Origin of the sequence: Neisseria yangbaofengii, from assembly GCF_014898075.1 — a bacterium.
GTDB lineage: Bacteria > Pseudomonadota > Gammaproteobacteria > Burkholderiales > Neisseriaceae > Neisseria > Neisseria yangbaofengii.
In genome coordinates, this window is record NZ_CP062976.1 from 115344 (window position 1) to 170790 (window position 55447).

At 46.5% G+C, this 55447-nt stretch carries 62 protein-coding genes, 2 tRNA genes, 3 rRNA genes and 6 pseudogenes (2 of these 73 only partly in view); 59 read left to right on the forward strand and 14 right to left on the reverse strand.

The window, feature by feature from the left end:
• A protein-coding gene (locus H4O27_RS00580) for a phosphoribosylglycinamide synthetase (RefSeq protein WP_165011064.1) crosses the window boundary here: on the reverse strand, window positions 1-152 show its start. Its footprint begins 451 nt before the window's first position; only the first 152 of its 603 coding nucleotides appear in the window; it begins with the start codon at window positions 150-152; its stop codon lies beyond the left edge, outside the window.
• 410 nt (window positions 153-562) lie between these two features.
• Here H4O27_RS00580 and rpsL point away from each other — a divergent pair, with 410 nt between their 5' ends.
• The 7 genes from rpsL (at window position 563) to H4O27_RS00615 (ending at window position 6443) form a co-directional block, all read left to right on the forward strand.
• Complete coding sequence (gene rpsL, locus H4O27_RS00585; RefSeq protein WP_002218431.1) at window positions 563-934, forward strand: 30S ribosomal protein S12; 372 nt, start codon at window positions 563-565, stop codon at window positions 932-934.
• A 114-nt stretch (window positions 935-1048) separates the two neighbouring features.
• Window positions 1049-1519: a 30S ribosomal protein S7 gene (gene rpsG / locus H4O27_RS00590; RefSeq protein WP_002215391.1), complete on the forward strand. Its 471-nt coding sequence runs from the start codon at window positions 1049-1051 to the stop codon at window positions 1517-1519.
• A gap of 18 nt (window positions 1520-1537) precedes the next feature.
• On the forward strand, window positions 1538-3643 hold the full coding sequence (gene fusA / locus H4O27_RS00595; protein ID WP_165011066.1) for an elongation factor G: 2106 nt from the start codon (window positions 1538-1540) through the stop codon (window positions 3641-3643).
• Between the two features lie 97 nt (window positions 3644-3740).
• A complete protein-coding gene (gene tuf, locus H4O27_RS00600) occupies window positions 3741-4925 on the forward strand; it encodes an elongation factor Tu (protein ID WP_165090209.1) in 1185 nt (394 codons plus the stop codon).
• A 15-nt stretch (window positions 4926-4940) separates the two neighbouring features.
• Window positions 4941-5252: a 30S ribosomal protein S10 gene (rpsJ, locus tag H4O27_RS00605; protein ID WP_002642322.1), complete on the forward strand. Its 312-nt coding sequence runs from the start codon at window positions 4941-4943 to the stop codon at window positions 5250-5252.
• A 368-nt stretch (window positions 5253-5620) separates the two neighbouring features.
• Window positions 5621-5929: an IS630 transposase-related protein gene (locus H4O27_RS00610; RefSeq protein ID WP_165011108.1), complete on the forward strand. Its 309-nt coding sequence runs from the start codon at window positions 5621-5623 to the stop codon at window positions 5927-5929.
• Window positions 5930-5966: 37 nt separating this feature from the next.
• Window positions 5967-6443: an IS630 family transposase gene (locus H4O27_RS00615; protein WP_226883464.1), complete on the forward strand. Its 477-nt coding sequence runs from the start codon at window positions 5967-5969 to the stop codon at window positions 6441-6443.
• 292 nt (window positions 6444-6735) lie between these two features.
• Here H4O27_RS00615 and H4O27_RS00620 read toward each other — a convergent pair whose 3' ends face one another.
• The 4 genes from H4O27_RS00620 to H4O27_RS00635 form a co-directional block, all read right to left on the reverse strand.
• A complete protein-coding gene (locus H4O27_RS00620; RefSeq protein ID WP_193004293.1) occupies window positions 6736-9906 on the reverse strand; it encodes a type I restriction endonuclease subunit R in 3171 nt (1056 codons plus the stop codon).
• 127 nt (window positions 9907-10033) lie between these two features.
• Entirely contained in the window at window positions 10034-10942 is a 909-nt protein-coding gene (locus tag H4O27_RS00625; RefSeq protein ID WP_165010595.1) for a hypothetical protein, read from the reverse strand.
• Window positions 10927-12270: a restriction endonuclease subunit S gene (locus H4O27_RS00630; RefSeq protein WP_165010593.1), complete on the reverse strand. Its 1344-nt coding sequence runs from the start codon at window positions 12268-12270 to the stop codon at window positions 10927-10929. Before H4O27_RS00630 ends, H4O27_RS00625 begins: the two co-directional genes overlap by 16 nt.
• Window positions 12263-14284 carry a class I SAM-dependent DNA methyltransferase gene (locus H4O27_RS00635; protein ID WP_308806045.1) on the reverse strand — a complete coding sequence of 674 codons (2022 nt, stop codon included), beginning with the start codon at window positions 14282-14284 and terminating at the stop codon, window positions 12263-12265. Before H4O27_RS00635 ends, H4O27_RS00630 begins: the two co-directional genes overlap by 8 nt.
• A gap of 321 nt (window positions 14285-14605) precedes the next feature.
• Here H4O27_RS00635 and rplC point away from each other — a divergent pair, with 321 nt between their 5' ends.
• The 28 genes from rplC (at window position 14606) to rplQ (ending at window position 28025) form a co-directional block, all read left to right on the forward strand.
• The gene (gene rplC / locus H4O27_RS00640) at window positions 14606-15250 is read left to right on the forward strand and encodes a 50S ribosomal protein L3 (RefSeq protein WP_165010591.1); all 645 of its coding nucleotides are present in this window, start codon (window positions 14606-14608) and stop codon (window positions 15248-15250) included.
• Window positions 15250-15870 carry a 50S ribosomal protein L4 gene (gene rplD, locus H4O27_RS00645; RefSeq protein ID WP_165010589.1) on the forward strand — a complete coding sequence of 207 codons (621 nt, stop codon included), beginning with the start codon at window positions 15250-15252 and terminating at the stop codon, window positions 15868-15870. Before rplC ends, rplD begins: the two co-directional genes overlap by 1 nt.
• Window positions 15867-16181 (forward strand): 50S ribosomal protein L23, encoded by a 315-nt coding sequence (gene rplW / locus H4O27_RS00650; RefSeq protein WP_193004295.1) that lies wholly within the window; start codon window positions 15867-15869, stop codon window positions 16179-16181. Before rplD ends, rplW begins: the two co-directional genes overlap by 4 nt.
• A 5-nt stretch (window positions 16182-16186) precedes the next feature.
• On the forward strand, window positions 16187-17020 hold the full coding sequence (gene rplB / locus H4O27_RS00655; protein WP_165010584.1) for a 50S ribosomal protein L2: 834 nt from the start codon (window positions 16187-16189) through the stop codon (window positions 17018-17020).
• Between the two features lie 5 nt (window positions 17021-17025).
• A complete protein-coding gene (gene rpsS, locus H4O27_RS00660; RefSeq protein WP_002215422.1) occupies window positions 17026-17304 on the forward strand; it encodes a 30S ribosomal protein S19 in 279 nt (92 codons plus the stop codon).
• An 8-nt stretch (window positions 17305-17312) separates the two neighbouring features.
• Complete coding sequence (gene rplV, locus H4O27_RS00665) at window positions 17313-17642, forward strand: 50S ribosomal protein L22 (protein WP_003749277.1); 330 nt, start codon at window positions 17313-17315, stop codon at window positions 17640-17642.
• Between the two features lie 9 nt (window positions 17643-17651).
• The gene (gene rpsC / locus H4O27_RS00670) at window positions 17652-18347 is read left to right on the forward strand and encodes a 30S ribosomal protein S3 (RefSeq protein ID WP_165010581.1); all 696 of its coding nucleotides are present in this window, start codon (window positions 17652-17654) and stop codon (window positions 18345-18347) included.
• Window positions 18331-18747: a 50S ribosomal protein L16 gene (gene rplP / locus H4O27_RS00675; protein ID WP_165010579.1), complete on the forward strand. Its 417-nt coding sequence runs from the start codon at window positions 18331-18333 to the stop codon at window positions 18745-18747. Before rpsC ends, rplP begins: the two co-directional genes overlap by 17 nt.
• Window positions 18747-18938 (forward strand): 50S ribosomal protein L29, encoded by a 192-nt coding sequence (gene rpmC, locus H4O27_RS00680; RefSeq protein WP_019272314.1) that lies wholly within the window; start codon window positions 18747-18749, stop codon window positions 18936-18938. Before rplP ends, rpmC begins: the two co-directional genes overlap by 1 nt.
• Complete coding sequence (gene rpsQ / locus H4O27_RS00685) at window positions 18938-19201, forward strand: 30S ribosomal protein S17 (RefSeq protein ID WP_165010577.1); 264 nt, start codon at window positions 18938-18940, stop codon at window positions 19199-19201. The genes rpmC and rpsQ overlap by 1 nt, the downstream gene beginning before the upstream one ends.
• Window positions 19202-19424: 223 nt before the next feature.
• Window positions 19425-19793 carry a 50S ribosomal protein L14 gene (gene rplN, locus H4O27_RS00690; RefSeq protein WP_002215434.1) on the forward strand — a complete coding sequence of 123 codons (369 nt, stop codon included), beginning with the start codon at window positions 19425-19427 and terminating at the stop codon, window positions 19791-19793.
• A 12-nt stretch (window positions 19794-19805) separates the two neighbouring features.
• Window positions 19806-20129 carry a 50S ribosomal protein L24 gene (gene rplX / locus H4O27_RS00695; protein ID WP_165010575.1) on the forward strand — a complete coding sequence of 108 codons (324 nt, stop codon included), beginning with the start codon at window positions 19806-19808 and terminating at the stop codon, window positions 20127-20129.
• Window positions 20130-20138: 9 nt separating this feature from the next.
• Window positions 20139-20678 (forward strand): 50S ribosomal protein L5, encoded by a 540-nt coding sequence (rplE, locus tag H4O27_RS00700; protein WP_165010573.1) that lies wholly within the window; start codon window positions 20139-20141, stop codon window positions 20676-20678.
• A gap of 2 nt (window positions 20679-20680) precedes the next feature.
• A complete protein-coding gene (gene rpsN / locus H4O27_RS00705; RefSeq protein ID WP_095502535.1) occupies window positions 20681-20986 on the forward strand; it encodes a 30S ribosomal protein S14 in 306 nt (101 codons plus the stop codon).
• A gap of 14 nt (window positions 20987-21000) precedes the next feature.
• Window positions 21001-21393: a 30S ribosomal protein S8 gene (gene rpsH / locus H4O27_RS00710; RefSeq protein ID WP_165010571.1), complete on the forward strand. Its 393-nt coding sequence runs from the start codon at window positions 21001-21003 to the stop codon at window positions 21391-21393.
• Window positions 21394-21406: 13 nt separating this feature from the next.
• Complete coding sequence (gene rplF / locus H4O27_RS00715) at window positions 21407-21940, forward strand: 50S ribosomal protein L6 (protein WP_165010569.1); 534 nt, start codon at window positions 21407-21409, stop codon at window positions 21938-21940.
• Between the two features lie 13 nt (window positions 21941-21953).
• Complete coding sequence (gene rplR / locus H4O27_RS00720; protein WP_165010567.1) at window positions 21954-22307, forward strand: 50S ribosomal protein L18; 354 nt, start codon at window positions 21954-21956, stop codon at window positions 22305-22307.
• Window positions 22308-22324: 17 nt separating this feature from the next.
• On the forward strand, window positions 22325-22843 hold the full coding sequence (rpsE, locus tag H4O27_RS00725; RefSeq protein ID WP_165010565.1) for a 30S ribosomal protein S5: 519 nt from the start codon (window positions 22325-22327) through the stop codon (window positions 22841-22843).
• Entirely contained in the window at window positions 22836-23021 is a 186-nt protein-coding gene (gene rpmD, locus H4O27_RS00730; RefSeq protein ID WP_165010563.1) for a 50S ribosomal protein L30, read from the forward strand. Before rpsE ends, rpmD begins: the two co-directional genes overlap by 8 nt.
• Before the next feature lie 3 nt (window positions 23022-23024).
• Window positions 23025-23459 carry a 50S ribosomal protein L15 gene (gene rplO / locus H4O27_RS00735; RefSeq protein WP_165010561.1) on the forward strand — a complete coding sequence of 145 codons (435 nt, stop codon included), beginning with the start codon at window positions 23025-23027 and terminating at the stop codon, window positions 23457-23459.
• Between the two features lie 13 nt (window positions 23460-23472).
• The gene (gene secY, locus H4O27_RS00740; RefSeq protein ID WP_165010558.1) at window positions 23473-24783 is read left to right on the forward strand and encodes a preprotein translocase subunit SecY; all 1311 of its coding nucleotides are present in this window, start codon (window positions 23473-23475) and stop codon (window positions 24781-24783) included.
• Window positions 24784-24787: 4 nt separating this feature from the next.
• Window positions 24788-25006, forward strand: coding sequence for a translation initiation factor IF-1 (infA, locus tag H4O27_RS00745; protein WP_003684714.1), 219 nt, complete (start codon window positions 24788-24790; stop codon window positions 25004-25006).
• Between the two features lie 19 nt (window positions 25007-25025).
• Window positions 25026-25139, forward strand: coding sequence for a 50S ribosomal protein L36 (gene rpmJ / locus H4O27_RS00750; protein ID WP_003697674.1), 114 nt, complete (start codon window positions 25026-25028; stop codon window positions 25137-25139).
• Between the two features lie 66 nt (window positions 25140-25205).
• Window positions 25206-25568: a 30S ribosomal protein S13 gene (gene rpsM, locus H4O27_RS00755; RefSeq protein WP_095502541.1), complete on the forward strand. Its 363-nt coding sequence runs from the start codon at window positions 25206-25208 to the stop codon at window positions 25566-25568.
• A 19-nt stretch (window positions 25569-25587) separates the two neighbouring features.
• Entirely contained in the window at window positions 25588-25983 is a 396-nt protein-coding gene (gene rpsK / locus H4O27_RS00760) for a 30S ribosomal protein S11 (RefSeq protein ID WP_002216249.1), read from the forward strand.
• A gap of 19 nt (window positions 25984-26002) precedes the next feature.
• Complete coding sequence (gene rpsD, locus H4O27_RS00765; protein ID WP_165010556.1) at window positions 26003-26623, forward strand: 30S ribosomal protein S4; 621 nt, start codon at window positions 26003-26005, stop codon at window positions 26621-26623.
• A gap of 25 nt (window positions 26624-26648) precedes the next feature.
• Entirely contained in the window at window positions 26649-27635 is a 987-nt protein-coding gene (locus tag H4O27_RS00770; protein ID WP_165010554.1) for a DNA-directed RNA polymerase subunit alpha, read from the forward strand.
• A gap of 24 nt (window positions 27636-27659) precedes the next feature.
• Window positions 27660-28025 carry a 50S ribosomal protein L17 gene (rplQ, locus tag H4O27_RS00775; protein WP_165010552.1) on the forward strand — a complete coding sequence of 122 codons (366 nt, stop codon included), beginning with the start codon at window positions 27660-27662 and terminating at the stop codon, window positions 28023-28025.
• A 112-nt stretch (window positions 28026-28137) separates the two neighbouring features.
• On the opposite strand, the pseudogene H4O27_RS00780 reads toward rplQ, so the two are convergent.
• Window positions 28138-28709 (reverse strand): annotated as a pseudogene (locus H4O27_RS00780) (IS1595 family transposase).
• Between the two features lie 228 nt (window positions 28710-28937).
• On the opposite strand from H4O27_RS00780, the pseudogene H4O27_RS00785 reads away from it, so the two are divergent.
• Window positions 28938-29889 (forward strand): annotated as a pseudogene (locus H4O27_RS00785) (transposase); the annotation flags it as partial.
• 208 nt (window positions 29890-30097) lie between these two features.
• Here H4O27_RS00785 and ffh read toward each other — a convergent pair.
• Window positions 30098-31468: a signal recognition particle protein gene (gene ffh / locus H4O27_RS00790; protein WP_165010550.1), complete on the reverse strand. Its 1371-nt coding sequence runs from the start codon at window positions 31466-31468 to the stop codon at window positions 30098-30100.
• Window positions 31469-31586: 118 nt separating this feature from the next.
• Here ffh and H4O27_RS00795 point away from each other — a divergent pair, with 118 nt between their 5' ends.
• The 9 genes from H4O27_RS00795 (at window position 31587) to H4O27_RS13485 (ending at window position 40326) form a co-directional block, all read left to right on the forward strand.
• Entirely contained in the window at window positions 31587-32393 is an 807-nt protein-coding gene (locus tag H4O27_RS00795) for a cytochrome C assembly family protein (protein ID WP_165010548.1), read from the forward strand.
• Window positions 32394-33112: 719 nt separating this feature from the next.
• Window positions 33113-34653: ribosomal RNA gene (locus tag H4O27_RS00800) — 16S ribosomal RNA — on the forward strand.
• 132 nt (window positions 34654-34785) lie between these two features.
• A tRNA-Ile gene (locus H4O27_RS00805) sits at window positions 34786-34862 on the forward strand.
• An 11-nt stretch (window positions 34863-34873) separates the two neighbouring features.
• Window positions 34874-34949: transfer RNA gene (locus H4O27_RS00810), tRNA-Ala, on the forward strand.
• Window positions 34950-35373: 424 nt separating this feature from the next.
• A 23S ribosomal RNA gene (locus tag H4O27_RS00815) occupies window positions 35374-38261 on the forward strand.
• Between the two features lie 120 nt (window positions 38262-38381).
• Window positions 38382-38495: ribosomal RNA gene (gene rrf / locus H4O27_RS00820) — 5S ribosomal RNA — on the forward strand.
• Together the 16S, 23S and 5S rRNA genes with 2 tRNA genes alongside form the textbook arrangement of a ribosomal RNA operon.
• A 330-nt stretch (window positions 38496-38825) precedes the next feature.
• Complete coding sequence (locus tag H4O27_RS00825; RefSeq protein ID WP_165011150.1) at window positions 38826-39392, forward strand: TMEM165/GDT1 family protein; 567 nt, start codon at window positions 38826-38828, stop codon at window positions 39390-39392.
• Window positions 39393-39496: 104 nt separating this feature from the next.
• Complete coding sequence (locus tag H4O27_RS00830; RefSeq protein ID WP_193004297.1) at window positions 39497-39847, forward strand: IS630 transposase-related protein; 351 nt, start codon at window positions 39497-39499, stop codon at window positions 39845-39847.
• Window positions 39775-40326 (forward strand): IS630 family transposase, encoded by a 552-nt coding sequence (locus H4O27_RS13485; RefSeq protein ID WP_226883466.1) that lies wholly within the window; start codon window positions 39775-39777, stop codon window positions 40324-40326. The genes H4O27_RS00830 and H4O27_RS13485 overlap by 73 nt, the downstream gene beginning before the upstream one ends.
• Window positions 40327-40335: 9 nt before the next feature.
• Here the strand turns inward: H4O27_RS13485 and H4O27_RS00840 are convergent.
• Window positions 40336-41272 (reverse strand): annotated as a pseudogene (locus H4O27_RS00840) (IS30 family transposase).
• Between the two features lie 158 nt (window positions 41273-41430).
• Between H4O27_RS00840 and H4O27_RS00845 the strand changes: the two are divergent.
• Window positions 41431-41977, forward strand: a pseudogene (locus tag H4O27_RS00845) (TIGR01621 family pseudouridine synthase).
• Window positions 41978-42084: 107 nt separating this feature from the next.
• Window positions 42085-42738, forward strand: coding sequence for a hypothetical protein (locus H4O27_RS00850; protein WP_165010992.1), 654 nt, complete (start codon window positions 42085-42087; stop codon window positions 42736-42738).
• Window positions 42739-42801: 63 nt separating this feature from the next.
• Here H4O27_RS00850 and ubiG read toward each other — a convergent pair whose 3' ends face one another.
• From ubiG to H4O27_RS00875, 5 genes and pseudogenes are all read right to left on the reverse strand, one after another.
• A complete protein-coding gene (ubiG, locus tag H4O27_RS00855; protein WP_165010990.1) occupies window positions 42802-43518 on the reverse strand; it encodes a bifunctional 2-polyprenyl-6-hydroxyphenol methylase/3-demethylubiquinol 3-O-methyltransferase UbiG in 717 nt (238 codons plus the stop codon).
• An 86-nt stretch (window positions 43519-43604) separates the two neighbouring features.
• A complete protein-coding gene (locus H4O27_RS00860) occupies window positions 43605-43886 on the reverse strand; it encodes a GIY-YIG nuclease family protein (RefSeq protein WP_165010988.1) in 282 nt (93 codons plus the stop codon).
• Window positions 43887-43969: 83 nt separating this feature from the next.
• Window positions 43970-44422 (reverse strand): PNPOx family protein, encoded by a 453-nt coding sequence (locus H4O27_RS00865; RefSeq protein ID WP_165010986.1) that lies wholly within the window; start codon window positions 44420-44422, stop codon window positions 43970-43972.
• A gap of 103 nt (window positions 44423-44525) precedes the next feature.
• Window positions 44526-45283 (reverse strand): annotated as a pseudogene (locus H4O27_RS13265) (DUF554 domain-containing protein).
• An 86-nt stretch (window positions 45284-45369) separates the two neighbouring features.
• Window positions 45370-45957: pseudogene (locus H4O27_RS00875) on the reverse strand (UbiX family flavin prenyltransferase); the annotation flags it as partial.
• Between the two features lie 135 nt (window positions 45958-46092).
• Between H4O27_RS00875 and H4O27_RS00880 the strand changes: the two are divergent.
• The 12 genes from H4O27_RS00880 to H4O27_RS13495 all read left to right on the forward strand — a co-directional run bounded on the left by H4O27_RS00880 (window position 46093) and on the right by H4O27_RS13495 (window position 55215).
• On the forward strand, window positions 46093-46953 hold the full coding sequence (locus H4O27_RS00880; RefSeq protein ID WP_165010982.1) for a ParB/RepB/Spo0J family partition protein: 861 nt from the start codon (window positions 46093-46095) through the stop codon (window positions 46951-46953).
• Window positions 46954-47337: 384 nt separating this feature from the next.
• Entirely contained in the window at window positions 47338-47691 is a 354-nt protein-coding gene (locus H4O27_RS00885) for an ATP synthase subunit I (RefSeq protein WP_165010995.1), read from the forward strand.
• Window positions 47681-48547 (forward strand): F0F1 ATP synthase subunit A, encoded by an 867-nt coding sequence (gene atpB / locus H4O27_RS00890; protein WP_165010980.1) that lies wholly within the window; start codon window positions 47681-47683, stop codon window positions 48545-48547. Before H4O27_RS00885 ends, atpB begins: the two co-directional genes overlap by 11 nt.
• Window positions 48548-48613: 66 nt before the next feature.
• Window positions 48614-48853 carry a F0F1 ATP synthase subunit C gene (gene atpE, locus H4O27_RS00895; RefSeq protein ID WP_165010978.1) on the forward strand — a complete coding sequence of 80 codons (240 nt, stop codon included), beginning with the start codon at window positions 48614-48616 and terminating at the stop codon, window positions 48851-48853.
• A 74-nt stretch (window positions 48854-48927) separates the two neighbouring features.
• A complete protein-coding gene (locus H4O27_RS00900) occupies window positions 48928-49398 on the forward strand; it encodes a F0F1 ATP synthase subunit B (RefSeq protein ID WP_165010976.1) in 471 nt (156 codons plus the stop codon).
• A 5-nt stretch (window positions 49399-49403) separates the two neighbouring features.
• Window positions 49404-49937, forward strand: coding sequence for a F0F1 ATP synthase subunit delta (locus H4O27_RS00905; RefSeq protein ID WP_165010974.1), 534 nt, complete (start codon window positions 49404-49406; stop codon window positions 49935-49937).
• Between the two features lie 10 nt (window positions 49938-49947).
• Window positions 49948-51495, forward strand: coding sequence for a F0F1 ATP synthase subunit alpha (atpA, locus tag H4O27_RS00910; protein ID WP_165010972.1), 1548 nt, complete (start codon window positions 49948-49950; stop codon window positions 51493-51495).
• A 24-nt stretch (window positions 51496-51519) separates the two neighbouring features.
• Complete coding sequence (gene atpG / locus H4O27_RS00915; protein ID WP_165010970.1) at window positions 51520-52395, forward strand: F0F1 ATP synthase subunit gamma; 876 nt, start codon at window positions 51520-51522, stop codon at window positions 52393-52395.
• 35 nt (window positions 52396-52430) lie between these two features.
• Window positions 52431-53828: a F0F1 ATP synthase subunit beta gene (gene atpD, locus H4O27_RS00920; RefSeq protein WP_165010968.1), complete on the forward strand. Its 1398-nt coding sequence runs from the start codon at window positions 52431-52433 to the stop codon at window positions 53826-53828.
• A 10-nt stretch (window positions 53829-53838) separates the two neighbouring features.
• Complete coding sequence (locus H4O27_RS00925; RefSeq protein ID WP_165010966.1) at window positions 53839-54264, forward strand: F0F1 ATP synthase subunit epsilon; 426 nt, start codon at window positions 53839-53841, stop codon at window positions 54262-54264.
• A gap of 109 nt (window positions 54265-54373) precedes the next feature.
• Window positions 54374-54736, forward strand: coding sequence for an IS630 transposase-related protein (locus H4O27_RS13490; protein ID WP_226883468.1), 363 nt, complete (start codon window positions 54374-54376; stop codon window positions 54734-54736).
• A gap of 17 nt (window positions 54737-54753) precedes the next feature.
• Complete coding sequence (locus H4O27_RS13495) at window positions 54754-55215, forward strand: transposase (protein ID WP_226883470.1); 462 nt, start codon at window positions 54754-54756, stop codon at window positions 55213-55215.
• Here the strand turns inward: H4O27_RS13495 and H4O27_RS13270 are convergent.
• Window positions 55172-55447 carry the 3' portion of a transposase gene (locus tag H4O27_RS13270; protein WP_165011138.1) on the reverse strand. The gene runs 42 nt beyond the window's last position, so only the last 276 of its 318 coding nucleotides appear in the window; the start codon falls outside the window, past its right edge; it ends in the stop codon at window positions 55172-55174. The genes H4O27_RS13495 and H4O27_RS13270 overlap by 44 nt on opposite strands.

Genomic DNA, 55447 nt, shown 5'->3' on the forward strand with positions numbered 1-55447 from the left:
GGCGCAGGAGCAGGTTCGGGGGCAGGTGTCTGCTCGGGCGCAGGAAGCTGTTGTTCCGCCTGAGGAGCAGGGGTTGGCTCGGGTTCTTTCTGACAGGCAGTCAGCAGGGCAAAAGCAGACAAAACAACAAGGGTACATTGGGAAATACGCATTTGGAGATACCTCGCTTATAAGGTTGGATGCGAAAATTTGCAGCTGATAGAGTTAAAGCAGCAATAAAATGACAGACGGTTCAAGCTACTTTCTTTATTTAAGTTACATTATACCGAAATACCTGAGATTCTGACTAAATCCGACCAACAGAACCGCAGTATATGCAATATGTTTGAACCCCGTCGTCTGAAAAGGTTCGCTTGTATTAAATGATTCTGAAGTTTTGTTTTGATTTTGTTGGAATTTTTCTTTTCCGAAGGCATTGCGCGGACAAACGCCCGCCCGCAAAGCCAGCATACCTTCTTATTTGATTTGCGGCGGTGCTTGACTAAGTGCTTGCAATAAAAATATAATCCCAAGATTGTCGGCATGGTGTCGGCAAGTATTTAACTCAACAGGACGAGAAAATATGCCAACTATTAACCAATTAGTACGCAAAGGCCGTCAAAAGCCTGTGTACGTAAACAAAGTGCCTGCACTGGAAGCCTGCCCGCAAAAACGCGGCGTATGCACCCGTGTGTACACCACAACCCCTAAAAAACCTAACTCTGCATTGCGTAAAGTATGTAAAGTCCGCCTGACCAACGGTTTCGAAGTGATTTCGTACATCGGCGGTGAAGGCCACAACCTGCAAGAGCACAGCGTCGTATTGATCCGCGGCGGTCGTGTAAAAGACTTGCCGGGTGTGCGTTACCACACTGTACGCGGTTCTTTGGATACTGCAGGTGTTAAAGACCGTAAACAAGCCCGTTCTAAATACGGTGCTAAGCGTCCTAAATAATAACCGGGGCTTAGATAGGCACGTCGGCCGCCTACATTAAACGGCCGAGTAAGTGAGTACTCTTTTGGGTATTCATGGGAATTGACCCGACTGAATAGATTAAAGGAAATTAAAATGCCAAGACGTAGAGAAGTCCCTAAGCGCGACGTATTGCCAGATCCAAAATTCGGCAGCGTTGAGCTGACTAAATTCATGAACGTATTGATGATTGACGGTAAAAAATCGGTTGCCGAGCGTATCGTTTACGGTGCGCTGGAGCAAATCGAGAAAAAAACCGGCAAAGTTGCAATCGAAGTATTCAACGAAGCTATTGCTAACGCCAAACCTATCGTGGAAGTGAAAAGCCGTCGTGTAGGTGGTGCAAACTACCAAGTTCCTGTTGAGGTTCGTCCTTCACGCCGCTTGGCTTTGGCAATGCGCTGGGTGCGCGATGCTGCCCGTAAACGTGGTGAGAAATCAATGGATCTGCGTTTGGCAGGCGAATTGATCGACGCTTCAGAAGGTCGTGGCGGTGCGTTGAAAAAACGTGAAGAAGTACACCGCATGGCTGAAGCGAACAAAGCGTTCTCTCACTTCCGTTTCTAATTTTGAAAGGCTAATAAAATGGCTCGTAAGACCCCAATCAGCCTGTACCGCAATATCGGTATTTCTGCCCATATTGATGCGGGTAAAACCACCACGACCGAACGTATTTTGTTCTATACCGGTTTGACCCACAAATTGGGCGAGGTGCATGACGGTGCGGCAACCACCGACTACATGGAACAAGAACAAGAGCGTGGTATTACCATTACCTCTGCTGCCGTTACTTCCTACTGGTCAGGTATGGCGAAACAGTTCAAAGAACACCGTTTCAACATCATCGACACCCCGGGACACGTTGACTTTACCGTAGAGGTAGAGCGTTCTATGCGTGTATTGGACGGTGCCGTAATGGTTTACTGTGCCGTGGGCGGCGTTCAGCCCCAGTCTGAAACCGTATGGCGTCAGGCCAACAAATACAAAGTACCTCGTTTGGCATTTGTAAACAAAATGGACCGTCAAGGTGCTAACTTCTTCCGTGTGGTTGAGCAAATGAAAACCCGTTTGCGTGCCAACCCTGTACCAATCGTGATTCCGGTTGGTGCGGAAGACAATTTTGAAGGCGTAGTTGACCTGCTGAAAATGAAAGCCATTATTTGGAACGAAGCCGATAAAGGTGTAACTTTCGAATACGGCGATATTCCGGCCGATCTGGTGGATACTGCTGAAGAATGGCGTCAAAACATGATTGAAGCCGCAGCCGAAGCCAGCGAAGAGCTGATGGACAAATACCTGGGCGGCGAAGACCTGACCGAAGAAGAAATCGTTGGTGCATTGCGTCAACGTACTTTGGCCGGTGAAATCCAACCAATGTTGTGTGGTTCTGCATTTAAAAACAAAGGTGTACAACGTATGTTGGACGCCGTTGTTGAGCTGCTGCCTGCGCCGACCGACATTCCGCCGGTACAAGGTGTGAATCCTTCAACTGATGCAGCCGATCAACGTGAAGCCAGCGACGAAGCGCCATTCTCTGCTTTGGCATTCAAAATGTTGAACGACAAATACGTTGGTAACCTGACCTTTATCCGTGTTTACTCAGGCGTGGTAAAATCAGGCGATACCGTACTGAACTCAGTAAAAGGTACCCGTGAACGTATCGGCCGTCTGGTACAGATGACTGCGGCCGACCGTACCGAAATTGAAGAAGTCCGTGCCGGCGACATCGCTGCCGCTATTGGTCTGAAAGACGTTACCACCGGTGAAACTTTGTGTGCTGAAAATGCGCCAATTATCTTGGAACGTATGGAGTTCCCTGAGCCGGTAATCCACGTTGCTGTTGAGCCGAAAACCAAAGCCGACCAAGAAAAAATGGGTATCGCTTTGAACCGTTTGGCAAAAGAAGACCCTTCATTCCGTGTTCGCACAGATGAGGAATCAGGTCAAACCATTATTTCCGGTATGGGTGAGCTGCACTTGGAAATTATTGTTGACCGTATGAAACGTGAATTCAGCGTGGATGCCAACATCGGTGCACCTCAAGTAGCTTACCGCGAAACCATCCGCAAAGAAGTGGAATCTGAATACAAACACGCTAAACAGTCTGGTGGTAAAGGCCAATATGGTCACGTTGTCATTAAGTTGGAACCTATGGAACCAGGTGGTGAAGGCTACGAGTTTATCGACGAAATTAAAGGTGGCGTGATTCCTCGCGAATTCATCCCTTCAGTTGATAAAGGTATTCGTGATACCTTGCCTAACGGTGTAGTGGCGGGCTTCCCTGTGGTAGATGTCCGCGTACGTTTGGTATTCGGTTCTTCACATGATGTCGACTCATCTCAATTGGCGTTTGAATTGGCCGCTTCTCAAGCTTTTAAAGAGGGTATGCGTCGCGCTTCTCCAGCATTATTGGAGCCAATCATGGCCGTTGAAGTGGAAACTCCTGAAGAATACATGGGTGATGTAATGGGCGACTTAAACCGTCGTCGTGGTATCGTATTGGGCATGGATGATGATGGCATCGGCGGTAAGAAAGTACGTGCTGAAGTGCCATTGGCTGAAATGTTCGGTTACTCTACCGACTTGCGATCTGCCACTCAAGGCCGTGCAACTTATTCGATGGAATTCAAAAAATACGCTGAAGCGCCCGCGAACGTTGCCGCTGCTGTAACTGAAGCTCGCAAAGGCTGATTAATCAGTCTTTGCAAATAGGCCGTCTGAAATTCTGAATATCTTTTCAGACGGCCATTGTTCTTTAATCGATCTTTATATGTAAAGGAATTAGCTCATGGCTAAGGAAAAATTCGAACGTAGCAAACCGCACGTAAACGTTGGCACCATCGGTCACGTTGACCATGGTAAAACCACTCTGACTGCAGCACTGACTACCATTTTGGCTAAAAAATTCGGTGGCGCAGCAAAAGCTTATGACCAAATCGACAACGCACCGGAAGAAAAAGCCCGCGGTATTACCATTAACACCTCTCACGTAGAATACGAAACCGAAACCCGCCACTACGCACACGTAGACTGTCCGGGCCACGCCGACTACGTTAAAAACATGATTACCGGCGCAGCACAAATGGATGGCGCGATTTTGGTGGTGTCTGCCGCTGACGGCCCTATGCCGCAAACCCGTGAACACATCTTGTTGGGTCGCCAAGTAGGTGTACCATACATCTTGGTGTTCATGAACAAATGCGACATGGTTGATGATGCTGAATTGTTGGAATTGGTTGAAATGGAAATCCGTGACTTGCTGTCAAGCTACGACTTCCCGGGTGATGACTGCCCAATCATCCAAGGTTCTGCACTGAAAGCCTTGGAAGGCGATGCCGCTTACGAAGAAAAAATCTTCGAACTGGCCGCTGCATTGGATAGCTACATCCCAACTCCGGAACGAGCAGTTGACAAACCATTCCTGCTGCCGATTGAAGACGTATTCTCAATCTCCGGCCGCGGTACAGTAGTAACCGGTCGTGTAGAGCGCGGTATCATCCACGTGGGCGACGAGATCGAAATCGTAGGTCTGAAAGACACAGCCAAAACCACTTGTACCGGCGTTGAAATGTTCCGCAAACTGCTGGACGAAGGTCAAGCAGGCGACAACGTAGGCGTATTGCTGCGCGGTACCAAACGTGAAGAAGTTGAACGTGGTCAAGTATTGGCTAAACCAGGCTCAATCACACCACACACCAAATTCAAAGCCGAAGTGTACGTATTGAGCAAAGAAGAAGGCGGTCGTCACACCCCATTCTTCGCCAACTACCGCCCACAATTCTACTTCCGTACAACCGACGTAACCGGTGCGGTTACTCTGGAAGAAGGCGTGGAAATGGTAATGCCGGGTGAAAACGTAACCATCAGCGTAGAACTGATTGCACCGATTGCTATGGAAGAAGGCTTGCGCTTTGCAATCCGTGAAGGCGGCCGTACCGTAGGTGCCGGCGTCGTTTCCAGCATCATCGCTTAATAAGGAATACAGATAATGGCAAACCAAAAAATCCGTATTCGTCTGAAAGCCTATGATTACAGCCTGATCGACCGTTCGGCTCAAGAAATCGTTGAAACCGCAAAACGCACCGGCGCTGTAGTAAAAGGCCCGATTCCGTTGCCGACTAAAATCGAGCGTTTCAACATTCTGCGTTCTCCACACGTGAACAAAACTTCTCGTGAACAACTGGAAATCCGCACCCACTTGCGCCTGATGGACATTGTTGACTGGACTGACAAAACTACCGATGCACTGATGAAACTGGATCTGCCAGCCGGTGTGGATGTAGAAATCAAAGTTCAATAATCATCGCTTAAAGATGAATCAGCCGAACAGGAAACTGTTCGGCTTTTTTAATATCGTATATCATAAAGTTAAGAGGCCGTCTGAAAATCGATATTGCTGATTTCTGCAAAATTAAAAATCTGGTTTTCAGACGGCATCAACGTGAAGCCTCCTGAACACGTGCGTGCTGAAGCACACATCATTACACCAAACTCAGCAATAGCGTGCATATCAGGGAATGCGCATGTTCGTTGATAAAACAGTACAACGGTTCTTCTAACACCATCCAAATCATTTCTTCCTATTCAAGATCAAAACGATGCCGTCTGAAAATTAAGTTTTCAGACGGCATATAGTCAATCCCCCAAATATAAATTACAATCTCCCCCATGACCTATTCAACAGACTTCCGCCAACTGGCCTTAGCCAAACTCGCCCAAGGCCTCTCCATCCGTCAAGTAGCCAAAGAGCTCGGCATCGGCAGCGATACCGTGTTCAAATGGAAAAAGAATCCCACTCCCAAAGGCTATCCCAAAGACAGAAAACCCCTCAAAATTACCAAAGAAGCACTGCTTAGAGACGTCGAACAATACCCCGATGCCTATTGCTACGAACGGGCACAACGGCTCAACTGTTCGACCAACGGCATCCACCAGGCATTGAAAAGATACGGAATCAGCCGAAAAAAAGACCAATAAACACCCCAAAGCAGATGTTCGGCTCAGAAAACGCTTTATCAGACTCAGACACCGTTTCCAACTGAAAGAACGTCCGATTGTTTGGTTGGACGAAAGCGGATTCAGAGCTTCCGTCCACCGTCCTTACGGTTATGCCCCAAAAGGCAGACGGTGTATTGATACCCATGACCGGCAGGGACGTAATCAGACTAATGCCATCGGTGCGCTGTATGATAATCAACTGTTTGCGGTCGGTTTGTTTGACTGTTCCATCAACAGCAGGATATTCGACACTTGGATCGAACAGTTACTGATCCCGCAACTGCCGCCCGAGAGTGTGGTGGTGATGGACAATGCGGCGTTTCATAAGGGTAAGGCAGAAGCCTTGCTGAAGGGAAAGGGGCATACCGTCCTATGGATGCCGCCGTACAGCCCCGACTTGAATCCCATCGAAAAGAAATGGGCTTGGTTAAAGGCGAGACGGAGAAAACTTGGGGTGGTGTCTGTGGATGAGTTGTTTAGGAGTGTTATTTAAATTCATGAGATTGACTATAGATGTGAAATTTAAAAAGTGTATTTGTCATTCCGATAAATGTCGGCATCCAGCTGGGAGGCTGCTTTCCCAAATGGTTTCTAAGATTGAACAATGGATTTAGACTTGCTTCGGGGTGGTGTAGCGGATTTGCGTAAGCTAATGGCGGTCAGGTTGCGTTTATGGTGAAACAACTCAAAAGCAATACAAGGTGGCAAGCCGAAGACGGTATGAGTATAGCAAGGCGAAGCCAATGATGTTGTGTTTGAGGTTATTCCACTATATACCGCTCACTTTAACCGTTCTCCGGATCACTCAATTCATCGGCGATGACTTCTGCCTGTTGTAATACGAAATCAATTGCTTCTTCTTGGCAATCGGGAGGATATTTGAAACTTTTCAGTATTCGTTTGACTTTGATACGGATTGTGGCACGGACGGCTTCTTTGTATTGCCAATCTATACTGACTGATTTCCGTAACAGAGCGGTAATTTCGTGTGCCAGCTTGAGCAGGGCGGCATCGCCCATGATTTCGGCGGCGCTGCTGTTTCGGGCGAGGGCATGGTAAAAAGCCAGTTCCGCAGGGCTCAAGCCCAACTGCTCGCCGTGCCGCATGCTTTCCTGGAAGGATTTTGCCATTTCCACCAGTTCGGTGATGATTTCAAATACCGTCAGATTGTGGTTGTGGTATTTGGCCATTGCCTCTTTGAGCTTTTCTTCAAACGATTTTTTTATCGCCAGATTGGCGGCGGCTTTGGTGCGGATTTCGCTTTTCAGATAACTTTCCGCCGCTAAAACCCATAAATCCTTGCTGTCGCTGTTGCGGAACATTTCCAGAAAATCTTCCGATAACACCGTAATATCCGGCCGCTCCTGCTTCAGCAAATCGAATAAATCGACCACGCCGTCAGAGTGAACAGCCTGATTCAACAGCGCAGCCAGTTGCAGCTGCCGCTTTTTCGGCCGGTTTTTACTGTCGATATGTTCCGCTTTGGCAATCGTTGCACGCACTGCATCGTAAAATGCCAGCTCCTGACGGTAGGGTTCGGCTTTTTTCAAAGCGCCGCATAACGAGAAACCTTTTTTTGCCAGCTGTACTGCCTGTAAAAATGCCGATTTTCTCGGTGTTTTATCTTTTCCGCTGACGACAGGCGACACTCTGTCCAACCCTAAAATATGGTTGGCGGTTTGGCGGATTGCCGTGAGTAGGGCGTTAGGGTCGGTCAGTTGCAAGGCCGTTTGAACATCGATTTTCCGACCTTCTACCGGTGTTGCCATCTGTCCTCGGATAATGTCGATATATTCGAGCATTTTATTAAAAATCTCATCAATATCATGTTTAACCTGGCTTTTGCCGCCTGCATTGGTATATTGACGGGTTGCCTGCTGCAATTCCTCCGTCAGCCCCACATAATCCACAATCAGCCCGCCGTTTTCACGGCTCTTGTTTTTAAACACACGGTTGACACGGGCAATCGCCTGCATCAGATTATGCCCCTGCATCGGCTTATCGATATACATCGTATGGCAACAGGGCGCATCAAATCCCGTCAGCCACATATCCCGCACAATCACAATTTTCAGCGGATCGTCAGCATCTTTAAAACGCTGTTCCAACACTTTCTTATCCTGTGCCGGATAAATATGCGGCCGCATTTCCTGCGGATCGCTTGCCGAACCCGTCATCATGATTTTAATGCTTCCCTGATGAACATCATCGCTGTGCCATTGCGGGCGCAGCTTGACAATTTCATTATAAAGATTCACGCAAATCATGCGGCTCATCGCCACCACCATCGCCTTGCCTTCCGCCAGCTCGGTACGTTTTTCAAAATGGCCGACCAAATCCTCGGCCAGCTTTTTCAGACGGCCTTGCGTCCCCATCAGCTGTTCCCGCAGGCGGAAATTCCGACTGTTTTCATCTTCATCGGCCAAGGCCTGCGCCTCACGCATCAGCCGCTGAAAATCCCCGCTTTCCTGAAGCGCAATCTGCCGGGCCTCATAAATAATCGGCACAGTCGCCCCGTCTTCCACCGCATCATGAATATCGTAAATCGACACATAGCGGCCGAATACCTCCTGAGTATCCTTATCCTCCAAACTGATCGGCGTACCCGTAAAACCGATAAACGAAGCATTCGGCAACGCATCGCGTAAATGCTTCGCATAGCCCGTGCGGTATTCCCCCTTATCATTGATTTTTTGCGCGAACCCATATTGCGAGCGGTGCGCCTCATCGCTGATCACCACAATATTATGCCGGTCATTCAACACAGGGTGCGCAGATTCCCCCTCAGCCAAACCGAATTTCTGAATCGTCGTGAATACCACACCGCCGGCGCCCCGTTTTGCCAAAGCCGCCCGCAAATCCTCCCGACCGTCCGCCTGCACCGGCATTTCACGAATCAAATCCGCCCCGCCCGAAAAAGTAGCAAACAGTTGGCCGTCCAAATCATTACGATCCGTTACCACCACAACCGTCGGATTGCCCAATGTCGGCTGCCGCATCAACTTTGCCGCATAAAACAGCATCGACAGCGATTTGCCCGACCCCTGCGTATGCCATACCACCCCGATTTTACCGTTGCCCGAACCCATCGCCGCCACCGTAGAATCCACCGCCTCATTTACCCCGTAAAACTGATGATAAGCTGCAATCTTCTTCTGCAGCAGCCCGTTGCCGCCCCGCTCGAACATCACAAACGAAAACACATAATCCAGCAGCGTTTCCGGCTTTAGCAGCCCGTAAAGCAGCGCCTCCAACTCATTTTCAAACGCCACCCTTCGGCTTTGGTTCTTCTCATCAACCACCCGCCACGGCATAAAACGGTTAAACGGCGCAGTCAGCGAACCCAAGCGGGCCGCCATGCCGTCTGAAACCACCTGAATCTGATTGTAAACAAACAAATCCCCGATTTCCTCCTGATACGTTTGAAGCTGCAAAAATGCACTTTCCAAATCCGCCTCTTCCCGCAGCGGATTTTTCAACTCAAACACCACCAGCGGCAAACCGTTGACAAAGCACACAATATCCGGCCGCCGCTTGCCCCGGCTGCCCGCAATCGAAAACTGATTCACCACATCAAAACGGTTGTTTGCCCAATCCCCGAAATCCACCAGACGCACAAAATCCCGTTTCTGCTCACCGTCTGCCTGATACACCGCCGGCACCCCGTGGCACAAATAATCATAAAAGCACCGGTTTTGCCCATTCAGCGAATCCCCCGCGACCCGCAGCACATCGCCCAGAGCCGCCTCGCATACCGCCGCCGGAATATCCGGATTCAGCCGCCGCACTTGCTCCGTCAATACCTCATGCAGTACCACATCAGCCGCCCGCTCCCGCCACGGATTTTCCCCATCGGGAACCACCGTCCGCCCGTCTGTATAACGCCAGCCTAAATCCTGCAAAGTCTGCAAACAAGCCTGCTCGATGGTATCCTCATTGATATTCAATATACCCATTTCCCGAACCCCAAAAATCAAAAAATCAAACCAGGCCGTCTGAAAATCGGAGTTATCGGTTTTTAGACGGCATCGATGACTGCTTAAAATCCTGTGTTAGCCGTTTGAGGGCGAAATCTGACAGCCTTCAGGTAGAAGGTGTTTTATAATTCGGTAACTTATCAATCAGCTTTTCAATAACTGACTGCATGTTTCCGCTGTCATCTTTTGCCGGATTTTTTAACAGTAATTCAGCGGGGTTTTCCCTTAATGTTTCCACACTTAATTTTAACAATAAGGTAATCATCTCTTTTTTCACTTCCTTATCGCCGACAAATGTCTGATCGTTAAACGATTGAGCATAATTCATATAAGATTTGGCAATTACTGCCTTATGCAGATAAGCCTGCTTTAATTTACGGTCTTCCTTGATTTGTGCCGATAAATGAAACAGCAGCCATACCGCAGGTACAGCAACGGATAATTTCAACATCAAAAACACAGATGAAGGTATGTCGCTATGGAAACCATAGCAAATCAACCATAAATTAAAGAACAGCAAACCAATTAAAACAGTATAGAAAGCGAGTTGTTTCCCGATAAGCCACAGTTTAATATTTTTATATTGTTGATTAAATTCATAATTGATATGTTTACTGGTATGTCTACCAAAAAAATCATCAGATTTTTCATTGATTCTCTTTTGAGCGGCCAAGATAGCCGTATTCATTTTTTCATCTAAAGCTTTGAAAAACGGTAAGCCATCGACATTCTCGAATATTTCGTCTAATGCTTCCAAGTGTTGGTGTAAGATTGCCTCATCTTTTTGATTAATTGGTAGCCATTCTTGTTGCCTTTGAATAACTGTTTCGATTTCATTAAGATGGGTTTGTACTTTGTCTGTGGATATCACCGCAGAGAGAACGGCAACATTAATAGATTGATTTATAGAATAAAATAAACTAGAAAGTTGTTCTTTAGTTTCATATTCTCTACATTGAAGTTCATCAAAACGGCGATATAGTTTTTTCCATTGCTCAACTATTGATTGGTGCATAATTCGATTTCTCCATTCAATAATTTAGGTAATAAAGTATCTCTTAAATTAGCAAGGATAATATTCTCTTGTTTAATCTGAAGGTTTTTATCAATGTATTGACTAACCATATTTTCAAATCGACTAAGAATTTCCCCGCATGGTAAAACAGTTTTCATACCGATAAAGGTTGATGAATTCAGGGAGTTTCGTGTTGAAGCTACTGAAGCTTGGGCTAAATACGCTTGAATTTTTTCCTGCGTAAAATAGCAACGTAAAAATTCCCTGATGTTTTCTTGTTTAGGTTCTATTTTTGCTAATGCGACATTGTATGCTCCTTTTATTCCATAACGGACTTTGCCGGCTTCTCCATATTTATCCATCAAAATATCTTTGGCTTCGCATAGCTTATTTCTTTTGGAAATAGGGATATAAGTCCTGTGGTTGTCATTTGAAAAATCACGATTTTGTACAAATCGTTCATATCCAGCTTGTTCTTCATAAATATGTTCCGATTTAGGCGGTTGTGAACCGCCGATAAATTCGAATAATTGGTTTAAATCCAAAACATTCCACCCCTTAGGCACTTCCCCGAATCCCTCTATTTCCTCTAATTCATCAGGAAAGGCTTGGGCGAGCTGTTCGAGTTGGCGGTAGTATTCGGGGTCGCTGTGCTGCCATTTGGCAAGCACGGTAGGGGATACGCCGGACAGGGTCTGCATGGCGGCGAGCAGCACCTGCCTGCCATCCGCCCCCGCTGCCCGTGCAGCCGCTTTGCTGCGCACAGGATCGAAATTGACAAACCAACTTTTAAACACCGTCTGCGCCATTTGTTCTAAGGTTTGATTGATTTCGGTGTTGAGTTGGATTTTTTCATTTAGTTTGAAATATTGATTAATATAGTTTCTCTGAATAGGAATAGGTGGAATATTTAATTTGAAATTAAGTATTGCCTTTTTATCTCCTCGGGGCATTTTAGTTCCTTTGGAAGAAACTACGGTGTAATTGATAAAATCCTCAGAGCAAATTAATAAATACAAATATTCGTTTAATAAAATATTTTCATTTTTACTTCTAATGACTAATACATCTGCGGAGCAGCCACCTGAAAATTGGGCGAACCATACTTTTTTGAAATAAGTTCTGATATTGGAAAATAAAATATCTCTTTCTTGGAAAGAATTGCAGCGGTCCATATCGGGTAATGCAGTAGCAATAGTTACCCCTCCAAGATTAGGAATCATATTCTCGGTGGATATGTATTGCTCTGTTTCTATTTCAGAAAGTGCAGTTTTTGTAGATATAAATTCAGCAATATCAGAAAAAGAGTATTCTTTCCATTTATTCATTTTCATTTACTTCACCGTTTCCTTTTGTTTGGTTGATGTGTCGATCCATATAGTTCATTAAAATATTTTTTATTTCTGACCATGCGTGGGTATGAATATCTTGGATTTGGTCGCTCTCATAGAATTCTAAATAGAGTTTTTTCAAATCAACCATATTGTTGATGGCAAAAGAGGAGATTTTTCCCATATGTTTTAGAGCGGTAATGAATAAATCCGGAACTTGTTTGGGATCTGCGCGGTATTTAATGTCTAATTTATCGGCAACCCAACATGAGAATACGGCATCCATTGCTCGGTTAAATTCCGGTTCGGCTTGACGTTCTCCAATAAAACCTAAATTTTTTAAGTTTTCTTTGATTTTCAATTCCAATTCGGAACTTTGGGTAAATTGCCGTGATAATTTGTCGGTTAATTCCTGCATTTTCTCGGCGAAATCCACCCCGTCATCTTCCTGTTCGGGCGTGCCGACATAGCGGCCGGGGGTAAGTACCCAGTCGTTTTCTTCGATTTTGGCAAGGTCGGCGGTGCAGCAGAAGGCGGGAATGTCCTGATAGCCGTTGTTTTGCTGCCAGTTGTGGTAGGTATCGGCAATTTTGGCAATGTCTTCGGGGTGGAAATCCCGCCGTTTGCGGTCTTTCATATAGCCGAGTTGGCGGGCGTCGATAAACAATACTTCGCCTTTGCGTTTTTTGGCTTTATTGAAAATCCAGATACAGGCGGGGATTTGGGTGTTGGCAAAAAGTTGGTTGGGTAGGGCAATCATGGCTTCGACTAAGTCGGCCTGCAGCAGGTTTTGGCGGATTTTGCCCTCGCCGTTGGTTTGGCTCGACATGGAACCGTTTGCCAATACTAAGCCGATTTTGCCGGTGGGCGAGAGGTGGTAGAGCATATGCTGTATCCAGGCAAAGTTGGCGTTGCCCTCGGGTGGCATGCCGTATTGCCAGCGAGGGTCTCCGGTCAGGCTTTCGTTCCACCATTCTTTGACGTTAAACGGTGGATTGGCCATGACGAAATCCATTTTTTTGTCGATATGCTGCGGGTTGGTGAAGCTGTCGGCATTTTGTTTGCCGAAGTCGAATTCTATGCCCCGAATGGCCATGTTCATGGCGGCCAGCCGCCAGGTAGTCGGGTTGTATTCCTGCCCGTAGATGGAAATATTGCTGACTTTGCCTTGATGGCTGCGGATAAATTTTTCGGTCTGCACGAAAAAGCCGCCCGATCCCATGGCGGGGTCGTAAACCCGTCCTTGATAGGGTTGGAGCATTTCGACAATCAGGCTGACGATGGCTTTGGGGGTGAAGTATTCGCCGCCTTTTTTGCCTTCTTCTTGGGCAAATTCGCCGAGAAAGTATTCGTAAACATGGCCGAGAATATCTTTGGCGGCCAGTGATACGGGTTTGCCGTTGAGGGTGGGTTTGTTGAAATCGGTGGTGGAAAAGAGGTTGAGCAGGCCGATCAGGGTGGCTTCGCTTACGCCGAAGCCGCTGATGCGCTGGATAATGTTTTTGAGTTTGGGATTTTCTTGTTCGATGGCGGCAAAGGCTTCGTCAATCAGGTTGGCTACGCCTCTGAATTTGCGGCCCCAAGGTAATTCTTTGCCGAGCGGATAGTGGGCGGCTTGTTTGAGGTTGTCCCAGCGGGCGGCGGCGGGTACCCAGAAGATATTGGCGGCGGCGTAGTAATCACGGTCTTCCAATTCGTCTGCCAGTGCTTGGGCGTAGGTTTCGGGTGTGTAGTCTTCAGGATCGAAATAGTATTCGGAATCGGGGTTTTGAAAGTCGGCGGCGAGCTTTTCCCGTAAGTCGCTGAAGCTGTCGGCGATATATTTGAGGAAGACGAAGCCTAAGACGATGTGTTTGTAGTTGGCGGCGTCGAGTTGGGATCGGAGTTTGTCGGCGGCGGCCCACAGGCGGCTGTCGAGTTCGTTTAAGAACTGTTGCTGTTCACTGTTTAATGCTTGGTGCTTGGTGCTTGGTGCTTGGTCATTATAACATATTCCTGTATTATTTTCAATTTAAAATCATGAGGTTGCTTTATTTTTGCAGTGTCAGGCCGTCTGAAAATCGGGATTGGTGGAAAGCGCATTTTTCAGACGGCCTGCGGGTAAGATATCCGGCTAATTGTAAAATGCCTGATTCAAATAGGGAAGACAGAGTGGCCGGCGTTGCGAAAAAAACAACGTTGCTGAAAAAATATGTGGCAAGTGTAGGTTTTTCTTGAAAACTTTTCTTAAGCTGTGATATAGTGTGGGGCTTGGTACATCCGTGCCAAGTTTTTATCTTTGTCCAAGGCGGGCCAATCGTAGCCTGCCCCTTTACTTAAAAGGAAAATAATCATGACTTTAGGTCTGGTTGGACGCAAAGTTGGTATGACTCGCGTGTTCGACGAACAGGGTGCTTCTGTTCCGGTAACTGTGTTGGATATGTCTGCTAACCGCGTTACACAAGTAAAATCCAAAGATACTGACGGCTACACTGCCGTTCAAGTTACCTTTGGTCAGAAAAAAGCAAACCGAGTAACCAAAGCCGAAGCTGGTCACTTTGCTAAAGCAGGTGTTGAAGCCGGTCGTGGTTTGATTGAATTTGCTTTAACTGAAGACAAATTGGCTGAGTTGAAAGCAGGCGATGAAATCGCTGTAACCATGTTTGAAGTGGGCCAATTGGTTGACGTAACCGGCACCTCTAAAGGTAAAGGTTTCTCTGGTACGATCAAACGTCATAACTTCGGTTCTCAACGTACTTCCCACGGTAACTCCCGTTCTCACCGTGTTCCCGGCTCTATCGGTATGGCACAAGACCCGGGTCGTGTGTTCCCCGGTAAACGCATGGCGGGTCAATACGGCAACACCAAAGCAACTGTTCAAAAACTGGAAGTTGTACGTGTTGATGCAGAACGCCAACTGCTGTTGGTAAAAGGTGCTGTTCCGGGTTCGGTTAACAGTGATGTTGTGGTACGTCCAAGCGTGAAAGTGGGTGCGTAATGGAATTAAAAGTAATTGACGCTAAAGGACAGGTTTCAGGAAGCTTGGCTGTTTCTGATGCTTTGTTTGCTCGCGAATACAATGAAGCTTTGGTTCACCAGCTGGTAACTGCTTTCTTGGCAAATGCCCGCTCAGGTAATCGTGCTCAGAAAACCCGTGCCGAAGTAAACCATTCAACTAAAAAACCATGGCGCCAAAAAGGTACCGGCCGTGCTCGTTCCGGTATGACCTCTTCTCCGCTGTGGCGTAAAGGTGGTCGTGCATTCCCGAACAAACCTGACGAAAATTTCACTCAAAAAGTGAACCGTAAAATGTACCGTGCTGGTATGGCGACCATCCTGTCGCAACTGGCTCGTGACGAACGTCTGTTTGCTATCGATGCATTGACTGCTGAAACTCCTAAAACTAAAGTGTTCGCCGAACAAGTGAAAAACTTAGGTTTTGAACAAGTGCTGTTTGTTACCAAGCAGTTGGACGAAAATGTTTATTTGGCTTCACGCAACTTGCCGAATGTACTGGTTTTGGAAGCACAACAAGTTGATCCTTACAGCTTGCTGCGCTACAAAAAAGTAATCATCACTAAAGATGCGGTTGCACAATTAGAGGAGCAATGGGTATGAATCAACAACGTTTGACTCAAGTGATTTTGGCACCTGTTGTTTCTGAAAAAAGCAACTTGTTGGCTGAAAAACGCAACCAAATGACGTTTAAAGTGTTGGCAAATGCAACTAAAACTGAAATCAAAGCAGCTGTTGAGCTGTTGTTCGGTGTTCAGGTTGCTGCTGTAACCACTGTTACCATCAAAGGTAAAACCAAACGTTTTGGTCGCACTTTGGGCCGTCGCAGCGATGTTAAAAAAGCTTATGTGAGCTTGGCTGCCGGTCAAGAGTTGGATTTGGAAGCCGCTGCTGCAGCTGCAGATAAGGAATAAGTAAAATGGCAATCGTTAAAATGAAGCCAACTTCTGCAGGCCGTCGCGGCATGGTTCGCGTGGTTGCAGAAGGTTTGCACAAAGGTGCACCTTATGCACCTCTGGTTGAAAAGAAAAATTCTACTGCCGGTCGTAACCATAATGGCCACATTACTACCCGCCACAAAGGCGGCGGCCATAAACACCACTACCGTGTAGTTGATTTCAAACGTAACAAAGACGGTATTCCTGCTAAAGTTGAGCGTATCGAATACGACCCTAACCGTACTGCATTCATCGCACTGCTGTGCTATGCAGACGGTGAACGTCGTTACATCATCGCTCCTCGCGGTATCCAAGCCGGTGCGGTTTTGGTATCCGGTGCAGAAGCTGCCATCAAAGTGGGTAACACTTTGCCGATCCGCAATATTCCGGTAGGTACAACCATTCACTGTATCGAAATGAAACCGGGCAAAGGTGCGCAAATCGCACGTTCTGCCGGTGCTTCAGCCGTATTGCTGGCAAAAGAAGGTATTTACGCTCAAGTTCGTCTGCGTTCAGGCGAAGTGCGTAAAATCCACGTTGATTGCCGCGCGACTATCGGTGAAGTGGGTAACGAAGAACAAAGCCTGAAGAAAATCGGTAAAGCCGGTGCTAACCGTTGGCGTGGTATTCGTCCTACCGTTCGTGGTGTCGTAATGAACCCTGTTGATCACCCTCATGGTGGTGGTGAAGGCCGTACCGGCGAAGCTCGCGAACCGGTTAGCCCATGGGGTACGCCTGCTAAAGGTTACCGCACTCGTAATAACAAACGCACGGATAATATGATTGTTCGTCGTCGTTACTCAAATAAAGGTTAATTAATATGGCTCGTTCATTGAAAAAAGGCCCATATGTAGACCTGCATTTGCTGAAAAAAGTAGATGCTGCTCGTGCAAGCAACGACAAACGCCCGATTAAAACTTGGTCGCGTCGTTCTACCATTTTGCCTGATTTTATCGGCCTGACTATCGCTGTTCACAACGGCCGCACTCATGTGCCTGTGTTTATCAGCGACAATATGGTTGGTCATAAATTGGGTGAGTTCTCATTGACCCGTACCTTTAAAGGCCACTTGGCTGATAAAAAGGCTAAAAAGAAATAAGGTGAATCATGAGAGTAAGTGCACAACATAAAAATGCCCGTATTTCAGCTCAAAAAGCTCGCTTGGTAGCTGATTTGATCCGTGGTAAAGACGTTGCCCAAGCGTTGAACATCTTGGCATTCAGCCCGAAAAAAGGCGCTGAATTGATTAAGAAGGTTCTGGAATCAGCCATCGCCAATGCAGAGCACAACAATGGTGCTGACATTGACGAACTGAAAGTGGTAACTATCTTTGTTGACAAAGGCCCTAGCTTGAAACGTTTCCAAGCTCGTGCCAAAGGTCGCGGTAACCGCATTGAAAAACAAACTTGTCATATCAATGTGACAGTGGGCAACTAAGGAAAAGCTATGGGACAAAAGATTAACCCTACAGGCTTTCGCCTGGCGGTAACTAAAGACTGGTCTTCTAAATGGTTTGCTAAAAGCAACGATTTTTCGACTGTATTGAAGCAAGACATCGATGTACGCAACTACCTGCGCGCCCGTTTGGCTAACGCTTCTGTTGGTCGTGTTGTAATTGAGCGTCCTGCAAAATCAGCTCGTATCACCATTTATTCTGCCCGTCCGGGTGTGGTAATCGGTAAAAAAGGCGAGGATATCGAGATTTTGAAACGTGACCTGCAAGCGCTGATGGGCGTGCCTGTTCATGTAAATATCGAAGAAATCCGCAAGCCTGAACTGGATGCGCAAATTATTGCCGACGGCATTGCGCAACAATTGGAAAAACGTGTTCAATTCCGCCGTGCAATGAAACGCTCTATGCAAAATGCAATGCGTGCCGGTGCGAAAGGCATCAAAATTATGACTTCAGGCCGTCTGAATGGTGCGGATATTGCCCGTAGCGAATGGTATCGTGAAGGCCGTGTGCCTTTGCATACTCTGCGTGCAAACGTGGCTTATGCGACCAGTGAGGCACACACTACTTATGGTGTGTTGGGTCTGAAAGTTTGGGTTTACACTGAAGGCAATGACAAGTCTGCAGCTAAACCTGAGCAAGAGAAGAAACAAAGAAAGGCAGGTGGTCGTCATGCTGCAGCCAACTAGACTGAAATACCGCAAACAGCACAAAGGCCGTAACACCGGTGTTGCCACCCGTGGCAATAAAGTCAGCTTCGGTGAATTTGGCTTGAAAGCTGTAGGTCGCGGTCGCTTGACTGCACGTCAAATTGAGGCGGCACGTCGTACAATGACCCGTCACATCAAACGTGGTGGTCGTATTTGGATTCGTGTATTCCCTGATAAACCGATTACTGAAAAACCTATTCAAGTTCGTATGGGTGGCGGTAAAGGTAACGTTGAATACTACGTTGCTGAAATTAAACCGGGCAAAGTATTGTACGAGATGGACGGTGTGCCTGAGGCATTGGCTCGCGAAGCCTTTGAATTGGCTGCTGCCAAGTTGCCTATTCCTACAACCTTTGTAGTAAGACAGGTAGGTTTGTAATGAAAGCAAATGAATTAAAAGACAAATCTGTTGAGCAGTTGAATGCCGATTTGCTGGATTTGTTGAAGGCTCAGTTTGGTTTGCGGATGCAAAATGCGACTGGTCAATTGGGCAAACCGAGTGAATTAAAACGAGTTCGTCGCGATATCGCTCGTATTAAAACCATTTTAACTGAAAAAGGTGCTAAGTAATGAGCGAAGCTAAAAATGTTCGTACTTTGCAAGGCAAAGTAGTCAGTGATAAAATGGATAAGACAGTTACTGTACTGGTTGAGCGTAAAGTGAAACACCCGTTATACGGTAAAATTATTCGTTTATCTACCAAAATCCATGCTCATGATGAGCAAAATCAATATGGCGTGGGTGATGTTGTAGTAATCGAAGAGTCGCGTCCATTGTCAAAAACTAAATCTTGGATTGTAAAAGAATTGGTTGAGAAAGCGCGTACTGTTTAATTTTTGATACAGTAATGCACTAATAGGAAACGAAGTATTGCAGCAAATTCGATTTGCGTGTAAACTTCGTTTCTTATCTTTCAGTCTCTTTCTGAAAGTTTCTTCCCTTCGGGATCCAAGACTGGTTTACTGGAACCGTGATGGTTTCATTTAATAAGCAGCAATTCATGTTGCGAGTTATTTGAAAATGGTAAATTAAGTTGGTTAATTTAAAGGTAATAACATGATTCAAATGCAGACCATCTTAGATGTGGCTGATAACTCTGGTGCACGTCGTGTGATGTGTATCAAAGTATTGGGCGGATCTAAGCGTCGCTACGCTTCGGTTGGCGATATTATTAAAGTTGCAGTAAAAGATGCTGCGCCTCGTGGCCGTGTTAAAAAAGGTGATGTATACAATGCAGTCGTTGTTCGTACTGCTAAAGGCGTTCGTCGTCCAGATGGCGCGTTGATTAAGTTTGATAACAATGCAGCAGTATTGTTGAATAATAAGCTTGAGCCTCTAGGTACCCGTATTTTTGGTCCAGTTACTCGTGAATTACGGACTGAACGTTTCATGAAAATTGTTTCATTGGCACCTGAAGTTTTATAAGGAAAAGAAGCGATGAACAAAATTATTAAAGGCGATAAAGTAGTCATTATTGCTGGTAAGGATAAAGGTAAGCAAGGTCAAGTAGTTTGCATTTTGGGTGATAAAATTGTTGTTGAAGGTGTAAACGTAGTAAAACGTCACCAAAAATCAAACCCTATGCGCGGTGTTGAGGGTGGCATTATTGCTAAAGAAATGCCTTTGGCAATTTCAAATGTTGCGATTTTAAATCCAGAAACCAATAAAGCTGATCGTGTTGGTATTAAATTGATTGAGAACGAAGGTAAAGTTAAGCGCGTTCGTTTCTTTAAATCTAATGGCTCTATCATCGGAGCATAAGGAGATATCATGGCTCGTTTGAGAGAGTATTATAAAGATACGGTAGTTCCTGAATTGGTAAAACAGTTCGGTTATAAATCCATTATGGAAGTTCCTCGTATTGAGAAAATTACCTTGAATATGGGTGTTGGTGAGGCTATAGCTGATAAAAAAGTAATGGAACATGCTGTATCAGATTTGGAAAAAATTGCTGGCCAAAAACCAGTGGTAACTGTTGCACGCAAGTCTATTGCGGGATTTAAAATTCGTGATAACTACCCTGTAGGTTGTAAAGTAACTTTACGTCGCGATCAAATGTTTGAATTCTTAGATCGTTTAGTTACTATTGCATTGCCTCGTGTACGTGACTTCCGTGGTGTGAATGGTAAGTCTTTTGATGGTCGTGGCAATTACAATATGGGTGTGCGTGAGCAAATCATTTTCCCGGAAATTGAATACGATAAAATTGATGCTTTGCGTGGTTTGAATATCACCATTACGACTACCGCCAAAACTGATGAAGAAGCGAAAGCTTTGTTATCTTTATTTAAATTTCCGTTCAAAGGTTAACCATGGCTAAGAAAGCACTTATTAATCGCGAGCTGAAACGTCAAGCTTTAGCGAAAAAATATGCAGCTAAGCGTGAAGAGATTTTTGCTGTTATTAATGATTCGAATGCTACTGATGAAGAGCGTTTCGAGGCTCGTTTGAAATTCCAAGCAATTCCGCGAAATGCAGCGCCTGTGCGCCAACGCCGCCGTTGTGCGTTAACAGGTCGTCCTCGTGGCACTTTCCGTAAATTCGGTTTGGGTCGTATTAAAATCCGTGAAATCGCTATGCGTGGCGAAATTCCGGGTGTTGTTAAAGCTAGCTGGTAATAGGAGTATTAATAATGAGTATGCATGATCCTATTTCCGATATGTTGACTCGAATCCGCAATGCGCAACGTGCAAATAAAGCAGTTGTGGCAATGCCGTCTTCAAAATTAAAATGTGCAATTGCTAAAGTTTTGAAAGAAGAAGGTTACATTGAGGATTTTACGGTTTCTGCTGATGCAAAACCAGTATTGGAAATTCAACTGAAATACTATGCAGGTCGCCCTGTTATTGAGCAAATTAAACGTGTTTCACGTCCTGGTTTGCGTATTTATAAAGCTTCTAGCGAGATTCCAAGTGTTATGAATGGCTTGGGTGTTGCTATTGTAAGTACTTCTAAGGGTGTAATGACTGACCGTAAAGCTCGTGCTGCAGGCGTGGGTGGTGAGTTGTTGTGCATCGTTGCCTAGTGGAGAATTATAAATGTCACGCGTAGCTAAAAATCCAGTGACTGTTCCTGCTGGTGTAGAAGTAAAATTCGGAACAGACGCATTGGTTGTTAAAGGCAAAAATGGCGAATTGTCATTTCCTTTGAATTCTGATGTCGTTATTAAATTAGAAGACGGTGTGTTAACTTTTGCTGCGGCAAACAATACCAAGCAAGCAAATGCAATGTCTGGTACTGCCCGTGCGTTGGTTAATAACATGGTTAAAGGTGTTTCTGAAGGTTTTGAGAAAAAGCTTCAATTAATTGGTGTGGGTTATCGTGCTCAAGCTCAAGGCAAAACTTTGAACTTGTCTTTGGGTTTTTCTCATCCAATCGTTTACGAAATGCCTGAAGGTGTTTCTGTTCAAACTCCTAGTCAAACTGAAATCGTATTGACTGGTGCGAATAAACAGACTGTTGGTCAAGTTGCTGCTGAAATTCGCGCATTCCGTTCTCCTGAGCCTTATAAAGGTAAAGGTGTGCGTTATGCAGGTGAAGTGGTGGTGATGAAAGAAGCCAAGAAAAAATAATTGAGGTTCACTAATGAATAAATATGCAACCCGACTCCGTCGTGCACGCAAAACCCGTGCCCGTATCGCGGACTTGAAAATGGTAAGATTATGTGTGTTCCGTACCAATAATCATATTTATGCTCAAGTAATTAGTGCTGAAGGTGATAAAGTATTGGCTCAAGCCTCTACCTTGGAATCTGAAGTACGTAGTAGCTTAAAATCAGGCAGCAATGTTGAAGCGGCTGCATTGATTGGCAAACGTATTGCAGAAAAAGCAAAAGCAGCAGGTGTAGAGAAAGTTGCTTTTGACCGTTCTGGTTTCCAATATCACGGCCGTGTAAAAGCATTAGCTGAAGCTGCTCGTGAAAATGGTTTAAGCTTCTAATATTTGGAGTCTTTCAGATGGCAAAACATGAAATTGAAGAACGCGGTGACGGCTTAATCGAAAAAATGGTCGCCGTAAACCGTGTAACAAAAGTCGTTAAGGGCGGTCGTATTATGGCTTTCTCTGCGCTAACTGTAGTAGGTGATGGTGATGGTCGCATCGGTATGGGCAAAGGTAAGTCTAAAGAAGTGCCTGTAGCCGTTCAAAAAGCAATGGATCAGGCTCGTCGCTCTATGATTAAAGTACCTTTGAAAAACGGTACGATTCATCATGAAGTAATTGGTCGTCATGGTGCTACCCGTGTATTTATGCAACCTGCAAAAGAAGGTAGTGGTGTAAAAGCCGGTGGTCCAATGCGTTTGGTATTTGATGCGATGGGCATCCATAACATCTCTGCTAAAGTACATGGTTCTACCAACCCTTACAACATTGTACGCGCTACATTAGACGGCTTATCAAAATTATATACTCCTGCTGATATTGCTGCTAAACGTGGTTTGACAGTAGAAGATATTTTAGGAGCTGGTTATGACTGAGCAGAAAAAAATCAAAGTTACTTTGGCTAAAAGCTTGATTGGTACTATTGAATCTCACCGTGCTTGTGCACGTGGCTTGGGTTTACGTCGTCGTGAGCATACCGTTGAGATTTTGGATACCCCTGAAAACCGTGGTATGATTAATAAAATCAGCTACTTGTTGAAAGTGGAGTCTTAATATATGTTTTTGAATACTATCCGACCAGCTGAAGGTGCAACCTGTTCAGCACGTCGCGTTGGTCGTGGCATTGGTAGTGGTTTAGGTAAAACCGGTGGTCGTGGCCATAAAGGCCAAAAGAGTCGTTCTGGTGGCTTTCATAAAGTGGGCTTTGAAGGCGGTCAAATGCCATTGCAACGCCGTTTGCCTAAGCGTGGCTTCAAATCTTTAACTGCTTCATCAAATGCAGAAGTACGTTTAAGTGAGTTAGCCTTGGTTGCAGTATCAGAAATCGACTTGTTGGTATTGAAACAGGCAGGTCTGGTTCCTGCAAATGCTGCTAACGTAAAAGTAATTGCTTCTGGTGGAGTTTCAAAAGCCGTTACTTTAAAAGGCATTAAGGCAACTAAAGGCGCACGAGCAGCAATCGAAGCTGCTGGTGGTAAAGTTGAAGAATAAGGCTTAAATTACAGTGGCTGGTCAACAATCTTCCTCAGGTTTATCTAAATTTGGAGACTTGAAAAAGCGTCTATTGTTCTTAATTGGGGCATTGGTCGTTTTCCGTATTGGTGCTCATATTCCAGTGCCGGGTGTAGATGCTGTTGCATTAGCTAAATTATACGAAAGCGCTGGAAACGGTATTTTGGGAATGTTAAATATGTTCTCAGGAGGTTCGTTGGAGCGCTTTAGTATATTTGCAATCGGTATCATGCCGTATATTTCAGCTTCGATTATTGTGCAGCTTGCTTCTGAAATTCTGCCTTCCTTAAAGGCTTTGAAAAAAGAAGGCGAAGCTGGTCGTAAAATTATTACGAAATACACGCGGTATGGTACTGTGTTGCTGGCTATTCTGCAAAGTTTTGGTGTAGCAACCTTTGTTTTTCAACAAGGTATTGTCGTTGCAAATCAGTTAGAATTTTACATCTCAACAGTAGTATGTTTGGTTACCGGTACCATGTTCTTGATGTGGTTGGGGGAGCAAATTACTGAAAGAGGTATTGGCAACGGTATTTCATTGATTATTACTGCAGGTATTGCCGCCGGTATTCCGGCCGGGCTCCTGCAGCTCTGGACATTAACCAATCAAGGTGCAATGAGTATGTTGATGGCAGTGTCTATTGTAATCGGTGCATTGTTGCTGATTTATATTGTGGTTTATTTTGAAAGTGCGCAGCGTAAAATTCCTGTTCATTATGCCAAACGACAGTTTGGCCATGTGAGGCAAGGCCAAAATACGCACATGCCTTTCAAATTAAATATGGCTGGGGTTATTCCGCCAATTTTTGCTTCCAGTATTATTTTGTTCCCTTCTACCTTACTAAGCTGGTTTGGGTCAAACAATACGGACAGTATGTTACACAAAGTTGCTGCCATGCTCCAACATGGTCAACCGCTTTATATTCTGATATTTGCAGCAACGATTATTTTCTTCTGTTATTTTTATACGGCATTGGTATTCAGCCCGAAAGAAATGGCCGAGAATTTGAAAAAGAGTGGGGCTTTTGTACCAGGTATTCGCCCAGGTGATCAAACCTCTAGATACTTAGAGAAGGTAGTATTGCATTTAACCCTTTTTGGTGCTTTATACATTACCATCATCTGTTTGATTCCTGAATTCTTAACGACTGCATTAAATGTACCTTTCTATTTGGGTGGTACTTCGCTATTAATTTTGGTTGTGGTAACGATGGATTTTAGTACACAAATTAACTCTTATCGTATGACCCAGCAATATGAAAGCCTAATGAATCGTCCCGATATGAAATCATTATCACGTAAGTAAGACTATGGCTAAAGAAGATACCATACAAATGCAAGGCGAAATTCTTGAAACTTTGCCGAATGCAACATTCAAAGTTAAACTTGAGAATGACCATGTGGTTTTAGGTCATATTTCTGGAAAAATGCGGATGCACTACATTCGAATTTCTCCAGGAGATAAGGTAACCGTTGAATTGACGCCTTATGATTTAACCCGTGCTCGTATCGTATTCAGAGCAAGATAGACTGTATAAAGGAAAAAAAATGCGTGTACAACCTTCTGTAAAGAAAATTTGCCGTAACTGCAAAATTATTCGTCGTAATCGCGTAGTTCGTGTGATTTGTACTGATCCACGTCACAAACAACGTCAAGGTTAAGAGAGTTTATTTCTCTTAATTTGATTTTGTGGTATAGTGACACACTTTGCCCTAAAAGGAAAAAATATGGCTCGTATTGCAGGGGTAAATATCCCTAATAATGCCCATATCGTTATTGGCTTGCAAGCTATTTACGGTATTGGTGCGACTCGTGCTAAATTGATTTGCGAGGCTGCAAATATTGCTCCTACCGTAAAAGCAAAAGATTTGGACGAGGCTCAATTGGACGCCTTGCGTGAGCAAGTTGCTAAATATGAAGTTGAAGGTGACTTGCGTCGTGAGGTAACAATGAGCATTAAACGATTGATGGATATGGGTTGCTATCGCGGCTTCCGTCATCGTCGTGGCTTACCTTGTCGCGGTCAACGCACTCGCACAAATGCACGTACCCGTAAAGGTCCGCGCAAAGCGATTGCCGGTAAGAAATAATTTTTAAGGAAATTGATTAATGGCTAAAGCAAACACAGCTTCGCGTGTACGTAAAAAAGTACGTAAAACCGTAAGCGAAGGTATTGTGCATGTTCATGCATCTTTTAACAATACCATCATTACAATCACTGACCGTCAAGGCAATGCATTGTCTTGGGCTACCTCTGGCGGCGCTGGTTTTAAAGGTTCACGTAAGAGTACACCATTTGCAGCTCAAGTAGCTGCAGAAGCAGCTGGTAAAGTTGCCCAAGAGTATGGCGTTAAAAATTTAGAGGTTCGCATTAAAGGCCCGGGCCCAGGTCGCGAATCTTCTGTACGTGCGCTCAATGCTCTTGGTTTCAAGATTACCAGCATTACTGACGTTACCCCGTTGCCTCATAACGGTTGCCGTCCACCTAAAAAACGTCGTATTTAATATTGGAGTGATTTGAAATATGGCACGTTATATTGGCCCTAAATGTAAATTAGCACGCCGTGAAGGTACAGATCTGTTTTTGAAGAGTGCACGCCGCTCTTTAGAGTCAAAATGTAAAATGGATTCTGCACCAGGTCAACACGGTGCTAAAAAACCACGTTTATCAGACTACGGTCTGCAATTACGTGAAAAACAAAAAATCCGTCGTATTTACGGCGTATTAGAACGTCAATTCCGTCGTTATTTTGCAGAAGCTTCACGCCGTAAAGGTTCTACCGGTGAGTTGTTGCTGCAATTATTGGAATCTCGTTTAGACAATGTTGTATATCGCATGGGCTTCGGTTCTACCCGTGCAGAAGCCCGTCAATTGGTTTCTCACAAAGCGATTACCGTTAACGGACAAGTTGTGAATATCCCTTCTTTTCAAGTTAAAGCCGGTGATGTTGTAGCTATCCGCGAGAAAGCTAAAAAACAAGTACGTATCCAAGAAGCTTTGAGCTTGGCAATTCAAATTGGTTTGCCTAGCTGGGTTTCAGTTGATGCAGATAAATTGGAAGGTGTATTCAAAAATATGCCGGATCGCTCAGAATTAACTGGCGATATTAATGAACAGCTGGTGGTAGAGTTCTACTCTAAATAATGCTAGCTCAGTGAGGGACAGTTAAATGCAAAATAGCACAACCGAATTTTTGAAACCTCGTCAAATTGATGTAGATACTTTGTCTGCTACACGTGCAAAAGTTTCAATGCAGCCGTTTGAACGTGGTTTTGGTCACACTTTAGGTAATGCTTTGCGTCGTATCTTACTGTCATCCATGAATGGTTTTGCACCGACTGAAGTAGCTATTACCGGTGTGTTGCATGAATATTCTACCGTTGACGGTGTTCAAGAAGATGTCGTAGACATTTTGTTGAACATCAAAGGTATCGTATTTAAGTTGCACAGTCGTAGCCAAGTTCAGTTGACTTTGAAAAAATCAGGTGCCGGTGCAGTTGTTGCTGGGGACATTGAATTGCCACATGATGTGGAAATTTTAAATCCTGAACACGTGATTTGCCACTTGTCCAATAACGGCCAAGTTGAAATGGAAATCAAAGTTGAGCAAGGCCGTGGTTATCAATCCGTTTCAGGGCGTCGTGTTGTACGCGATGAAAGCAAACAGATTGGTGCGATTCAGTTGGATGCGAGTTTTTCGCCCATCAGCCGTGTTAGCTTTGAAGTTGAACCTGCACGCGTAGAGCAACGTACCGACTTGGATAAATTGGTTTTGGATATTGAAACCGATGGTTCTATTGAGCCGGAAGAAGCCGTACGCAGTGCCGCACGTATTTTAATTGACCAAATGTCTATCTTTGCTGATTTGCAAGGTACATCGGTTGAAGAGGTTGAAGAAAAAGCACCTCCAATCGATCCTATCTTGTTACGTCCGGTGGATGATTTGGAATTAACTGTACGTTCAGCTAATTGTCTGAAAGCTGAAGATATTTATTATATTGGCGATTTGATTCAACGTACTGAAACCGAGCTTCTCAAAACTCCCAATTTGGGCCGTAAATCTTTGAATGAAATCAAAGAAGTGTTAGCCTCTAAAGGCCTGACATTAGGTTCAAAATTAGAAGCTTGGCCGCCTGTAGGCTTAGAAAAGCCGTAAGTTTGAAGATTAAAGGATAATGACATGCGTCATCGTAATGGTAACCGCAAATTAAACCGTACCAGCAGCCACCGCGCTGCGATGCTGCGCAATATGGCAAATTCTTTGTTGACTCACGAAACTATCGTGACCACTTTGCCTAAGGCAAAAGAATTGCGCCGCGTGGTAGAGCCCTTGATTACTTTGGGTAAAAAACCTTCTTTGGCAAACCGTCGTTTGGCATTTGACCGTACTCGTGATCGCGATGTAGTGGTTAAATTGTTTGACGAATTGGGTTCACGTTTTGCTGCTCGCAACGGCGGCTATGTTCGTGTACTGAAATACGGTTTCCGTAAAGGTGACAATGCGCCTTTGGCGTTGGTAGAATTGGTTGATAAAGCAGCTGAATAATCAATTTAAAATTAAACACACCATCTATTTATTTAAATAGATGGTGTGTTTAATTTTAGGGGCTGACAGATTAGCCCTAAACACCACACCAAATTCGCAGAATTTTTAACTGCTATTTTGGTGTGCCAAAATTAAAACGAACACACATTCTTTCAAGAATAAGGGAAAAGATTTACGGTCAATTCCGTTGTATTTTCTCAGAACACGTTTTGCTTGGTTCCGGAAATTCTCAATGCCGTTAATGTGGTTTTGACGCTCTGCAAAAATCTGTGAATGATTGATGCGATGATGAATAAATTCGCTCACATCAAGCACATCACAGCTTTTGTAACAGTCCGTATAAACAATACTATCAGGCATGATTTTTCTTTTAATAACAGGTAGTAAAGTATCTTGTTTGGTGTTTTCAACCACAACAGTATAGACCTTACCATTGCGTTTTAAAATACCAAAAACAGCCGCTTTACCGGCTGCACCACGACCGCGTTTACCCTTGCGTTGTCCGCCAAAATAGCTTTCGTCCAGCTCAATAGAGCTGTCAAAAACTTCGTCTGCTTGAAGTGCTGAATGGCAGGCAATCACTTGACGGATTTTTCGGTAAAACAACATAGCACAATTAGGTTGAATACCGAGTATATCCGCTGCTGAACGAGCAGTAACTTCTAACACAAAAAACTGAAGCAACTTTCGCTGTGTAGATTTACTGTGTTGTAATGGGTTATCTTCATTTTTTCAGTGTAACCTAACTGCTAATCTACGTCAGCCCCTAATTTTAAATACTGTTCGGGTTATTTTGATGCTTAAATTGGCTTTGAAATATTTTTCAGGCAGCCTGAGACTTTTATACTCCCCCCCCCCCCCCCCAAAAAAAAAACCTCTAAATTCCCCTAAACCGAATTTAGAAAATTTTCCATGGGCAGCTTTTTCCAAGAAACCGCCCAAACCATCATTGCCATCAACGGCATTGACCGCTTCACACTGCTCAAAATCAACCAAATCATCGATTGGCAATCCATCCATACCTATCTTCAGCAACAAAAAAAACCACTGCATTCCCGACCGACGCGGCTGTCCGACCTATTCCTACCCCCCCATGTTCAAAGCCGTCCTGAACGGACAGTGGCACAGCCTCGCCGCCCCCGAACTCGAACACAGCCTGATTACCCATATCGTCCCCAACCTCTTCTGCGGCTTCGACGAACCGGACATTCCCGGCCACAGCACACTCTGCCGCTGCCGGTTGGCGCAGGACCAAACTTTGCCTTATCCGTCAGAACTGATTAACCGACAGCTCACCGACAAAGACTTAAAAGTAGAAAAAGCCGCCGCAATTATCGACGCCGCCATCATCCAAACCGCCGGCGGCAAACAACGTCAGACTATTGAAACCGATGAGAAGGTATCACCGACGAAACCTCCCCCGGCAAAGACAAAGACGCCCGTCGGATAAAAAAGACTGCAAATTCAAACCAGCTGTAAACAACACACCGATACCGGCCAACTGCATGTCAGCCCCGCCAACGAACACGAGTGCCGCCACTTCGACGGCACAGCCGAATACACCGCCGTATATGCCGGCAAAGGCTGCAATGCTTAAACAACAAAAAAACTTTCAGACGGCATCATGCGGAAAGCCCGCCGTGGCCGCCCCTTAACAGACGAAGACAAACAACGCAACCGATACTTATCAAATACCCGTTATGTGGCGGAACAGGGTTTCGGTACATTGCACCGTAAGTTCCGCTGCCATAGGGCAACATATTTCGGCTTACGGAAAGCGAATGCGTAAAATCATTTGAAAGTGATGTATTTGAATTTGCTCAAAACGGCAAACAAACTCAGCCTCATTGCGCCTGTTGCTGAAAAAGGAGCACCCGGGAAATCGGGCGCTTGGGTGACAGGATTCGGAAACTTAGGGAAATCTGTGTGTTTGGAGGAGAAATAAAGGTGACTTGATAATTCAAGTAACCTTTATTGTTTGGGAAAGAGAGTTTTGCACAGGCCCCAGGCCGTCTGAAAAAAAGTTATTCAGACGGCCTTTACCTTCTTTATATCTATTTAGGTAAATAACATTACATACCTGGGAACATCCCTTTCATGCCCTTCATGCTTTTGGCCATTTTCATCAGCTTTGATATGCCGTTGCCGCTGAACATTTTCATCATTTGCTGAGATTGCTCGAATTGCTTCAGCATTTTGTTCACTTCCTGCACATTGGTACCGGCGCCGGCAGCGATGCGGCGTTTGCGACTGGCTTTGATTAAAGCAGGGTTGGCGCGTTCTTTCGGGGTCATCGAGTTAATGATGGCCTCGACTTTGCCCATGGCTTTTTCGGCAGTACCTTCAGGGATTTGCTTGGAGATTTGGCCAAGTTCGCCCGGCATTTTCGACATCAGGTTTTCCAAGCCCCCCATGTTGCGCATTTGCTGGATTTGTTCTTTAAAGTCATTCAGGTCAAAGCCTTTGCCTTTTTGGATTTTCTTCGCCATTTTGGCGGCGGCGGCTTCATCGATGCCGCGTTGAACGTCTTCAATCAGGCTCAATACGTCGCCCATGCCCAAAATGCGGCTGGCGATGCGATCTGGGTGGAAAGGCTCTAAGCCGGTGACTTTTTCGCCGATACCGATAAATTTAATCGGTTTGCCAGTAACGTGGCGCACAGACAAAGCCGCACCGCCGCGCGCATCACCATCCATTTTGGTCAGAATCACACCGGTGAGCGGTAAGGCTTCATTAAAGGCTTGGGCAGTGTTCACCGCATCTTGGCCAAGCATGGAGTCGATGACAAACAGCGTCTCCACCGGATTCACAGCTACATGAAGCGCTTTGATTTCTTTCATCATTTCTTCATCAATGGCCAAACGACCGGCGGTATCGACCATCAACACATCATAGAAATGCTTTTTGGCATAGTCCACAGCCAATTGAGCAATATCAACCGGCTTTTGACTGATGTCGGAAGGGAAGAAATCCACGCCGACTTGTTCGGCCAATAAGCGTAATTGTTCAATCGCAGCAGGGCGGTATACGTCGGCAGATACCACCAGAATCTTTTTCTTATGCTCGGTTTTCAATAAGCGCGATAATTTGCCGACGGTCGTGGTTTTGCCTGCGCCCTGCAAACCGGCCATCAATACCACGGCAGGCGGGGCAACAGATAAATCCAGCGAAGTATTTTCCTTACCCATCAATTCAACCAGGGCATCGTTTACCACGCCGATAAATGCTTGGTCGGGTGTCAGGCTGCCGGCTACTTCTTGGCCGATTGCTTTTTCTTTGACGTTGTTGATGAATTCTTTGACGACCGGCAAGGCAACATCGGCTTCTAATAAAGCCAGTCGAACTTCACGCAAAGCTTCTTTAATATTGTCTTCGGTTAAGTTTGCATGGCCGCGGATGTTTTTCAAAACGCTGCTGAAGCGGTCGGTTAAGTTGTCTAACATGCTTATCCTTGATAATGAGAATAGCTGCCCACAAGAGGGCATTATTTGATAAAATAAAATCGGTCTTATTTTACACCATCGTACGCGGTTATGAATATGCGTACAGAGAAAGTTTGTTATGCCGATAATTTTGATTTGCCTGATGCTGGTGTATGCCGGATTGTCGGGTTTTGTGTGGATGCGTCATAAAAAACACCGTGATCAGGCGTATCCTGTCCATGCTGAATTAATGGTATTGGGCGTGGCGTTGCTGGTACATGGTGCAGCTTTGTTGCTGCCGGTAATCAGGGATCAAGTATTGATTACGGGGTTCGGCTATTCCATCAGCCTGATTGTGTGGTTGATGCTGATAATGTATTGCTTCGGCAGCTTCTTTTATTGTTTGCGCGGATTGCAATTGCTGTTATATCCGTGTGCGGCGCTGTCTTTATTATTGGGCATGATTTTCCCGGGGAAATTCATCGGTTATGAAATCAGCGATGTACCGTTTATGCTGCATGTGGGCACATCATTACTGGCATACGGCTTATTCGGGATTGTTACGCTGTTTGCCGTATTGATTCTGCTTTTAAACCGAAGCCTGCATAAGCGTAAAATGTCTTCATTGGTAACATTTCTACCGCCGTTGCTGAGTTTAGAAAAACTGATGTTCCGTGGCATGTTGGTCGGCTTTGTTTTGTTGACTTATTCTGTGATCAGCGGAACATTCTTCGCTGAAAGCGTATTCGGCAAGCCGATCACCTTTACCCATAAAACCATATTCGGCATTTCATCGTGGCTGATTTACGGTGGCTTATTGCTCAAACACAGTATGATGGCATGGCGCGGTAAAAAAGCGGCAATTTGGACGATTATCGGTTTCAGCAGTTTGGTTCTGGCTTACGCCGGTAGTAAGTTTGTTTTGGAAATCATCTTGGCGCAATAAACAAAATGGAAAAGAGCTGCTATAAAAAACAGCTCTTTTATTGGGATATTGCGTTTATTGGGATATTGCGTTGGTATTGTCAGTCTCTTCTATTTTTATGACCTTTGCTATCTTGGCTTTTTTAAGTCGGCTGAAAATGAATTCATCGCGACCGTGGTCTAAATGTAATAGATGGTTAATAAATGCGCAAGTATTATTTTGAATGATTTGTCACTACTAAAGTATTAAATAGAAATACATTTTTGGTTGTAGTATATGTATATAGTGAACAAGGCCGTCTGAATCTTTCAGACGGCCTTTATTGCAAGGATGAGGTTGGGGATTGGGATTTAAGGTTTTGAAGATTTATGTCATTTGTTTGGAACTAAATCCGGTTGTAAAACAGGTGGTTGGCGGTTTGGGTTAAAATTTATTGAGGGTATGGGTTGACGGGTATCGGGGCGAGGAGTATAGTTCGGTTCTTCGCTGCTTCGGCGGTGAAGAACCGAACTGACAATTATAGCACGGTTGATTTGGATTTTCGATAGATTTTGAAAAAAAAGAGTTGACAAGCAGTTTAGGTGTTATATAATTCGGTTTTTGCTCTTTAACAAACAGATTACCGATAAGTGTGAGTGCGACAAGCCTCACACTGTTGAAAAAGACAGACAAGACAAATGTTTAAAACATTGACTTGTCAGTTTCTTTGAAGCAGACCAGAAGTTAAAAAGTTAGAGATTAAACATAAGAGTTTGATCCTGGCTCAGATTGAACGCTGGCGGCATGCTTTACACATGCAAGTCGGACGGCAGCACAGAGAAGCTTGCTTCTTGGGTGGCGAGTGGCGAACGGGTGAGTAACATATTGGAACGTACCGAGTAATGGGGGATAACTAATCGAAAGATTAGCTAATACCGCATACGCTCTGAGGAGGAAAGCAGGGGACCTTCGGGCCTTGCGTTATTCGAGCGGCCAATATCTGATTAGCTAGTTGGTGGGGTAAAGGCCTACCAAGGCGACGATCAGTAGCGGGTCTGAGAGGATGATCCGCCACACTGGGACTGAGACACGGCCCAGACTCCTACGGGAGGCAGCAGTGGGGAATTTTGGACAATGGGCGCAAGCCTGATCCAGCCATGCCGCGTGTCTGAAGAAGGCCTTCGGGTTGTAAAGGACTTTTGTCAGGGAAGAAAAGGTTTGTGTTAATACCATAAACTTATGACGGTACCTGAAGAATAAGCACCGGCTAACTACGTGCCAGCAGCCGCGGTAATACGTAGGGTGCGAGCGTTAATCGGAATTACTGGGCGTAAAGCGAGCGCAGACGGTTAGTTAAGCAAGATGTGAAATCCCCGGGCTCAACCTGGGAACTGCGTTTTGAACTGGCTGACTAGAGTGTGTCAGAGGGGGGTAGAATTCCACGTGTAGCAGTGAAATGCGTAGAGATGTGGAGGAATACCGATGGCGAAGGCAGCCCCCTGGGATAACACTGACGTTCATGCTCGAAAGCGTGGGTAGCAAACAGGATTAGATACCCTGGTAGTCCACGCCCTAAACGATGTCAATTAGCTGTTGGGCAACTTGATTGCTTAGTAGCGTAGCTAACGCGTGAAATTGACCGCCTGGGGAGTACGGTCGCAAGATTAAAACTCAAAGGAATTGACGGGGACCCGCACAAGCGGTGGATGATGTGGATTAATTCGATGCAACGCGAAGAACCTTACCTGGTCTTGACATGTACGGAATCCTTCAGAGACGGAGGAGTGCCTTCGGGAACCGTAACACAGGTGCTGCATGGCTGTCGTCAGCTCGTGTCGTGAGATGTTGGGTTAAGTCCCGCAACGAGCGCAACCCTTGTCATTAGTTGCCATCATTAAGTTGGGCACTCTAATGAGACTGCCGGTGACAAGCCGGAGGAAGGTGGGGATGACGTCAAGTCCTCATGGCCCTTATGACCAGGGCTTCACACGTCATACAATGGTCGGTACAGAGGGTAGCCAAGCCGCGAGGCGGAGCCAATCTCACAAAACCGATCGTAGTCCGGATTGCACTCTGCAACTCGAGTGCATGAAGTCGGAATCGCTAGTAATCGCAGGTCAGCATACTGCGGTGAATACGTTCCCGGGTCTTGTACACACCGCCCGTCACACCATGGGAGTGGGGGATACCAGAAGTAGGTAGGCTAACCGCAAGGAGGCCGCTTACCACGGTATGCTTCATGACTGGGGTGAAGTCGTAACAAGGTAGCCGTAGGGGAACCTGCGGCTGGATCACCTCCTTTCTAGAGAAGAAGAGGCTTCTCGCATTCACACTTATCGGTAAACTGTAGAAGATGCAGAAGATATTGAGAAAACAAAGTAACGGATCGGCAATAAGGCCTGGTTTGGTGAAACGGTTTCAAAATAACGACCTTGGGTTTGTAGCTCAGCTGGTTAGAGCACACGCTTGATAAGCGTGGGGTCGGAGGTTCAAGTCCTCCCAGACCCACCACAACTCATACTGGGGGCATAGCTCAGTTGGTAGAGCACCTGCTTTGCAAGCAGGGGGTCATCGGTTCGATCCCGTTTGCCTCCACCAAATACTTTCCAAATCAAAGTCAGTTGGCAGAATTTAAATAAAAAAGCGCATAGCGCTGATTTTTTGTTTAATGACTGAAAAAGCTTGACTGCAAGAAGAAGGCTGATATAATGGCCAGCTCATTTTGATTTGCGAAGTCAATAGCAATATTGAAAAGCATCGATCTTTAACAAATTGGAAAGCCGAAATCAACAAACAAAGACAATGTCGGTTTACTTTAACGATTGGCCAGTTGCAAACGGCTAATCGTTACCAAGAAGTAAACCGCAGTATTTGGGTGATGATTGTATCGAGTTGCTCCTGAAACACAAAAGGCAGGAGCGACACACAACAAAGCAGTAAGCTTTATCAAAGTAAACACCTTAAGCCAAGTTACCTAGTCAACGGGAACAAAGCGAAGTCAAAGAGGTTCTTGAAATGATAGAGTCAAGTGAATAAGTGCATCAGGTGGATGCCTTGGCGATGATAGGCGACGAAGGACGTGTAAGCCTGCGAAAAGCGTGGGGGAGCTGGCAATAAAGCTTTGATCCCGCGATATCCGAATGGGGAAACCCACTGCATTCAGTGCAGTATCCTAAGTTGAATACATAGACTTAGAGAAGCGAACCCGGAGAACTGAACCATCTAAGTACCCGGAGGAAAAGAAATCAACCGAGATTCCGCAAGTAGTGGCGAGCGAACGCGGAGGAGCCTGTACGTAATAATTGTTGAGATAGAAGAACAAGCTGGGAAGCTTGACCATAGTGGGTGATAGTCCCGTATTCGAAATTTCATCAATGGTACTAAGCGTACGACAAGTAGGGCGGGACACGAGAAATCCTGTCTGAATATGGGGGGACCATCCTCCAAGGCTAAATACTCATCATCGACCGATAGTGAACCAGTACCGTGAGGGAAAGGCGAAAAGAACCCCGGGAGGGGAGTGAAACAGAACCTGAAACCTGATGCATACAAACAGTGGGAGCGGACTTGTTCCGTGACTGCGTACCTTTTGTATAATGGGTCAACGACTTACATTCAGTAGCGAGCTTAACCGGATAGGGGAGGCGTAGGGAAACCGAGTCTTAATAGGGCGACTAGTTGCTGGGTGTAGACCCGAAACCGAGTGATCTATCCATGGCCAGGATGAAGGTGCGGTAACACGCACTGGAGGTCCGAACCCACGCATGTTGCAAAATGCGGGGATGAGCTGTGGATAGGGGTGAAAGGCTAAACAAACTCGGAGATAGCTGGTTCTCCCCGAAAACTATTTAGGTAGTGCCTCGAGTATGAGACTGATGGGGGTAAAGCACTGTTATGGCTAGGGGGTTATTGCAACTTACCAACCCATGGCAAACTAAGAATACCATCAAGTTGCTCCTCGGGAGACAGACAGCGGGTGCTAACGTCCGTTGTCAAGAGGGAAACAACCCAGACCGCCAGCTAAGGTCCCAAATGATAGATTAAGTGGTAAACGAAGTGGGAAGGCCCAGACAGCCAGGATGTTGGCTTAGAAGCAGCCATCATTTAAAGAAAGCGTAATAGCTCACTGGTCGAGTCGTCCTGCGCGGAAGATGTAACGGGGCTCAAATCTATAACCGAAGCTGCGGATACCGTAAGGTATGGTAGGGGAGCGTTCTGTAGGCCGAAGAAGGTGCATTGTAAAGTGTGCTGGAGGTATCAGAAGTGCGAATGTTGACATGAGTAGCGATAAAGCGGGTGAAAAGCCCGCTCGCCGAAAGCCCAAGGTTTCCTACGCAACGTTCATCGGCGTAGGGTGAGTCGGCCCCTAAGGCGAGGCAGAAATGCGTAGTCGATGGGAAACAGGTTAATATTCCTGTACTTTGATTCAATGCGATGTGGGGACGGAGAAGGTTAGGTTAGCAAACTGTTGGAATAGTTTGTTTAAGCCGGTAGGTGGAAGACTTAGGCAAATCCGGGTCTTCATAACACCGAGAAGTGATGACGAGTGTCTACGGACACGAAGTAACCGATACCACGCTTCCAGGAAAAGCCACTAAGCTTCAGTTGAATCGGAACCGTACCGCAAACCGACACAGGTGGGCAGGATGAGAATTCTAAGGCGCTTGAGAGAACTCGGGAGAAGGAACTCGGCAAATTGATACCGTAACTTCGGGAGAAGGTATGCCCTTCGATGTGAAAGACTTGCTCTGTAAGCATTGGAGGGTCGCAGAGAATAGGTGGCTGCGACTGTTTATTAAAAACACAGCACTCTGCTAACACGAAAGTGGACGTATAGGGTGTGACGCCTGCCCGGTGCTGGAAGGTTAATTGAAGATGTGAGAGCATCGGATCGAAGCCCCAGTAAACGGCGGCCGTAACTATAACGGTCCTAAGGTAGCGAAATTCCTTGTCGGGTAAGTTCCGACCCGCACGAATGGCGTAACGATGGCCACACTGTCTCCTCCCGAGACTCAGCGAAGTTGAAGTGGTTGTGAAGATGCAATCTACCCGCTGCTAGACGGAAAGACCCCGTGAACCTTTACTGTAGCTTTGCATTGGACTTTGAAGTCACTTGTGTAGGATAGGTGGGAGGCTTAGAAGCAGAGACGCCAGTCTCTGTGGAGCCGTCCTTGAAATACCACCCTGGTGTCTTTGAGGTTCTAACCCAGGTCCGTCATCCGGATCGGGGACCGTGCATGGTAGGCAGTTTGACTGGGGCGGTCTCCTCCCAAAGAGTAACGGAGGAGTTCGAAGGTTACCTAGGTCCGGTCGGAAATCGGACTGATAGTGCAATGGCAAAAGGTAGCTTAACTGCGAGACCGACAAGTCGAGCAGGTGCGAAAGCAGGACATAGTGATCCGGTGGTTCTGTATGGAAGGGCCATCGCTCAACGGATAAAAGGTACTCCGGGGATAACAGGCTGATTCCGCCCAAGAGTTCATATCGACGGCGGAGTTTGGCACCTCGATGTCGGCTCATCACATCCTGGGGCTGTAGTCGGTCCCAAGGGTATGGCTGTTCGCCATTTAAAGTGGTACGTGAGCTGGGTTTAAAACGTCGTGAGACAGTTTGGTCCCTATCTGCAGTGGGCGTTGGAAGTTTGACGGGGGCTGCTCCTAGTACGAGAGGACCGGAGTGGACGAACCTCTGGTGTACCGGTTGTGACGCCAGTCGCATCGCCGGGTAGCTAAGTTCGGAAGAGATAAGCGCTGAAAGCATCTAAGCGCGAAACTCGCCTGAAGATGAGACTTCCCTGAGGATTTAATCCTCCTAAAGAGTCGTTCGAGACCAGGACGTTGATAGGTGGGGTGTGGAAGTGCGGTAACGCATGAAGCTAACCCATACTAATTGCTCGTGAGGCTTGACTCTATCATTTGAAGGACTTCAAAGATAAAAGCTTACTGATGATTCAGTCATCACCAAAAGTTGGTTAAACAATAAATAACTGCAGGAAACTGCATAACGGCTTAACAATTTGTACAGTTTAAGTTTGGCGGCCATAGCGAGTTGGTCCCACGCCTTCCCATCCCGAACAGGACCGTGAAACGACTCAGCGCCGATGATAGTGTGGTTCTTCCATGTGAAAGTAGGTCACTGCCAAACACCCATTCCGAAGCCTCCGACTCCTGTCGGAGGCTTCTTTACGTCCGATAGAGGTTAAGCATGATTTAATTGTGTTCCTTTCATTGAATATTCAATTCACTAAATCCTAAAATAGGTTGTGTAGATAAGGCACAAACATTATAATTTTGTTCCTCTTTACGGGAGTAGCTATCCGGATTGTTCGATTTCCGGAGCGGTTGTCAACATAATTGCTTTGGCATGGTAACCGCATCTTCGCTCAAACGAATGACAGGCAAGACGTAAAGCATGGCAATTCCAGTGGGCAATTGTTATGCTTTTATGTTGCCCACGAAACGGTTGAGTATCTATATGGAAGCTTTTTTCTCTTCGACATTGGGTGTGATGATTGCCGAAATCGGTGATAAGACCCAACTGCTCGCATTATTTTTGTCAACCCGATTTTCACAAAAGAATGCCATTGTTTTCGGCGTTTTTGTAGCTACACTATTAAACCATGCATTTTCAGCTGTTATTGGTGTGTGGGTGGCTCAATATATTTCGCCTGAACTGATGAAATGGATCATCGGCTTGAGTTTTGTTGCGGTAGGGTTATGGTTGCTACTGCCGGATAAGGATGAGAATCCGGATAGCCGATGGCTGAAGTATGGTGTTTTTGGGGCAACGGTACTGTTGTTTTTTATAGCGGAAATAGGTGATAAAACGCAAATTGCCACAGTGTTATTGGCGGCGAAATATCAAGAGATGTTTTGGGTAATATGTGGTAGCGTGTTAGGCTTGATGTTGGCAAATGTGCCGGTAATTTATTTAGGGCAGTTGCTAATGAAGAGGATTCCGTCTAAAGCGGTTCATATTTCTGCCTGTATTGTATTTTGTATTTTGGGTGCCGTTACTTTACTGGGTAAGGCATTGCATTGAATTAAGGCCCTTACTTTCGATTTTCAAGTGCAACATCTGTTAACAGAGGTTGGAAGATATTCAAGAATATAGCAAATAAACCTATTCTTCGATACAATTCCACCATGGCCTATTCAGAAGACTTCAAACAACTCGTACTCAAAAAACTCCGTCAAGGATGGACGATTCGCAGAGCCGCAAAAGAATTCGGCATCGCCATCTCCACCATCACGCTTTGGAAACGCCCTCCGGCTCCTCAAACCCCTCCGAAGCAACGGAAAACCCGCAAAATCAGCGCCCAAGCACTGCTCGAAGATGTTGAGCGTTATCCCGATGCCTATTGCTATGAAAGAGCGCAACGCTTTGGCTGTTCCCATACCGCCATACACAAAGCATTAAAGCGATACAACATCAGCTACAAAAAAAGACCAATCGCCACCCGAAAGCCAACAGAGGGCTCAGAAAAAACTTCCTGAAGTTACTGCACCGCTACATCCGCCGTAACCGTCCGGTTGTTTATTTAGACGAGAGCGGATTCAGAACATCCTGTTACCGGCCTTACGCTTATGCGCCAAAAAGCCGGCGTTGTTATGCGCTTCATGATTGGCAGGGACATCATCAGGCCAATGCCGTCGGAGCATTATTTCACGGCAAACTGTTTGCCGTCGGGTTGTTTGATTGCAGTATTGACCGCCGAATATTTGACGCTTGGGTGGAGCGGATTTTGATTCCGGAGCTGCCGCAAAACAGTGTGGTGGTGATGGATAATGCGACGTTTCATAAGGGGAGTGCTTTAACACTTCTGAAGGAGAAAGGCCATACTGTGTTATGGCTTCCGCCCTATAGCCCTGATCTGAATCAGATAGAAAAAAAGTGGGCTTGGATTAAAGGTGTTAGGAATCGGCTGCGAATTACGGATGTGGATTGGCTGTTTCAGGTGTGCATCGATAAATAAGTTTATTTGCTATAAAACACTTGGTGTTTCATAGCCAAGTGTTTTCTTGGACGGTGGTTCAGTTCATCTTGAACCTGCCGGATTTCCTTCCCGCTGATTTTCCTGAAATCCGTCTGTTTTGGGAAGTATTGGCGTATCAGCCCGTTGGTGTTTTCGTTCGTTCCCTTCTCCCAAGAGTGGTACGGGCGGCAAAAATAGGTTTCCGCTTTCAATGCGTTAGCGTTTTTTTTTGTGCCGGTAAAACTCTTTGCCGTTGTCCATTGTAATCGTGTGTACCCTGTCTTTGTGTTTTTTCAATGCGCTGATGACGGCGTTGGCGGTGTCTTCGGCTTTGAAGTCCTTCAACTTGCAGATGATGGTGTAACGGGTAACGCGTTCGGCTAAGGTCGGCAGTGCGCTTTTTTGGTCTTTGCCGATGATGGCGTCGGCTTCCCAGTCGCCGATGCGCGTTCTGTTGTTGACGGTTTTGGGATGGTGTTCGATACCGACGCGGTCGGGAACTTTGCCTCCGGTCCGTGTTTTGCTGCCGTATTTTTTACGGTAGGGTTTGCTGCATATTCTGAGGTGTCGCCATAATGTGCCGCCGTTGTTTCTGTTTTGGTGCAGGTTGCGGTAAACGGTGCTGTGGTGGAGCTTGATTTGGTGGTGTTTTCCGAGGTATCCGCATATTTGCTGCGGGCTGGGTTTTTGACGGATAAGGGTGTTGATCTGTCCGATGTAGTTGTGCGGTCATTTTGTATGGACCGCGCTTTTTCTGTTTGCGTTGGCGGCTTTGCTGTTGTGCCGGGGCGGCGCGATAGTCTTGGTTTTGGCTATGGCGTTTGATTTCGCGGCTGACGGTGCTTTTGTGGCGGCCGGGCGTTTGTACGATTTGTGTGATGGTTTGGTGGCGGTAATGATGCTGGATGTGGTATCGTTCGTCTTGGGTCAGTTGTGTGTAGCGCATTGCAATCTTTCTTGTCAGGAAAGGCAGTAGCTACCGCATACTGACCTTTTCTGTTTTGCAATGTTGCACTTGATAGGCGAATCCGCTACCGTCTGAAAATGTGGGAGATTCTTTTTTAGAATCAAAACTTTGTTGCTATCAATAAACCTTGTCACATTATGGTGCCTCAGGAAAAACCAAATCAGCTTGACGCAAAAGCTGGCAGAGCAGCTGGGTTTAGAAAGAGTATGGCTGTTGCATCGATTGGATCAGGCAACCAGTGGTGTATTGTTGCAGGCACTCAATGTGCAGACGGCTTCAGAATTGGCGCAACAATTTTCCGCCAAAGCCATGCGTAAAACCTATTTGGGGCCCTAAGCGATGCGAAGCCATCTAAAAAGCAGGGTTGGTTAAAGAGGGAATGGAAAAATCGCGCCGTGGCGTATGGAAGTTGACACGAGATATGGCGAATCCGGCCATCACTCAGTTTCATAGTCATGCCTAGCGCCTAATCTACGCTTATTTGAGTGACAACCGCACACCGGTAAAACGCACCAATTGCGTGTTGCCATGAAAAGCTTGGGTAGCCCGATTATTGGCGATGAATTGTATAGTGGAAGACCCGCCGAAAGAATGTTTTTGCACGCTTGGCAGATAGAATTCCAACATCGCAGTGAATATTTTAAAATCACCTCACCCTTAGATGCAATATGGCCGGCCGTCTGAACGCATTTATACCTTATTATCCCCATCGCTTTAACACAGCATTTATGCACTTTACAGATGGCATAGTATAATAGCCGCTCTCATATCCGAATGACTTCACAAACAGCATGAAACCTATTTTTCAAAAACTGATTCTGGCATTGGGCCTGAACACTATTGCCGTGTCGGCGCAAGCTGTCACTTATATTTGTAAGGTAGACGGCGGTATTGTCTTTGCCGAAAAGAAAATCGGCAACCAATGTGAAGAATCCCATATCGATGGTGCTGCTCAGGTACTACCTGAAGAGGCCGCCAAAGCATTACCCGAGAAAGTGGATTTAAAAGAAGCGCCTGGTTCTGCTGCACCTGATGTGAGCGATATTAAAATTTTGCCACAGACTTTCAGCGGCAGTGTAACCAATAGTGCCGAAGCGGCTAATCCACGCATGAATATCAAGCTGCGCAATGGTAATGACACATCAGGCCGTAAAACCGGTGCCGGTGATTTGAAATCAGCCCAAGCACGAGCCGCCGAGCTCAACCGCAAGGCCAAAATCATTCATGTGCCGGTTATTGCCGCTCCGGTTGCCAAACCGCAACTTACCCGCAAGCAGATTCTGCAAAACGAAATCCGCAACGAACAAGCTGCATTGGCGCGTGCGAAAGTGCAATTGAATGTGGCTCGTAAGAAAGGTGATCAAGCCAAAATCAGCCGTCTGAACCAAGCGGTGCGCGATCGTGAGGCGAATATTCGTGCGATTCAGGGTGAAATGAAGCGTTAGTTGATTGAATTCAATAAAAGGCTGTCTGGAACATAATGTTTCAGACAGCCTTTTATTGTGTTTCTAAGCCGGGCGACAGGCAATCATATAATTGGTGTCGGTTGCCTCGCTAATGCTGTATTCTTTGGTCAACAGATTGTATTTCATGCCTTTTGTATCGACAACATCCAAACCGGCTTGGCGACACATGCGCGCCAATTCAGCAGGTGTGATGAATTTTTGCCAGTCATGCGTGCCTTTCGGGACAAAGTTCAGCACATATTCGGCGCCGACAATCAAATGCAGATAAGATTTCGGATTGCGGTTGATGGTGGAAAAAAACACCATGCCGTCGGGCTTGGCCAATTGCGCACAGGCTTTCACAATGGCGGCCGGATCGGGTACATGCTCGAGCATTTCCATGCAGGTGACCACATCAAAGCTGTGTGGTTGTTCCGCGGCTAATTCTTCCACCGGTATGCAGCGGTAAGCAATATTACCAACGTTTTGTTCGGCCGCGTGCACTTCGGCCACTTTCAATGACTTTTCCGCCATGTCGATGCCGGTCACATGCGCGGCACCGAGTTTGGCTATGCTTTCGGCCAAAATGCCGCCACCGCAGCCGACATCCAAAACCTGCTTGCCGCTCAAATGACCTAAGCCGTCGATGTAACCCAAGCGCAGCGGGTTAATATCGTGCAGCGGTTTGAATTCGCTGTTTTTATCCCACCACTTTTCGGCGATTTGGCTGAATTTGGCGATCTCGTTGTCGTCAACATTGCGTTGGGTCTTGGTGGTCATGATCGTTTTCCTGATTGAGCGGAATAAGGATTTTATAACAAAGCAGGGCAGAGCGGTAGGCCGTCTGAAAGCTTCAGCAGCTTCTTTCAGACGGCCTTGATTTCCAGTGCATTCTCCATTTCCAGCCATAGAACACGTTTTTGCGGTGCGCTTAATTTCTTGGTGGCAATTTCTTGTTTGAGTGCGTCGCTTTTACTGAGGCCGTCTGAAAGCACACGCATGGCGACGGGCTTGTGAATGCGGGTATAGCGTGCGCCCTTGCCGGTTTGGTGTGCTTGAAAACGCTCATTCGGACGGTTGGTAATGCCGCAGTAGAGCGATTCGTTTGCGCATAAAATCAAATATACGCACCAATTTTCAGTACTCATGCGGCGTGCTCCGCAAACAGGCTGTTTGAAGCGCAATGGCAGGTATTGCCAAATATGGAATCATCGGCATTTCAGACGGTTTTTTAGCTTGGTTCATATTGGCCTTCACGCGTCCAATGCGTTTTTTGGGCGAACACCAATTTGTTATCGGTAAATTTCACTTTATCCAGCTGCAATGCCCAGACATCGCTTTTCATCGCGCAGGCAGCCGGATGGGTTTGATAAAACAGGGCGGCCGCGGCTTTGCGTTCGGCTTCGTCGGTCAAACATTTGGCCCGCGCTTGAAACTGAATGCCGCTGATTTCGGTGATGCTGTCGGGCTGACCGGAAATAGTGCCTGCAATGTGGTGCTGCACCGCCATATTGCTGCCGTGTTGCGTGGTTTGGGAGGTTAACACAATCAATTGCGCGTTCGGTTCATCGAATACATAAAAACAGCATGCGCTCCATAATTTGCCTGTGTTTGATTGAGTGGCAATGCTGACGACATGGTTACGTTGGAAAAATTCGACTATATTGTGAGGGAAGGCGTTCATACAGATTCCTATCGTTTCAGACGGCCTGAATCGGCCATCGTTGAGTGAAGCGCAAATCATGATACGCCGATATACGTTGAATACTCAATAGGCCGTCTGAACACTACACAATACACGTTGCCCAAATATGCGACAGCGGCATCACCAAAATCAGGCTTGGCAGCATATTAGCCACCGGAAACAATTTAATACCCATAATCCTCAAGCCTGTCATCAGCAGCATTAAGCCGCCGGCGGCGGCAAAATCTGCACGCATATCGGGTGTAGTGAGCGGCACAATCAGCACAGCCAAGAAAAACAGCAAACATTGAAACAGTGTTTGCGGAACGGCGATAAAGGCGACAATCGCGCCTAGGCTGATGGCAAAATCATCGCGGTAAACACGCCTAAAATCGCTTTGATATATAAAATTGACGGATCACTGACCATGCCTTCGTTCATCGCACCGAAAATCTCCATGCCGCTAAAGCAGAACAAAATCACCAGCGGCACATAGTTTCCCAAAAACTTTTCCGCGCTTAAGTCGCCTTTGGGGAGCAGAATTTTATCTACAAGATTTTGGCCGGCGGTAGCAAGTTGCTTAAGCCATTTTTCAATGTCCACCCATTCACCGATAACCAAACCGAGCACCCGAGCAATACTGACTGCGGCAAAATATTTCACCCCGGGAATAGTAATGATGCCTAATCCGATACAAAATAGGCCGAACAAAGTCGGCAGATTGGTGCGCACGCGTTCGGGCAATGCACCGCCGATGCTGAGGCCGATCACGGCACCGTCGATAATCGCCGCGGCATTAACCAAAGGGCCGACGGGTAAACGCATGATGTTTCCTTTAATATCGGGAATAGGGTTTTCCATAAAACAGGCCGTCTGAACATTCAGACGGCACCGTAGTTGTCGCAGTATATTGTAAAGTAGCCTTTGCGATTTGTTGCCGATTCCATCTATTTGAATTCATCTTCGCCCCAGTGCGGTAATTCGGGTACGTCAATGTCAAACATTTCCAAGGCGCGGCCGACGCTATGGGTGACAATGTCGTCCACCGATTGCGGCTGTTGGTAAAATGCAGGCACTGGCGGGAAGATAATGCCGCCCATTTCTGTGACACGCCTCATGTTGTCCAAATGAGCCAGATTCAGCGGAGATTCACGTACCATCAGCACCAATCGACGGCGTTCTTTCAAAACCACATCTGCTGCCCGTGTAAGCAGGTTGTCGTTGTAGCCGTGGGCAATTGCTGCCAGTGAACGCATGGAACAGGGTGCCACCAACATACCGGCGGTGCGGAAAGAGCCGCTGGAAATCGCCGCCCCCAAATTGCCGATGGGGTGGACGACATCCGCCATGGCCATAACCTCTTCTTTAGAATACGGCGTTTCCAGCGCACGCGTCATATCGGCACCTTTGGAAACCACCAAATGCGTTTCGATGTCAGGCAGGTTTTGCAGGTTTTGCAGGGCTTTGTAGCCGTATTGAAAACCGCTTGCGCCGCTGATGCCGATGATAAGCCGCCGTGTCATGGATTGTCTTTCTGTGTCAGGCCGTCTGAAAGCATTATTATAGAATACAAATTGTCTATCCGTAGCAATATCCGATAAAATAGCGCATGATTTGACAAGGTCGTCTGAAAGCGCTGTTTCGACGCCGTTAAAATAAAGGATAACAATATGGCAAAAATGAAAGGCGGTTTGGGCCGCGGTTTAGATTCCCTGATTTCCAATGGTGTGGACAACAGCACCAGCGACCGTCTGACCTCCGTCGCCATCAGCGATATTCAGCCCGGCCGCTATCAGGCGCGTGTGCAGATGGATGACGAAGCGCTGCGGGAATTGGCCGATTCGATTAAAGCCCAAGGCGTGATTCAGCCGGTGATTGTCCGCGAACACGGTTTGTCGCAATACGAATTAATTGCCGGCGAGCGCCGTTGGCGCGCGTCGCAATTGGCCGGATTGACTGAAATTCCGGTGGTGATCAAAACCATCAGCGACGAAACCGCATTGGCCATGGGTTTGATTGAAAACCTGCAACGTGAAAACCTGAATCCGATTGAGGAAGCGCAAGGCCTGAAACGTTTGGTCGATGAGTTCGGTTTAACGCATGAAACCGTGGCCAAGGCTGTCGGCAAAAGCCGCAGCGCGATTTCCAACAGTTTGCGTTTGCTGAGCTTACCTGAGCCGGTGCAGGATATGCTCTACCAACGCCGCTTGGAAATGGGGCATGCGCGCGCATTATTGACATTGTCCGTGGTCGAGCAATTGGAATTGGCGCAGAAAGCAGTGAAAAACGGTTGGTCAGTGCGCGAAGTCGAGCGCCGTAGCCAACTGGCGCATCAAAGCAAAGAAGCCGGGTCGAAGAAAATCATCAGCCCTGATGTACAGCGTATGAATGACATATTGACCGAGCGCTTGGGCGTGAATGCCGAAATCAAAACTACTAATCAGAAAAAAGGCAAAATCGTGTTGCATTTCGACACGCCGGAAACATTGGAATATCTGTTGAAACAATTGGGTATTCAATACGATGCATAACCTTTATTTTATTTAGGCGGAATGCCAAAAATTTAAGTAAAACTGTTTCATTTGCACAAAAATTTGAAGTTTAAGGCCGTCTGAAAATTTCAGACGGCCTTATTAAAATCTGATTGAAATCAAAGGGATTATTTTGAAATTGAGACATGGGAATATGGTGGGCGTTCATAAATTATTGTATTTCAAGATTAATAAGCATGTAACAGTATGTAATTTGTGTTAAAATCCCCGCAGAATTGCAGTTGTTAAACAAAGAAACTTTTTCTTAAATTGCAATATCCCCAAATAATAATGTTTCACAAAGCTTAACAATCGCTTGACGACATAGCACTTCTTGATTATAGTAGCCTCGCTTTGGTATTGTGGCTCAACCGCCTTAAAAATATGAAGCAGATTTTAGTTTTACAAGTGATTGTCTTATTTGCGGTTTCTGTCTTAAGTGTAATAATTGTAGGCAAAAGCGGTTTTTGGTCGGCTTTAGCCGGCGGAATCACGTATCTCATCCCTTCATCTATTGCAGTTTTACTTTTAAAGCTTGTTAAAAATAATTCTTACCTGCAAAGCAGGATGTTTATTTTTGGAGAAGTTTTAAAAGTAGTGCTGTCGCTGGTGTTGATGCTGATTGTATTTGCAATTTGGCATGAATCACTGGTTTTCCTTCCGTTTTTCTTCGGATTGCTCGGCGTCAGCCATTTGGTTTTTTTGTATTATTTGAGAGTTAAAGACTATGGCAGGTGAATCTATGACCGCTGCCGACTATATCAAGCACCACTTGCAAAGCTTGACCAGTCTGCAGGACGTAACTCAGGGCCAAGGCCTGAAAAATATCGCCGATTTTTCGTTCGTTAATATCGATGCGGTTTTCTTTGCCGTATTGATGGGCGTAATCGGCAGTTTCCTACTGTGGAGCGGTGCGCGTAAAGCCACCGCAGGCGTTCCCGGACGCTTTCAGGCCGCAGTCGAAATCCTGTATGAATTTGTTGACGATATGTGCAAAAGCATTATCCACAACGAGCAGTCGCGCAAAATCGTAGCACCAATGGGCTTGACCCTGTTTGTCTGGATTTTCCTGATGAACGCCATGGATATGCTGCCTGTCGATTTGCTGCCGTGGGTATGGCAACACCTCACCGGTAACCACCATGCGCTGCTGCGTGTCGTGCCGACTGCCGATTTGAATACCACGCTGGCACTGGCCATCGGTGTATTGCTGGTGTGTATCTACTATAACATCAAAATCAAAGGCTTCGGCGGTTGGTTCCACGAGCTGTTCAGCGCCCCTTTCGGTCCGAAACTCGCTCCGGCAAACTTCCTGCTGAATATCGTTGAATTTTTGTCAAAAACCGTATCCCACGGTATGCGGTTGTTTGGTAATATGTACGCAGGCGAATTGGTATTCCTGCTGATTGCCTTGCTCGGCGGCGCTTGGGCGGTATCGGGCAGTGTCGGTCTGATGGATCCGATTTTGTTTGGCGTACATCTGGTTGCAGGTTTGGTGTGGGCGATTTTCCATATCTTGGTAATTACCCTGCAGGCATTTATCTTCATGGCGCTGGCGTTTGTCTATATCGGTCAGGCACATGATGCACACTGATTTAAAATTTTCTCAGTAGTTTTTTTAACGTAGTTTTAACCTTTGTTATTTTTAAGGAGTTTGAAAATGGGTGGTTTGATTGCAATCGCTTGTGGTTTGATCGTTGCTTTCGGTGCGCTGGGTGCAGCGATCGGTATCGGCTTGGTAGGTTCTAAATATCTGGAATCTTCAGCCCGTCAGCCTGAACTGATCGGTCCTCTGCAAACTAAATTGTTCCTGATTGCCGGTCTGATCGATGCGGCATTCCTGATCGGCGTGGCCATTGCTCTGTTGTTCGCTTTCGTTAATCCGTTTGCAGGTGCGTAATCCGGACAGGACACTGTTTCGATACAGACGGTTTGCCGTCTGTCTGATTAACCCTAATACGAAGGTTAAGTAAAGTGAATATTAATGCAACCTTATTTGCGCAATTAATCGTCTTTTTAGGCTTGGTGGTTTTTACAATCAAATTTGTATGGCCTCCGATTGCCAAAGCATTAGACGAGCGCGCCTCCAAAATTGCAGAAGGTTTGGCTGCGGCCGAACGCGGTAAAAGCGATTTTGAACAGGCAGAAAAGAAAGTTGCAGAACTCTTGGCCGAAGGGCGCAATCAAGTTGCCGAAATGGTAGCTAATGCGGAAAAACGAGCTGCAAAAATCGTAGAAGAAGCCAAAGAACAGGCTTCTGTCGAAGCAGCACGTATCTCAGCTCAAGCAAAAGCCGATGTTGAGCAGGAAATAAACCGTGCGCGCGAATCTTTGCGCGAACAGGTGGCTGCATTGGCCGTTAAAGGTGCAGAGTCGATTCTGCGTGTTGAAGTGGATTCACAAAAACACGCCCAATTGCTCAGCACGCTGAAACAGGAGCTGTAAATCTTATGGCAGAGTTCGCAACGATTGCCAGACCGTATGCGAAAGCATTGTTCGGACTGGCACAGGAAAAAGACCAGATTGAGTCTTGGTTGGGCGGACTACAACAGCTGGCATCAGTTATGCATGACCAAAAAGTCGTTTCTTTGGTCGAGCAGCCTGAAGTAGTTGCTTCCGAAAAAGCAAAAATATTGGTTGATTTGGTGGGTTTGACTGATGGTGCGCTTACAAATTTTGTAACCGTGCTGGCAGAACAAAAACGCCTCCAAGTTTTACCGGAAGTTTACGCACAGTACCAAGACTTAGCTTTGGCACTCAACAACACCAAATCCGCAGTCATTTACAGCGCATACGAGCTGACCGAGGCGCAAACCGCCGAACTGACTGCATTGTTGAAACAGTATTTCAACAGTGATTTGGAAGTAAAAACTGAAGTAGCGCCTGAATTGATCGGCGGTATCAAGGTAGAAGTGGGTGACCAAGTCTTGGATTTGTCGGTGCAGGCAAAATTAAACGCTCTGTACACGACTATGACGAATTAGGAGAGTTTTCATGCAGCTTAATCCTGCTGAAATTAGCGATTTGATTAAAGCCAAAATCGAAAATCTGTCTGTAAATGCTGAAGTACGTACACGTGGTACGGTTATTTCTGTTACCGACGGTATCGTACGTATTCACGGCTTGTCAGACGCAATGCAAGGTGAGATGCTCGAATTCCCAGGCAACACTTTCGGTTTGGCCATGAACTTGGAGCGTGACTCCGTGGGCGCCGTGGTGTTGGGTGAATACGAACACATCAAAGAAGGCGATACAGTAACCTGTACCGGCCGTATTTTGGAAGTGCCGGTAGGCCGTGAGCTGGTTGGTCGTGTGGTAGATGCATTGGGTCGTCCGATTGACGGCAAAGGCCCGATTAATGCCGCCAAAACTGCACCAATCGAAAAAATTGCTCCGGGCGTAATTGCCCGTAAATCGGTTGACCAACCGATGCAGACCGGTGTAAAAGCAATCGACTCTATGGTTCCCGTAGGCCGTGGTCAGCGTGAGCTGATTATTGGTGACCGTCAAACCGGTAAAACCGCCGTAGCTTTGGATGCGATTGTTAACCAAAAAGGTACCGGTGTTATCTGTATCTATGTTGCCGTCGGCCAAAAAGCATCTTCCATTGCCAACGTAGTACGTAAATTGGAAGAACACGGTGCAATGGAGCACACCATTGTCGTAGCAGCGACTGCTTCAGAAGCAGCTGCACTGCAATACATCGCCCCTTACTCCGGCTGTACCATGGGTGAATTCTTCCGTGACAGCGGCGAAGATGCATTGATCGTTTACGACGACTTGTCCAAACAAGCCGTAGCATACCGTCAAATTTCTCTGCTGCTGCGCCGTCCACCGGGCCGTGAAGCATATCCGGGCGACGTATTCTACCTGCACTCCCGTTTGCTGGAACGTGCAGCCCGCATTAGCGAAGCTGAAGTAGAAAAACTGACCAACGGCGAAGTAAAAGGTAAAACCGGTTCATTGACCGCATTGCCGATTATTGAAACGCAAGCCGGCGACGTGTCTGCATTCGTACCGACCAACGTTATTTCGATTACAGACGGCCAGATTTTCTTGGAAACCGACCTGTTCAACTCCGGTATCCGTCCTGCAATCAACGCCGGTATCTCCGTATCCCGTGTGGGTGGTGCAGCACAGACCAAAGTAATCAAAAAACTGGGCGGCGGTATCCGTCTGGCATTGGCACAATACCGTGAATTGGCTGCATTCTCGCAATTTGCTTCCGATTTGGACGAAGCGACCCGCAAACAGCTGCAACACGGTGAAGTGGTAACCGAATTGATGAAACAAAAACAATTCAGCACACTGAATACCGCTGAAATGGCACTGACGCTGTGGGCCATCAATAACGGTTCATACGCAGACGTACCGGTATCGAAAGCATTGGCTTTTGAAGCGGAATTCTTGAGCCACGTGCGTACCCAACTGCCGCAAGTATTGGAAGCCGTTAATGCTTCAGGTGCAATGTCCGATGAAAACGAACAGGCACTGACCGAAGCCATGAAATCTTTCAAATCAGCTTACGCTTATCAGGCTTAAGATTCGTAACGAAAGGAGTCTGAAATGGCAGTAGGAAAAGAGATTCTCACCAAAATTCGCAGTGTTCAGAATACCCAAAAGATCACTAAAGCGATGCAGATGGTGTCTACCTCTAAAATGCGGAAGACTCAGGAACGGATGCGCCTGGCGCGTCCGTACGCCGAAAAAGTGCGGACGGTAATGAGCCATTTGGCACAAACTGAAACCGATCACGGCATTAAATTGTTGGAACCGCATCGCGAAGTACGCCGTGCCGGTTTCATCTTGATGACAACTGATAAAGGTTTGTGCGGTGGTTTGAATGCCAACGTATTGAAGAAATTTTTGGCGCAAGTTCAAGAGTATCAGGAGCAGGACATTGAAGTTGATGTCGTGTGCCTGGGTAGTAAAGGGTTGGCTGCTTGCCAAAGCATCGGTTTGAATGTGATTGCCAGTGCAGTGAATTTGGGCGATACGCCTAAAATGGAATTGTTGCTGGGTCCGTTGACCGAAATTTTCCAACGCTACGAAAAACATCAATTAGATGTGATTCACTTGGTGTATTCCGGTTTTGTGAATACAATGCGCCAAGAGCCGCGTATGGAAGTATTGCTGCCTATCGGTCAAAACGAGATTGAACAAGTCAATCCCGATTCTCAATATGGTTGGGAATACCGTTATGAGCCGAACCCTGTCGCTGTATTGGAATATCTGGTTCGCCGCTATTTAGAATCTGTGGTTTATCAAGCATTGGCTGATAACATGGCATCTGAACAAGCCGCGCGTATGGTAGCGATGAAAGCAGCTACCGACAACGCAGGCAATGCCATCAAAGAGCTGCGCTTGGTGTACAACAAATCGCGTCAAGCTGCGATTACCACGGAATTGTCAGAAATTGTTGCAGGTGCAGCGGCTGTTTAGGCCGTCTGAAACTGTACAGAAAATAGGATACGATAATGAGCCAAGGCAAAATCGTACAAATTATTGGTGCCGTAGTTGACGTGGAATTTCCACGTGATGCTATCCCGCACGTTTACGATGCTCTGAAGTTGGACGAAACCGGTCTGACCCTGGAAGTGCAACAACTTTTAGGCGACGGCGTGGTTCGTACCATTGCAATGGGTAGTTCAGACGGCCTGAAGCGTGGTATGGCAGTCAGCAATACCGGTGCTCCGATTACCGTGCCGGTAGGCAAAGCGACATTGGGTCGCATTATGGACGTATTGGGTAATCCTGTGGACGAAGCCGGTCCGGTTGATGCCGCAGAATCCCGTGCCATTCACCAAGCAGCGCCTAAGTTTGACGAATTGTCGTCTGCGACCGAGCTGTTGGAAACCGGTATTAAAGTGATCGACTTGCTGTGTCCGTTTGCAAAAGGCGGTAAAGTAGGTCTGTTCGGCGGTGCCGGTGTGGGCAAAACCGTAAACATGATGGAATTGATCAACAACATCGCCAAAGCACACAGCGGTCTGTCTGTATTTGCCGGCGTAGGTGAGCGTACCCGTGAAGGTAACGACTTCTACCACGAAATGAAAGATTCCAACGTATTGGATAAAGTAGCCATGGTTTACGGCCAAATGAACGAACCTCCGGGCAACCGTCTGCGTGTCGCCCTGACCGGTTTGACCATGGCCGAGTACTTCCGTGACGAAAAAGACGAAAACGGCAAAGGCCGCGATGTATTGTTCTTCGTGGACAACATCTACCGCTACACACTGGCCGGTACCGAAGTATCCGCACTGCTGGGCCGTATGCCGTCAGCAGTAGGTTACCAACCGACATTGGCAGAAGAAATGGGCCGTTTGCAAGAGCGTATTACCTCTACCCAAACCGGTTCGATTACTTCCATCCAAGCCGTTTACGTACCTGCGGATGACTTGACCGACCCATCGCCGGCCACAACATTCGCTCACTTGGACGCAACCGTAGTATTGAGCCGTGATATTGCCTCTTTGGGTATTTACCCGGCCGTTGACCCGCTGGATTCTACTTCACGCCAGCTCGATCCGATGGTATTGGGTCAGGAGCATTACGACGTTGCACGCGGTGTTCAGTCTACTCTGCAAAAATACAAAGAATTGCGCGATATTATCGCCATTCTGGGTATGGACGAGTTGTCTGACGAAGACAAACTGGTCGTAATGCGTGCCCGTAAAATCCAACGCTTCCTGTCGCAACCGTTCCACGTTGCTGAAGTATTTACCGGTTCTCCGGGCAAATACGTTTCCCTGCGCGACACCATTGCCGGCTTTAAAGCCATCTTGAACGGCGAATACGATCATCTGCCGGAACAAGCTTTCTACATGGTGGGCGGCATCGAAGAAGCAGTCGAGAAAGCGAAAACCTTAAACTAAGGAGGCCGGCATGAGCATCATGCAAGTTGAAGTGGTCAGTAGCGAACAAAACATCTATTCAGGCGAAGCCAGCTTTGTAGTGGTTCCGACTGTGCAAGGTGAACTCGGTATTTACCCGCGACACGAGCCGATCATGAGTTTGGTGCGTCCCGGTGCATTGCGTTTGACCGTACCGGGTCAGGCTGAAGAGGTGTTGGTTGCTGTTTCCGGCGGTTTGTTGGAAGTGCAGCCTGAGAAAATTACCGTATTGGCGGACGTTGCTGTCCGCAGTGCGGAGATGGATCAGGAGCGCGCGGAACAAGCCAAGAAAGCGGCAGAAGACCGTATTTCTAAGGCGCAAGATGATGAATCTTTGGCCAAAGCACATGCTGCTTTGGCTGCAGCCATCGCCCAGCTCAAAACCTTGGATTATCTTCGTTCGCAAAAAAATAAATAAGCATCTTTGCTTCAAAAAAGCACGGTGGAAACCGTGCTTTTTTATTGCCTGAATTATGCCGGATAACAAGAAATTTTCCACTTTCTATAGCAAATAAACCTATTCTTCGATACAATTCCACCATGGCCTATTCAGAAGACTTCAAACAACCCGTACTCAAAAACTCCGTCAAGGATGGACGATTCGCAGAGCCGCAAAAGAATTCGGCATCGCCATCTCCACCATCACGCTTTGGAAACGCCCTCCGGCTCCTCAAACCCCTCCGAAGCAACGGAAAACCCGCAAAATCAGCGCCCAAGCACTGCTCGAAGATGTTGAGCGTTATCCCGATGCCTATTGCTATGAAAGAGCGCAACGCTTTGGCTGTTCCCATACCGCCATACACAAAGCATTAAAGCGATACAACATCAGCTGCAAAAAAAGACCAACCGCCACCCGAAAGCCAACAGAGGGCTCAGAAAAAACTTCCTGAAGTTACTGCACCGCTACATCCGCCGTAACCGTCCGGTTGTTTATTTAGACGAGAGCGGATTCAGAACATCCTGTTACCGGCCTTACGCTTATGCGCCAAAAAGCCGGCGCTGTTATGCGCTCCATGATTGGCAGGGACATCATCAGACCAATGCCGTCGGAGCGTTATTTCACGGCAAACTGTTTGCCGTCGGTTTGTTTGATTGCAGTATTGACCGCCGAATATTTGACGCTTGGGTGGAGCGGATTTTGATTCCGGAGCTGCCGCGAAACAGTGTGGTGGTAATGGATAATGCGACGTTTTATAAGGGGAGTGCTTTAACGCTTCTGAAGGAGAAAGGCCATACTGTGTTATGGCTTCCGCCCTATCGCCCTGATCTGAATCGGATAGAGAAAAAGTGGGCTTGGATTAGAGGTGTTAGGAATCGGCTGCGAATTACGGATGTGGATTGGCTGTTTCAGGTGTGCATCGATAAATAAGTTTATTTGCTATATGAAATGCCGCATTGTCCATCACCACTACACTTTTTGGTGGAAGTTGAGGTATCGGCAGCTGCTCTGTCCAAGTATCAAATATCCTGCTGTTGATGGCACAATCAAATAAACCGACTGCAAACAGTCTGCCTTCATACAGTGCACCAACAGCATTTGTTTGATGACATCCCTGCCGGTCATAAGTGCCGATACAGGGACGGCCTTTGGGTGCATAACC

Bases quoted from the DNA above. Each gene is read 5' to 3' on its own strand.
- infA (WP_003684714.1), top strand. From the start codon at position 24,788: ATGGCTAAAGAAGATACCATACAAATGCAAGGCGAAATTCTTGAAACT.
- rpmJ (WP_003697674.1), top strand. From the start codon at position 25,026: ATGCGTGTACAACCTTCTGTAAAGAAAATTTGCCGTAACTGCAAAATT.
- H4O27_RS00850 (WP_165010992.1), top strand. From the start codon at position 42,085: ATGAAACCTATTTTTCAAAAACTGATTCTGGCATTGGGCCTGAACACT.
- rpsQ (WP_165010577.1), top strand. From the start codon at position 18,938: ATGAGCGAAGCTAAAAATGTTCGTACTTTGCAAGGCAAAGTAGTCAGT.
- rpmD (WP_165010563.1), top strand. From the start codon at position 22,836: ATGACTGAGCAGAAAAAAATCAAAGTTACTTTGGCTAAAAGCTTGATT.
- rplR (WP_165010567.1), top strand. From the start codon at position 21,954: ATGAATAAATATGCAACCCGACTCCGTCGTGCACGCAAAACCCGTGCC.
- rplX (WP_165010575.1), top strand. From the start codon at position 19,806: ATGAACAAAATTATTAAAGGCGATAAAGTAGTCATTATTGCTGGTAAG.
- rplQ (WP_165010552.1), top strand. From the start codon at position 27,660: ATGCGTCATCGTAATGGTAACCGCAAATTAAACCGTACCAGCAGCCAC.
- rpsJ (WP_002642322.1), top strand. From the start codon at position 4,941: ATGGCAAACCAAAAAATCCGTATTCGTCTGAAAGCCTATGATTACAGC.
- H4O27_RS00825 (WP_165011150.1), top strand. From the start codon at position 38,826: ATGGAAGCTTTTTTCTCTTCGACATTGGGTGTGATGATTGCCGAAATC.
- rplO (WP_165010561.1), top strand. From the start codon at position 23,025: ATGTTTTTGAATACTATCCGACCAGCTGAAGGTGCAACCTGTTCAGCA.
- H4O27_RS00610 (WP_165011108.1), top strand. From the start codon at position 5,621: ATGACCTATTCAACAGACTTCCGCCAACTGGCCTTAGCCAAACTCGCC.
- rpsG (WP_002215391.1), top strand. From the start codon at position 1,049: ATGCCAAGACGTAGAGAAGTCCCTAAGCGCGACGTATTGCCAGATCCA.
- rpsK (WP_002216249.1), top strand. From the start codon at position 25,588: ATGGCTAAAGCAAACACAGCTTCGCGTGTACGTAAAAAAGTACGTAAA.
- H4O27_RS00625 (WP_165010595.1), bottom strand. From the start codon at position 10,942: ATGCACCAATCAATAGTTGAGCAATGGAAAAAACTATATCGCCGTTTT.
- H4O27_RS00880 (WP_165010982.1), top strand. From the start codon at position 46,093: ATGGCAAAAATGAAAGGCGGTTTGGGCCGCGGTTTAGATTCCCTGATT.
- tuf (WP_165090209.1), top strand. From the start codon at position 3,741: ATGGCTAAGGAAAAATTCGAACGTAGCAAACCGCACGTAAACGTTGGC.
- ffh (WP_165010550.1), bottom strand. From the start codon at position 31,468: ATGTTAGACAACTTAACCGACCGCTTCAGCAGCGTTTTGAAAAACATC.
- atpG (WP_165010970.1), top strand. From the start codon at position 51,520: ATGGCAGTAGGAAAAGAGATTCTCACCAAAATTCGCAGTGTTCAGAAT.
- rpsL (WP_002218431.1), top strand. From the start codon at position 563: ATGCCAACTATTAACCAATTAGTACGCAAAGGCCGTCAAAAGCCTGTG.
- H4O27_RS00925 (WP_165010966.1), top strand. From the start codon at position 53,839: ATGAGCATCATGCAAGTTGAAGTGGTCAGTAGCGAACAAAACATCTAT.
- rplP (WP_165010579.1), top strand. From the start codon at position 18,331: ATGCTGCAGCCAACTAGACTGAAATACCGCAAACAGCACAAAGGCCGT.
- rplC (WP_165010591.1), top strand. From the start codon at position 14,606: ATGACTTTAGGTCTGGTTGGACGCAAAGTTGGTATGACTCGCGTGTTC.
- rpsH (WP_165010571.1), top strand. From the start codon at position 21,001: ATGAGTATGCATGATCCTATTTCCGATATGTTGACTCGAATCCGCAAT.
- rplB (WP_165010584.1), top strand. From the start codon at position 16,187: ATGGCAATCGTTAAAATGAAGCCAACTTCTGCAGGCCGTCGCGGCATG.
- H4O27_RS00865 (WP_165010986.1), bottom strand. From the start codon at position 44,422: ATGAACGCCTTCCCTCACAATATAGTCGAATTTTTCCAACGTAACCAT.
- H4O27_RS00620 (WP_193004293.1), bottom strand. From the start codon at position 9,906: ATGGGTATATTGAATATCAATGAGGATACCATCGAGCAGGCTTGTTTG.
- rplW (WP_193004295.1), top strand. From the start codon at position 15,867: ATGAATCAACAACGTTTGACTCAAGTGATTTTGGCACCTGTTGTTTCT.
- rplV (WP_003749277.1), top strand. From the start codon at position 17,313: ATGAGAGTAAGTGCACAACATAAAAATGCCCGTATTTCAGCTCAAAAA.
- rpsD (WP_165010556.1), top strand. From the start codon at position 26,003: ATGGCACGTTATATTGGCCCTAAATGTAAATTAGCACGCCGTGAAGGT.
- rpmC (WP_019272314.1), top strand. From the start codon at position 18,747: ATGAAAGCAAATGAATTAAAAGACAAATCTGTTGAGCAGTTGAATGCC.
- rplN (WP_002215434.1), top strand. From the start codon at position 19,425: ATGATTCAAATGCAGACCATCTTAGATGTGGCTGATAACTCTGGTGCA.
- rpsM (WP_095502541.1), top strand. From the start codon at position 25,206: ATGGCTCGTATTGCAGGGGTAAATATCCCTAATAATGCCCATATCGTT.
- atpB (WP_165010980.1), top strand. From the start codon at position 47,681: ATGGCAGGTGAATCTATGACCGCTGCCGACTATATCAAGCACCACTTG.
- H4O27_RS00860 (WP_165010988.1), bottom strand. From the start codon at position 43,886: ATGAGTACTGAAAATTGGTGCGTATATTTGATTTTATGCGCAAACGAA.
- rplF (WP_165010569.1), top strand. From the start codon at position 21,407: ATGTCACGCGTAGCTAAAAATCCAGTGACTGTTCCTGCTGGTGTAGAA.
- H4O27_RS00770 (WP_165010554.1), top strand. From the start codon at position 26,649: ATGCAAAATAGCACAACCGAATTTTTGAAACCTCGTCAAATTGATGTA.
- atpA (WP_165010972.1), top strand. From the start codon at position 49,948: ATGCAGCTTAATCCTGCTGAAATTAGCGATTTGATTAAAGCCAAAATC.
- H4O27_RS00885 (WP_165010995.1), top strand. From the start codon at position 47,338: ATGAAGCAGATTTTAGTTTTACAAGTGATTGTCTTATTTGCGGTTTCT.
- rplD (WP_165010589.1), top strand. From the start codon at position 15,250: ATGGAATTAAAAGTAATTGACGCTAAAGGACAGGTTTCAGGAAGCTTG.
- rplE (WP_165010573.1), top strand. From the start codon at position 20,139: ATGGCTCGTTTGAGAGAGTATTATAAAGATACGGTAGTTCCTGAATTG.
- rpsN (WP_095502535.1), top strand. From the start codon at position 20,681: ATGGCTAAGAAAGCACTTATTAATCGCGAGCTGAAACGTCAAGCTTTA.
- atpD (WP_165010968.1), top strand. From the start codon at position 52,431: ATGAGCCAAGGCAAAATCGTACAAATTATTGGTGCCGTAGTTGACGTG.
- rpsE (WP_165010565.1), top strand. From the start codon at position 22,325: ATGGCAAAACATGAAATTGAAGAACGCGGTGACGGCTTAATCGAAAAA.
- rpsS (WP_002215422.1), top strand. From the start codon at position 17,026: ATGGCTCGTTCATTGAAAAAAGGCCCATATGTAGACCTGCATTTGCTG.
- H4O27_RS00795 (WP_165010548.1), top strand. From the start codon at position 31,587: ATGCCGATAATTTTGATTTGCCTGATGCTGGTGTATGCCGGATTGTCG.
- fusA (WP_165011066.1), top strand. From the start codon at position 1,538: ATGGCTCGTAAGACCCCAATCAGCCTGTACCGCAATATCGGTATTTCT.
- ubiG (WP_165010990.1), bottom strand. From the start codon at position 43,518: ATGACCACCAAGACCCAACGCAATGTTGACGACAACGAGATCGCCAAA.
- rpsC (WP_165010581.1), top strand. From the start codon at position 17,652: ATGGGACAAAAGATTAACCCTACAGGCTTTCGCCTGGCGGTAACTAAA.
- H4O27_RS00830 (WP_193004297.1), top strand. From the start codon at position 39,497: ATGGCCTATTCAGAAGACTTCAAACAACTCGTACTCAAAAAACTCCGT.
- atpE (WP_165010978.1), top strand. From the start codon at position 48,614: ATGGGTGGTTTGATTGCAATCGCTTGTGGTTTGATCGTTGCTTTCGGT.
- H4O27_RS00905 (WP_165010974.1), top strand. From the start codon at position 49,404: ATGGCAGAGTTCGCAACGATTGCCAGACCGTATGCGAAAGCATTGTTC.
- H4O27_RS00630 (WP_165010593.1), bottom strand. From the start codon at position 12,270: ATGAATAAATGGAAAGAATACTCTTTTTCTGATATTGCTGAATTTATA.